This is a genomic window from Alloalcanivorax sp. (genome assembly GCF_964221125.1).
GTDB lineage: Bacteria > Pseudomonadota > Gammaproteobacteria > Pseudomonadales > Alcanivoracaceae > Alloalcanivorax > Alloalcanivorax venustensis.
Genome location: NZ_CAXPXK010000057.1, coordinates 1 through 56,034 on the forward strand (window position 1 = coordinate 1; position 56,034 = coordinate 56,034).

Consider the following 56,034-nt stretch of genomic DNA (forward strand, 5'->3'; position numbering starts at 1 on the left):
CGCTACGGGTCATCGCTGACGCTGAACCTTTCGGCAAAGCTCGGCGGCTGGCTCCATACGGGAGGTTCGGTCTCGGTGCCCGGTGTCCAGGACTGTGTGAGTCAGGGAGCCGAACACAAGCCTCCAGGGATGGATTCACGGCGGGTCCTGGACCCAAGCACCGAGACCGAACCGGGCTACGGAGCCGCCAAGACAGCAGGGCGACTCAGTCCGGGGAAGGATCGCTATCAGCGTGCTGATCGACACCCAGATGCCGGGTGCCCCGCTGGCGGGCCAGCTCGATCTGCTTCTGACGCTCGGCGAAGCGGGCTTTCTGCTCCGCCGACGATTCGTGGTAACAACGCGGGCAGGACACCCCCTTCCGGTACAGCGGCGAGGCCTTGTCGTCCTCGCTGATCGGTCGCCGGCAGGCGTGACACTGATCATAGCCGCCCGGCCGCAGTGCCTGGTCCACGGTGACGCGCTCGTCGAACACGAAACATTCGCCCTGCCACAGCGACGCCTCCGGCGGCGTTTCCTCCAGGTACTTCAGAATGCCGCCCTTGAGGTGGTAGACCTCCTCGAAGCCCTGCTCGCGCAGGTAGGCGGTGGACTTCTCGCAGCGAATACCGCCGGTGCAGAACATCGCCACTTTCTTGTGCCTGGCGGGGTCCAGGTGCTGCTTCACGTACTCCGGGAATTCGCGGAACGCCTTGGTGTTGGGGTTGACCGCGCCCTGGAAGGTGCCCACTTCGTACTCGTAGTCGTTGCGGGTATCGATCACCAGGGTTTCCGGATCGGCGATCACCCGGTTCCACTCCTCGGCTTCCAGGTAGGTGCCGCGGTTGGCGTTGGGGTCGAGGTCCTCCACGCCCATGGTGACGATCTCTTTCTTGAGTTTCACCTTGGTGCGCAGGAAGGGGTGCTCGGCGGCGAAGGACTCCTTGTATTCCATGTCCTGGAAACGGGGGTCCGCGCGCAGCCAGCCGACGATCGCGTCGACATCGTCGCGGGCGCCGGAGATGGTGCCGTTGATGCCTTCGTGGGCCAGCAACAGGGTGCCGCGCACGTCACGCTCAAGCATGGCCGCCAGCAGCGGCTCGCGCAGGCTCTGGTAGTCGTCGAGGCGGGTAAAGCGGTACAAGGCCGCCACCACGATGGGCCCCTCGCCGTGGTGCGGGGCGGGACTCATCGCGCCTTCTCCTTGGCCTGGCCGTCGCCGCCCCGGCAGTCCGGGGAGTCAGCCACGTCACCGCCCTGGGCACGCCATTCCTCCGGCGTGAAAAGATGCAGGGCGAGCGCGTGCACCGGCCCTTTCATCTCCTCGGCCAGCGCCTGGTAGACGGCCTGGTGGCGCCGCACCGGCATCTGGCCCTGGAAGGCGTCGGACACCAGCACCAGCTTGAAGTGGGTTTCCGAGTTGGCCGGCACATTGTGCCGGTGGCTTTCGTTTTCCAGTTCCAGGTGCGCGACCGGCAGGGCGTCGCGCACTTTGCTTTCAATGGCCTCGGCCACGGACATCGGGGTACTCCTGAGGGGTGACAGGGCCGCTATTTTACGCGCCCTGGCCCGGTTTTGCAGTCCCCGGCACGGGAATGATGTCGGCCCACAGGGCTTCGCCGTCCGCGTCCAGCAAGGCGGCTTCCGCGTCGCCGGGACCGAACTGGCGCACCCGGCGGGTGTCCTTCCAGGCCGGGCCCTGCACCGCCCGACCGTGGGCGAAATCCCCCCAGACTTTCTGCACCTCGGCCGCCAGAGCGCGGGCCGGCTCGCCGCCGCCGGTGAAGAACATGCCCGCCGGGGTGTCGGTGACGCCGAACACGAACGGCACGTCGATCACGTGGCAGGCGCCCATGGGCACGCCGAACTGCTGGCTGGTCCAGGTGAACTGGAAGCCGCGGGTGTCGTCCCGGTGGGCGGCCTGGGCATCGAGCAGCCGCAGGGTGGGCACGCGGAACAGGCGGTCGGTCTCCATGGCCGAGAACCAGTCCATGTTGCTGCGCTGCGGGTCCGGCGTGACGGTGCGCTGGTAGTAGCTGAGCGCCTGCTGGCCGTGCTGCGGCAGCGCGCGCTGGAAGCGGCGCAGGATTTCCGCCTCGTCGAAGCGGCGCAATTCCTCCACCGAGGGGAAGCCCGCCATCGGCCCGGCGTACTGGAAGAAGTGGTATTCGTCGCGGCAGACGCTGGCCATCAGGGCGATATCGCGGGCCTCGCCGTCGGCAATGGCGTCCACCGGCAGGCGTGGCAGCAGGTCGCCGTCCACCATCGGCTGGAAATTCATCGCGAACTGCGGCGTGGTGTCGCGCAGGCCACGTTTCACCAGGGTGCGCAGGGCCTGATTCTGGGCGGCGATCCAGGCTTTCGGGTCGGCCTGCCGGAGCTTGTCGGCGGCGCTGCCCTCGCCCGGCAACGCCTCCACGAAGGCGCTTGTGACCTTGGCCACCTCTTCCGGGGCGAGCGCGAAGTCGCCGGCGCCGGATTGGACGATGGCGCCCTGGAACAGGGGCCGGGCGCGGGGCGTGGCCATCAGGGTGGCGACACTGAAGCCGCCGGCGGATTCGCCGAACAGGGTGACCCGGTCGGGCCGGCCGCCGAACGCTTCGATGTGCCGGTTGACCCATTCCAGCGCCGCCACCTGGTCGCGCAGGCCCAGGTTGCTGTCCGCCTCCAGCTCCGGGGCGATGGCGGCGAAGTCGGCGAACCCGTGGGCGCCCAACCGGTAGGCGGCGTGCACCACCACCACCTTCTGGCTGGCCGCCAGCGCGGCGCCGTTATACAGCGGCTGGGACACCGAGCCGGCGATGTAGCCGCCACCGTGGTACCAGAGCATCACCGGGAAGGGTCCCTCCCCCTCCGGCACCCAGATATTCAGGTACAGGCAGTCTTCCCCGGAGTCCTCCACGCCCATCAGCGGGTTCTTGACCTGCAGCGACGGCAACGGATAGCGGTCCGCGTTAACGCTCCGGTCGCTGTCCGGCAACGGCCGGGGCGCCTTGAACCGCAACTCGCCCACCGGCGGCAGCGCGAACGGCACGCCCCGGAATTCCACCACGCCGTCGCCGGCGAGGCCCTGATACCCACCCTGGGGAAGCTCTACCTTCATGCACTCTCTCCCGATGTGTCCCGTCTCGGCGGAACACGTTGTTTAATTGTCGGACAACAAAAGATACCCAAAACGCCGGGTTGCTTACCATCGGCGTCACTGATGTTGGATAAGGAGACCCTTACTCATGAGCGACGCACAAGCAAACACCGAATACCCGGCCACCACCCTGAACGCGAAGCTGTCCGATTTAAGCACGGAAATCAGCGCCACGGCGGACAAGCTTAGCAAAGCGGCCCAGGGCGCGGTGACCCGGCTCAGCGAATCCGGTAACGAATTCTTTCAGGAGCTGATCAAAAGCGGCGAATCCCTGCGGGCCAAAACCGGCAAGAGCGGCGACGCGGAACAGTGGCGCGCGCGCCTGGCCCACACCCTCGGCCTGCCCACCCGGGACGAAATGGACGCCCTCAACAAAAAGCTCGACCGCATCAACCGCAAGGTCAATAAACTGGCCCGCGAACAAAAAGCGAAATGATCCTGCCTGACCGGGCCGTGCCGGCCCGGTCGCTTTCCCGTCATTGACTGGTCGGCGTCAATCACGTTGACTTCCGCTATGTCTGATTCCCATCCGCCTTCCCTGCATTCACTGACCGTGGCCTCGTTCTGGATCGAGTACCTGCTCGACGCCGCGTTGCACTCGGGCGTGGACCTCAGCGATGCCCTGGTGCGTCTGGGGGTGAGCGAGGCGGAGCTGGAATCGCCCCGGGCCCGGGTGCCGTTGAAGGTCGAAAACCGACTGTTCGAACTGGCCCTGGAAGGCAGCGGCGACCCCTTGTTCGGGCTGCACATGGGCGAATGCATCCGGCCACGCTTCATGGGCGAGCTGGGCTACGCCAGCATGTCCAGCGCCACCCTGCGCGACGCCATCGAACTGATGATCCCGTTCGCGCGGGTGACCACCGAATTCGCCGACCTGCGCTTCGAGTGGCACGATAATGAACTCTGGCTGATCCTCGATACCCCCTTCGAGGACCTGCCCACCTCGCCGCACCGGGTGGACGCCTTCTACGCCGGCGCGGTGGTGTTCGGCCGCTGGATTCTGGGCGCCGAGCTAAACCCCATGGCGGTGCACTTCCGGCACCCGCCCCACGGCGACAGCGGCGAATACCAGCGCCTGTTCGGCTGCCCGGTGTCGTTCTCCCAGCCCTGCAACGCCCTGGTCATCGACGAAGCCCTGCTGGATCTGCCGCTGCGTGACGCCGATCCGGAGGTGAACCGCATCGCCCGTTCGCGGATGCAGCGGGCGGTGACCCAGTACCGGGCCCGCGACAACCTGCTCGAGCAGGTGCGCCTGGAAATCCAGCAGCGGCTGGTGGACGGCGTGCCGCAGCTGGAACCGATCGCCGAGCGCCTGGGCGTCAAACCCTGGACCCTGCGCCGCCGGCTGCGCGCGGAACAGGCGGACTTTTCCACCCTGCTGGAAGAAGAGCGGCGCCGGCTGGCCTGCGACTGGCTGCTGCACAGCAACCGCTCGGTGAACCAGATCGCCCTGGATCTGGGCTATTCCGAACAGAGCGCCTTCAACCGCGCCTTCAAGCGCTGGTTCGGCGTCACCCCGGTGAGCTACCGGGACAGCGGCGGCCACTGAGACGCCGGTTTGGCGCCGATCCGCACCGATCCGTGCGCTCGCCCATCAGCTACTCTATAATGCGCGCGGCCCGGGGAACCTCCGAATGCGCACTTCCTAGCCAAGGTCGTATTCAGAGGCTCCTCAGTTCTCCCGACGATTCCAAGGAGATTTTTAATGAAAGCACCCGTACGCGTAGCTGTCACCGGCGCCGCTGGCCAGATCAGCTATTCCCTGCTGTTCCGCATCGCCTCCGGCGACATGCTCGGCAAAGATCAGCCGGTCATCCTCCAGCTTCTCGAAATCACCCCCGCCCTGGAAGCGCTGAAAGGCGTGGCCATGGAGCTGGAAGACTGTGCCTTCCCGCTGGTTGACGGCATCGTGCAGACCGACGACGCCAAGGTGGCGTTCAAGGACGCCGATTACGCCCTGCTGGTCGGTGCCCGTCCGCGCGGTCCGGGTATGGAGCGCAAGGACCTGCTGGAAGCCAACGCGGCGATCTTCTCCGCCCAGGGCCAGGCCATCAACGAAGTCGCCAGCCGCGACATCAAGGTGCTGGTGGTCGGCAACCCGGCCAACACCAACGCCCTGATCGCCCAGCGCAACGCGCCGGACATCGATCCGCGTCAGTTCACCGCCATGACCCGCCTGGACCACAACCGCGCCATGGCGCAGCTGGGCAACAAGCTGGGCAAGAGCATCAACGACGTTAAGAAGATGACCATCTGGGGCAACCACTCCTCCACCCAGTACCCGGATCTGCACCACTGCGAAGTGGACGGCAAACCCGCCATCGATCAGGTCGAGCAGGACTGGTACGAGAACGACTACATCCCCACCGTGCAGCAGCGCGGCGCCGCCATCATCAAGGCACGGGGCGCGTCCTCCGCCGCGTCCGCCGCCAACGCCGCGGTCGACCACATGCGCAGCTGGGCGCTGGGCAGTGACGACGGCGACTGGGTGTCCATGGGCATCTACAGCGACGGCTCCTACGGCATCCAGGAAGGTCTGATCTATTCCTACCCGTGCGTTTGCAAAAACGGCGACTGGGAAATCGTTCAGGGCCTGGAAGTGAATGACTTCTCCCGCGAGCGCATGACCGCCACCGAAACCGAGCTGGCCGAAGAGCGCGACGCGGTGAAGCATCTGCTGCCGTAAGTGATCCCGGTTTCCTGACGAAACCGTCGATCAAAAAAAAGGGCCTCCATTCGGAGGCCCTTTTTTTAGCGCTGCATCTGGTGCATTTGCGCGCGCTCCACGTAATCCTGATACGCGGGCAGCGCCACGGCGCTGATCATGCCGATCCACCCCACCATCACCAGCAGCATGATCACCAGAGCGGCGATCAAACCACCGCCGTTGGGGGTCGGCGCGGGGCCGTACCGGTTATCGCCGTCGCTGCCGGGAACGAACAGCATCGCCAGTGCCATGACGACGTTGGCCAGCGGTACGAACATCAGCAGGATCAGCCAGCCGCTCACGTTCATATCATTCAGCCGGCGCACGCCGTAAATAATGCTCATCACGGCCGCGAACACACCACCCACCGCGAGCACCAGCATCATCACCGAGAACATCACGCCGCCGGGCTCCGAAGCGGGCGGCCCGGCGATCGCGGCGACCGCCGCCACGGCGGCGAATACCAGGTAAACGATCAGGGTAATGGTGAGGGCATAGACGAAGTAGCGCACTCTGCCGAGACGGCCCTTTACCTGGAATAAGCGAGGCTGATAACGGCGTTCTGATCCGGTCTCCAGATCCGACCCCGGCGCGGCATAAGGCTGGTTCATGGTGTTCCCCCCTGGTTTTAGTTGCTTGTGTGTTCCAGCGGCGCGCTCTCCGCCCGGGCGGAGACGGCGCGCAGAATGTCGCAGCGGCTCAGCTGCCCCACCAGCCGCTGGCCGTCCACCACCGGCAGGCAACGGCGGTGGTTACGAAGAAACATCTCCGCCGCTTCCTGAACCGTGGCGTGACAGTCGAGGCGGTTCACTTCACGGCTCATATAGTCGGCCACCAGACCGATGCCGGTCTGGTGATAGCCCGCGTCCAGAGCGCCCTTCAACCCGTCGGATTCGGAGAACATGCCCACCAGCCGGCCCTGTTCCACCACCGGCGCGCCGGCCAGACCCTGGGCCAGCAACACGGCAATGGCGTCGGTGACCGACATGGAGGGGGAGAGCAAGAAAGGGTCGCGGATCATGTAATCCCTTACCTGTAATGTATTCAACATGGCTTCGTTCCCTGGAAGCGTTTTAATAAAGCCTACCGTCAGGCCTCGCGCACGGCCACCCCGAGTTGGCCGATGCGGCGCCCCCAATAGCCGTCCGGCGTGGCGCGCCAGGCCTGGCGGTGCAGCCAGGCGAGGCTGTCCGCGTCGCGGGCCAGCGCGTTGAGCTGGAAGCGGTTAAGCGTGGCCGGCCCCTGCTCCAGGCAGCGTTGCGCCCACTGGCGCAGGGTATCCGGCTCCACGGTCCGGCGGTGGCGCGCCTGGGCCCGGTGCAGACGGTTGAGGCGCGGATCGATCACCGCCACCTCGAAGGCGCTTAGCGGCGTGGGGTTGAGCGGCGCCGGCTCGGCCACCGTGCTCACCAGCGGGATCAGGCGCTGCTCTTCCGGCGTCAGCAGCAGACCGCGCTCGCGCAGCCACCGGCCGATCGCCACCCGGCTCAGCAGGACCGAAGTGGGCGCCGCCAGGATCAGCGGCAAGGCCACCGGCAGCGACCAGTAAAAGAACATCGGATCCAGCCACAGGGCCAGCGCCGCCCAGCCCGCGGCCAGCAGCGTGCCCGGTGCCTGGCTGATCAGCGCCTGGAGCCAGCCGGTTTCATCGGTGCGGTTCTGGCCGCCCCAGTGCAACGACACGTTGAACAGCGCCTCCAGCACATAGCGGCTGTGCGCCAACATGCGGATCGGCGCCAGCAGCATGGACACGAACAGTTCCAGAAACACCGACAGCAGCAGCTTCCAGAAGCCGCCGAACTGACGCCGGCCACCGCTGAGCAGCACATCCGCCACCGCCAGGAATTTCGGAAAAAACAGCAGGAAAAAGGTACTCAGGATCATCGCCACCGCCCAGTGCGGATGCCATTCCGGCCACACCGGGAACATGCTGTTCTGCGGATCCGGGAAGTAATCGATCGGCCACAGCGTCAACCGCGTGGCTTCGATGCTGGTGAGCACCAGAAACACGAACCACACCGGCGACGCCAGGTAGGAAAGGATACCGTTGATAAACGCCATGCGGTGGGCGAAGCGGATGCGGCGGCCGAAGAACAACAGCCAGATGTGCTGCATATTGCCTTTGGTCCAGCGCCGGTCACGGGTGAGCTCGTCCACCAGGGTGGGTGGCGACTCTTCGTAGCTCTCGTGCAACTCCGGCTCCATCCACACCTGGTAGCCGGCGCGGCCCATATAGGCGGCCTCGACGAAGTCATGGCTCATGATCGAGCCTTTGAACAGGCCGAACCCGGACAAGCGGCGCAGGCCGCAGTGCGCCATGAACGGCTCGGTGCGGATAATGGCGTTATGGCCCCAGTAGGCCGCTTCACCCAGTTGCAGCGCGGCCAGGCCGGTGCTGAACAGGGGCCCGTAGATGCGGTTGGCGAACTGCTGAAAACGGGCGAACGCGGACCGGGCGTTGATCAATGAGGGGCTGCTTTGCAGAATGCCGATGCGCGGCGCCAGCTCCATGTGCCGCACCATGCGCACCAGGGTGTCGCCCCCCATCACGCTGTCCGCGTCCAGCACCACCATGTAGCGGTAGTCGGCGCCCCAGCGGCGCAGAAAATCGGCCACGTTGCCGCTTTTGAAGTTCAGGTTGACCGGCCGGTGCCGGTAGAACAGACGGCCTTCCAGGCCCAGCTCCCGGCACAGCGCGTACCAGCCGGCCCGTTCCGCCAGCCACACGTCCGCGTCACGGCTGTCGGAAAGAATATAAAAATCGAAATGGTCCAGCTGACCGCTGGCACGCAGGGATTCCACCGTGGCGCGCAGGCCGGCCAGGGTGCGGTCCACCGGCTCGTTGTAGATCGGCAGCACCAGCGCGGTGCGGGCCAGGGGTGTGGCCGCCAGGGTGGCGGCATCATGCCGGCGCGCCAGCGATTGCGGATCACCGCCCCGGCGGCGCATGTAGAAGCCCAGCATGGCGGTCCAGAAGCCCACCGAGATCCAGGCGAACAGCAGCGCGAACAACAGCAGAATACTTTGTTCCAGCAGATCGCCGCCGTGGTAAGGCAGCACCGACAGCATGCCGTAAACACCGGCCAGGGTCTGGCCGACCACCAGCAGGGTAAGCACCGTGCGGCGCATCACCGCCACCGCCTTCCAGCGGCCGGTGAGGTCGGGCACCGATTCCGCCTCGCCGGCCCCGCTCATAGCGAATCCGCGTAATGAACGCTGGCGTGGTGCAGCGGTGGTGTTTGCGGGGGCAGCGCCTCTTCCGGCAAGGGAAAGGTGTCCGGCAGCCGCTCCATCACCCGGGCCAGCAGCCGCTGCTCCCCCTCTTCCAGGGCGCTGTCCACCAGCCGCAGCGCGCGCCGCGCCACCTCCGGCGTCACCCTGATTCCGGACAGGCGCAGATAGGTGAGCGCCCGCGCCAGTGTCTCTTCCACCTCGTGATACGGCATCAGCGGGCCTCGCCCAGAATGTCGTTGTCGGCGGGGATGTCATAGGACCAGGTTTCGGAAACCGCCTCCTCCTCGTTCTTGAGGAAGGCGCGCAACGCCAGCGGCTGGCCCTCCGCCGGCTTCGCCAGAATCGACAGCCGCCAGCGATTCACCGGGCTGAGGAATTCAACGAAATGCTCGATCACTTCGGCGTCGCCGCCGGCGGTCACGGCGCTGGTCACCGGCGCGTCGGCGGACAGATCCTTCAGCGGCCCGCCGGCGAAATCCACGATCACCCGGTAGGCGCCCTCCACGGTGCCACCGCCGACCCGGTTGCCGTCGCCGACGAAGGTTCTCTCGGCGCGCGCCCGGTCGCCGCCGCTCACCGACGGCCCGCCCACCTTGAGGGAATAATCAAACGACAGCGACTGGCCTTCGCGGACCGGCTCATCCGGGGTCCAGAACGCCACGATGTTATCGTTGGTTTCGTTGTTGGTGGGCAGTTGCACCAGCACCACCCTGCCCTTGCCCCAGTCGCCCTTGGGCTTCACCCAGGCACTCGGGCGGCGATGATAGTTGGCGCCGTAATCCTGGAAATCCTCGAAGTTGGTCTGCCGCTGCATCAAGCCGAAGCCCTGCACCGATTCGGTCTGGAAATAGTCCAGTTTCAGGCTTTTCGGATTCAGCAGCGGCCGCCACAGCCACTCGCCGCTGACCCCGTTATGAACCAGCAGGCCGCCGGAATCGTGCACCCGGGGCCGCCACTCGCCGCGCGGACGGGCGGTGTTGCCGCCGTAGAAAAACATGCTGGTGAGCGGCGCGATGCCCAGTTTCTCGATGTCGCTGCGAATGAACAGACGGGCCTGCACGTCCATCACGGTGTTATCGCCGGTGCGCACGTCGAACCGGTAGGCTCCGGTGAGGCTGCGGCCGTCCAGCAAGGCATACACGGTCATGGTTTCCGACTTGGCGTCCGGGCGCACCAGCCAGAATTCCGTGAACGAGGGAAACTGCTCGCCGGAGGGCAGCCCGGTGTTCACCGCCACGCCCCGGGCGGATAAGCCGAAGCTGTTGTCACGGCCGACGGCGCGGAAGTAGCTGGCGCCGGCGAACACCAGAAACTGGTTGCGGCTGTCCGGGCCCTGCAACGGATAGGTGAGCTTGAAGCCGCCGTGGCCGAGATCCGCGGGGATACGCTTGGCCAGCTCTTCGTTGGTGTAGTTGTAGTCGGTTTTGTTGTAGGTGATCGGGCGGACACCCTCGGCATCCACCTCGTGGAGCACCACCGGATGCTTGAAGTACAGGCCCGGCGACATCAGCATCACCTGGAAGCGGGCGTCGCTTTTGATCCAAAGGCTGTTTTCCGGCTTGAAGCGAATGCCCTGGTACTGCTCGTAGGTAAGCTCGCGGAGAAAGGCGGGAATGGGCGTCGGTGCCTGGTAGGATTCATCGGCCAGCGCCCTGGCCTTGTCGATCACATCCTCAAAAGAGAACCCCGACGCCGGAAGCGGCAAGGCCGCCAGGGCCAGCCACAGCATCAGCATCGGCCACCAACGAAAACGCTCCATGTATACAACCCCGCTGCCTGATGTCGCCGAGCCTGGACCGGCTCGACGCCGCTATCATCAGACAGATGTTAACCGTGTGACAACCGGGCGGGCGGGGATAAACGTCAATAAACTATAAATTTTCGAAAAACCCGCCCGCGACCCTTTAAATCAGGGCCTTGGGGGCGGTGATCACACCGTTGTTGTCGGCGTAGACGAACTCGCCCGGGCGGAACGTCACGCCGCCGAAGGTGATGTCGATGTTCAGCTGGCCCTCGTCCCGGCGCACCGATTTGATCGGCACGCAGCCCAGGGACAGCACGCCGATATCCAGCTTGGCCAGTTCATCCACATCGCGGCAGGCGCCGTGGATGATCACGCCTTCCCAGCCGTTCTTCACCGCGTTCTCGGCGATCATGTCGCCGATCAGGGCGTTGCGCAGGCTGCCGCCGCCGTCCACCACCAGCACCTTGCCTTTACCGTCGGTGCCCAGGTGTTCCTTGACGCGGGAATTGTCCTCGAAGCATTTCACCGTGACGATTTCACCGCCGAAGGCGCCGCGGCCCCCGTAGCTGAACCAGTTAAGGCCGGTGACCACGGACACCAGGTCCGCGTTGTCGTCGCACAAATCACAGGTGACGAAACTCATCTTTACTCCTTCTACGTTAAGACACAGCCCGTGGGTATTTTTCACGAAACTTGCCGGCGTACACCACGAAATCGCGGAAGCGCACCCGGTAGACCCCGGTGGCCGGGCCTTCCAGCGCCATGCCCACCAGCGCCTCGGCGACCCGCTCGCCGCTCACCGGCAGCCAGTGCGCGTCGGTCCAGCGGGTGATCGGGTCGATGATTTTCGAAAAACGAATCCCGAACGCTTCCACCGGACGCGGCCGCTCCCGCTCGCCGAGCAGCAGGGACGGCTGGAACAGCGCCAGCAACGGCAGCTTCAGTGCTTTCAGTTCGCGTTCCGCCTGCCCCTTGGTGCGCGCATAGAAAAACGGCGAATGGGCATTGGCATTGACCGCCGACACCATCATAAAGCGCTGCACGCCGGCATCGCGCGCCGCGCGGCCCACCGCGGTGATCAGATCCAGGTCCACCGCGCGGAACGCTTCCTTGGAGCCGGCCTGCTTCAGGGTGGTGCCGAGCGCGCAGAACACGTCGTCGACCTGAAAATATTCGGTTTCCTTGTCGAATTGCGCCGGCTCCACCACCTTCTCGATCAGTTTCGGATGGTCGATCCCCAGCGGCCGGCGCGTCAGCACCCGTACTTCCTGGTAGGCGTCGCAATCCAGCAGCAGGCGCAAACAATGCCCGCCAACCAGACCGGTGGCGCCCAACAGCAGGGCCCGTCGGCTCATGGCAGTTCCCTCGTTGTTGTCATTCGTCGTCGTTACCTTCCCCGTCGGTATCCACGTCGTGGAGCAACCAGCGCCGCAGCACGGTTTCCAGCTCTTGAAGATGCACGGGTTTGGCGAGAAAGTCATCCATGCCGGCGGCCAGACACTTGGCCTGAACGCCCTCGGCGGTGTTGGCGGTGATCGCGATCACCGGGGTGCGGGTGCGCTCCGCGGCCTGCTCTCTTTCGCGCAGGGTGCGGGTGGCGGTGAAGCCGTCCAGCTCCGGCATCATGCAGTCCATCAGGATCAGATCGAAGCTTTCCTGCTCCAACAGCGCGAGAGCGGTTTCCGCGTTATTGACCGTCTTAACCTGATAGCCGAGCTTGCCGAGCATGCCACGGGTGACCAGCTGGTTGACCTCGTTGTCTTCCACCAGCAGCAGCCGGTAAAGCCTGCGGCGCTCGCGCTCTTCCGGGGTTTCGGTGGGCAGGTCCGGCACCGGCATCTGGCGCGGCACGCCCAGCAACTTGCCCAGTGCCACGCGCAACCCGGTGCGATGAACCGGGCGCACCAGCACCACCAGCCCGTGCTTGTCCACCAGCCGCTGCACCGCCGGCTCGCCGCGCTCTTCGATGGCGCAGATCAGCATCAGTTTCACCGGCCGCAGCCCGGGGTCTTCCAGCACGGTGCGGCACAAGTTCAGCGCCGATTCCCGGCGCCCGTGGGTGTCCACCAGCAGCAACTCAAACTCGCTGTGCTCGCGGTGACCGGCGCGCACCGCCTGCAACGCCTGGTCGTAATCCCGGGCGCCCTGGCAGTAGCTGCCCAGTGCTTCGAATTCTTCCTGCAGACAGGCCAGGGAGCCGCTGCTGGTGCCCACCGCCAGGCCCTGCACCTGGCCCACGGCGCCGGCCAGCTTGGTGCTCTCGCTCATGTTCGCCTGCATGCCCAGGCGCACCGTGAACCAGAACGTGGAGCCTTCGCCGGGATTGCTTTCGGCGCCGATCATACCGCCCATGGCCTCGATCAGACCCTTGCAGACCAGCAGCCCGAAGCCCGCGTGCCGGGTGCTGAAGGCGTCCTGGGCACCGGCCAGGAACTGATCCTCGAACAGATGCTTGAGGGTCTCGGTGTCCATGCCCTGGCCCTGGTCACTGACCCGCACCCGCAGCACGCCGTCGCTTTCCCCTTCGGTGGTGAAATCCACGTCCAGGCGTATTTCGCCGCGCTCGCTGAATTTGATCGCATTACTGAGCAGATTGGTGAGCACCTGCAGCAGACGGTCCCGGTCGCCGCGCACCCGTTTCGGCAGCATGCGGTCCACCACCGCTGACAGCTCCAGATTCTTGGACTGGGCCATGGGGCCGAAGGCTTCCAGGGTCTGCTCCAGGGCGCCGCGCAGGTCGAAATAGTCCGGGCTCAGGGTGATGCGCCCGGTGAGAATCCGGGAGTAGTCCAGCACGTCGTCGATCAGGCTGATCATCAGCTTGCCGCTCTGCCCCGCCACCTGCAGGTATTCCTGCTGCTCGTCACTGAGCCGGGTGTCCTCCAGCAGCGACATCATGCCCATCACCGAATTCATCGGCGTGCGCAATTCATGGGCGAGCCGGTATACCAGGCTGAGCTGGATGTCAGTGTTGGCCGGCAGGTCCCGGCGCCGCTCGGGGGAACCACGGCGCTCGCGGGTGACCGCGTGCCAGAACAGCTCGTACTGCCCCCGGTAAAGACGGAACAGATAGAACGTGTAGGACGTCACCAGCAGCCCCAGCAGCCATTCCTGCAGGCCGGCGGCCAGGAACAGCGAGGCGATCAGCGGCAGGAACATCAGCAGGATATACACCTGCCGCACCCGCAGGCCGGCCATCCAGGAGCTGCCCAGCGCGGTGGTCACACCGACGTTATAGAGAATCACCACGAAGACGTTGAAGCCGGTGCCGACCCGCCACACCAGCCAGGCGGGCAATACCCCCCAGACCAGGGCGTGCAGAATCAGGCCGAGCGCGAACAGCCGGCGCCAGCGCGCCGGCCCGGCGCCGTAGAGGGCGTCAAAGCGCGCCACCAGCCACAGCCGGTAAGCGGTCACCAGCACCACGGCGCCGCCGGCGATCAGCGTCTCCAGCTCGTAAGCCCGGTAGACACCGCCCCAGGCGGTCACCAACGCATAAACCACAAGGGCCGCCAACACCCCCATCAGAGAGTTCTTGGCGGCCCCGTAGTCGACTCGTTTCAGAACCTTGCGATCTTTTCGGTAAATCACCCGTCCACCATCCTCGGACGAAGAAGGCGCTAAAGGTAACACCGTCCAACCGGACAGGCCACTTTACGTTAACGTAAACTTCCCCTAATCTTTTCCGCCATGACACTCAAGCAAAGCTACGGCATCGGCGAGCTGGCACGGGAATTCGACGTGACCACGCGCACCATCCGTTTTTACGAAGACCAGGGCCTGCTCACGCCCCGCCGGCGCGGCCAGACGCGCATTTATTCGCCGGCGGACCGGGTCGCCCTGAAGCTAATCCTGCGCGGTAAACGCCTGGGCTTCTCGCTGGCGGAATCCGGCGATCTGATCCGCCTCTACCAGCCCACCGGCGACAACCGCCAGCAGCTCGGTGCCCTGCTTGAAAAAATCGAAGAGAAACGTACCCAGCTACAACAGCAACTGGTCGACATCCAGATCATGCAACAGGATCTGGACGCGGCCGAGGAACGCGCCAGGCAGGCGCTGAAGGAATTGGAGGAAAGCGATGTTTAACGGCGGCCTGGATTTTCAGTTCGACGACACCCTCACCGCGCTGCAGGACAGCGCCCGCGCCTTCGCCCGCAAGGAGATCGCACCGATCGCCGCGCGCGTGGACCAGGACAACCTGTTCCCCAACGAGCTGTGGAAGAAGCTCGGCGATCTGGGCGTGCTGGGTGTCACCGTGGGCGAGGAATACGGCGGCGCCGGCCTGGGCTACCTGGCCCACACCCTGGTGATGGAGGAAATCTCCCGGGCCTCCGCGTCCATCGGCCTGTCCTACGGCGCCCACTCCAACCTGTGCGTGAACCAGATTTATCTCAACGGCAACGACGCCCAGCGCCAGAAGTACCTGCCCAAGCTGGTCAGCGGCGAGCACATCGGCGCGCTCGCCATGAGCGAGCCCGGCGCCGGTTCCGACGTGGTCAGCATGGGCCTGCGCGCGGAAAAGAAAGGCGACCGCTACGTACTCAACGGCAACAAGATGTGGATCACCAACGGCCCCGACGCCCACACCTATGTGATCTACGCCAAGACCGAACCGGACGCCGGCCCGCGCGGCATCACCGCCTTTATCGTCGAGCGCAACTTCCCCGGTTTCTCCCGCGCCCAGAAGCTGGACAAGCTGGGCATGCGCGGCTCCAACACCTGCGAGCTGGTGTTCGAAAACTGCGAAGTGCCGGAAGAAAACATTCTCGGCGAACTCAACCAGGGCGTGCGCGTGTTGATGAGCGGCCTGGACTATGAGCGCACCGTGCTGTCCGGCGGCGCCACCGGCATCATGCAGGCCTGCCTGGATGTGGTGCTGCCCTACGTCCATGAGCGCAAGCAGTTCGGCCAGGCGATCGGCGAATTCCAGCTGATGCAGGGCAAGCTCGCCGATATGTACGTCACCCTCAACGCCAGCCGCGCCTACCTCTACCAGGTGGCGCGCAACTGCGACGCCGGCCACAGCAGCCGCAAGGACGCCGCCGGCGCCATCCTCTACTGCGCCGAGAACGCCACCCAGATGGCCCTGGACTCGATCCAGTGCCTGGGCGGCAACGGCTACATCAACGAATACCCCACCGGCCGCCTGCTGCGCGACGCCAAGCTCTACGAGATCGGCGCGGGCACCAGCGAGATCCGCCGCATGCTGATCGGCCGCGAACTGTTCAACGAGACCGCCTGAGCCATGCCAAAAATCATCAGCCAGCTCAACAAAAGCGCGCCGGAATACGGCCAGTACCGCGAACACAATCTGGCGCTGCGTGACACCCTGAAGGAAAAACTCGACCGCATCGCCCATGGCGGCGGCGAGGCCGCCGAAGCGCGCCTGCGCGACAAGGGCAAGCTGCCGGTGCGCGAGCGCATCCAGCACCTGCTCGACCCGGGCTCCCCTTTCCTGGAGCTGTCGGCGCTGGCCGCCGACGGCGTCTACCCCGGTGAGGACGTGCCCGCCGCCGGCTGTGTCGGCGGCATCGGCCGGGTGGCCGGCGTGGAGTGTATGATCGTCGCCAATGATCCCACGGTGAAAGGCGGCAGCTACTACCCGCTGACTGTAAAAAAACATCTTCGCTGCCAGGCGGTGGCCGCCGAGAACCGGCTGCCCTGCGTCTACCTGGTGGACTCCGGCGGCGCCAACCTGCCGCGTCAGGACGAAGTGTTCCCGGACCGCGATCACTTTGGGCGTATCTTTTTCAACATGGCCAATATGTCGGCGCGCGGTATTCCGCAGATCAGCGTGGTGCTGGGCTCCTGCACCGCCGGCGGCGCCTATGTGCCGGCCATGGCCGACGAAGTGATCATGGTGCGCAACCACTCCACCGTGTTCCTGGCCGGCCCACCGCTGGTGAAAGCCGCCACCGGCGAAGTGGTCAGCGCCGAGGAGCTGGGCGGCGCCGCCCTGCACGGCGAGCAGTCCGGCGTCGCCGACCATCTGGCCGACGACGAACCCCATGCGCTGGATCTGGCGCGCCGCTGCATCGGCCGGCTTAACTGGCACAAGCCGGAACAGCTGGAGGTGCGCCCGGCCCGGCCGCCGGCCTATGAGCCGGACGAACTGTACGGTCTGATTCCGCCCACCACCCGTTCGCCGATGCCGGCCCGGGAGCTGATCGCTCGCATCGTCGACGACTCCGACCTGGACGAATTCAAGGCCAACTACGGCACCACCCTGGTCACCGGCTTCGCCCGCATCCACGGCTTTCCGGTGGGCATTCTCGCCAACGACGGCGTGCTCTATTCCGAGTCCGCGCTCAAGGGCGCCCACTTCGTGGAGCTGTGCAACCAGCGCAAGATTCCGCTGCTGTTCTTGCAGAACATCACCGGCTTCATGGTGGGCAAGAAATACGAAGCGGAAGGCATCGCCAAGCACGGCGCCAAGATGGTCAACGCGGTGGCCTGCGCCAGCGTGCCCAAATTCACCGTGATCACCGGCGGCAGCTTCGGCGCCGGCAACTACGGCATGTGCGGGCGCGCCTACGACCCGCGCTTTATGTTCATGTGGCCCAACGCGCGCATCTCGGTGATGGGCGGCGAACAGGCCGCCAGCGTGCTCACCCAGGTAAAAGCCGCCTCGCTGAAAAAGAAAGGCGAGCACTGGAGCGATGAAGACGCCCAGCGGTTTCAGGACGACATGACCGCCCAGTACGAAACCATGGCGCAACCCTGGTACGCCAGCGCCCGCCTGTGGGACGACGGCGTCATCGACCCGGCGGACACCCGCGACGTTCTCGGCCTGGCCATTTCCGCCAGCCTCAATGCACCCATCGAAGAGACGCGCTACGGCGTGTTCCGCATGTGAGGGAGACAACCATGAGTGTGCAAACCACCCGCCGGGGCCCGGTCACCCACATCACCCTGAACAACCCGGACAAACGCAACGCCTTCGACAACACCATCATCGAAGCGCTGATCGACGCCTTCCAGCAGGCCGGTGGCGACGACGGCCGGGTGATCGTGCTGGACGCCGCTGGCAAGCATTTCTCGGCCGGCGCCGACCTCAACTGGATGCGCGCCATGGGCGCCCTCGACGAGCAGGAAAACCGCGCCGACGCCCTGCGCCTGGCCACCCTGATGGACACCATCGACCGGGCCGGCAAACCGGTGATCGCCCGGGTTCAGGGCGCCGCCTACGGCGGGGCCCTGGGGTTGATCTGCGCGGCGGACATCGCGGTGGCCGCCGACGACGCCCGCTTCTGCCTCAGCGAAGTGAAGCTGGGCATTCTGCCGGCGGTGATCGCGCCCTATGTGGTGCGCGCCCTGGGCGCCCGCCAGGCGCGCCGCTACGTCATGACCGCCGAAGTGATCGACGCCCCCCGCGCCGGCCGGCTCGGCCTGGTCCACGAAGTGGTGCCGGCGGCGGAGCTGGACGCCACCGTGGACAAACTGGTGAGCGCCCTGCTCGACGGCGCCCCCGAAGCGCAACGGCGCGCCCGCGAGCTGGTGCACCGCGCCGACGACAGCGACGTCAGCCAAGGGTTGATCGAGTACACCGCCAACCTGATCGCCGAGCTGCGCACCGGCGCGGAAGGCCAGGAGGGCCTGGGCGCCTTCCTGGAAAAACGCCCGCCGAACTGGAAACCGAACCGGAACTGACCATGGCCGCCATCAACACGCTATTGATCGCCAACCGGGGCGAGATCGCCCGGCGCATTATCCGCACCGCCCGCGAGCTGGGCCTGACCACGGTGGCGGTGTACTCCGACACCGACGCCGACGCGCCCCATGTGCGCGAGGCCGACCGCGCCGTGCGGCTGGGCCCGGCGCCGGCCCGGGACAGCTACCTGGACATCGACAAGGTGATCCGCGCCGCCCGCGACAGCGGCGCCGACGCCATTCACCCCGGCTACGGCTTTTTGTCCGAGAACACCACCTTCGCCGACGCCTGCGCGGACGCCGGCCTGATCTTTGTCGGCCCCGGCGCCGACGCCATCCGCCTGATGGGCGACAAGGCCGCCGCCCGCCAGCACATGGCGCAAAGCGGCGTGCCGGTGCTGCCCGGCTTCGACCGGGAAGGCGCCGACGACGCCACCCTGATCGCCGAGGCCGACAAGGTCGGCTTCCCGCTGCTGATCAAGGCGGTGGCCGGCGGCGGCGGCAAAGGCATGCGCGCGGTGGACAACGCCGCCGGCTTCCAGGAAGCCCTGGCCGCCGCCCGCCGCGAGGCACGCAACGCCTTCGGCGACGACCGGGTGCTGCTGGAGCGCTACCTGCCCACCGCCCGCCACGTGGAAGTGCAGGTGTTCGCCGACAACCACGGCAACGCGGTGCACCTGTTCGAGCGCGACTGCTCGGTGCAGCGCCGCCACCAGAAAATCATCGAGGAAGCCCCTGCCCCCGGCCTCACCGAGGCCCAGCGCCGGGCTCTCGGCGACGCGGCGGTGCGCGCCGCCCGCGCCATCGACTATCGCGGCGCCGGCACGGTGGAGTTTCTGTTCTCCCCCGAAGGCGAATTCTTCTTCATGGAGATGAACACCCGCCTGCAGGTGGAGCACCCGGTCACCGAGCTGATCACCGGCGAGGATCTGGTCGCCTGGCAACTGGCCGTGGCCGAAGGCCGGCCGCTGCCGAAAAGCCAGGAGCAGATCCAGCGCCACGGCGCCGCCATGGAGGTGCGCCTGTACGCGGAAAACCCCTACCAGCAGTTCCTGCCCTCCGCCGGGCGCCTGGAACAACTGCGCTGGCCGGCACAGGTGCGCGTGGACAGCGGCTTCGAGGCCGGCGACCGGGTCAGCGACCATTACGACCCGATGATCGCCAAGCTGATCAGCCACGGCGGCGACCGCGACCAGGCCCGCCGCCGGCTGGTGGCGGCCCTGGACGATCTCGCCATCAGCGGTGTGCATCACAATGCCGCCTTTCTGCACCGGGTTCTGAGCAGCCCGGTGTTCGCCGACGCCGAGTTGGACACCCGCCTGCTTGAGAAACACCCGGACCTGATGAAGCCGGCGCCGGCGGACAGCGACCTGGTCGCCGTGGCCGCCGCTGGCGCCGTGGCCCAACGGCCCGCCACCGGCAACGACCCCTGGGGCGCGCTGCCGGGTTGGCGTCCGCTGGGACAAAAGCGCACCCTGATCCCATTGCGGGTGGGCGAGCAGGCCCACACCGTGGTGCTCGACAATGACCAGGCCCGGGTGGACGGCGGCGAGCCCGCGCCCTTCCACCTGCGCCGCCGGGGCACCGCCTTTGAGCTGCACTGGGGCGAGCGACGGCTGGCCGGCCACCTGATCGAGTCCCACCATGGCGACGCCCGACATACGGCGGTATTCGTGCACGGTCAGGATTACCCGGTGGAGATACACCCGGCCCGGGAGAGCGACCGCGCCGGCGGCCAGGACGGCTTCATCGCGCCCATGAGCGGCACCATCGTCGCCTGCCATGTGGCAGCCGGCGCCACGGTGGCCGCCGGGGACGCGGTGATCACCCTGGAAGCCATGAAGATGGAGCACACCCTGCGCGCCGGCGCCGCCGGCACCGTGGAACGCTTCCACGTGGCCGATGGCGACAGCGTCGCCGAAGGCACGCTCCTGGTTGATTTCAATTCGCTGGATTCCGAAACGGAGGCACAATGACAACAACCCCGACCCCGCTCTGGCAGCCCGATGAAAAGCGGCTCAACGAAGGCCAGCCCGCCGCGTTCCGCGCCCGCGCCGAACAGCTGGCCGGCACGCCGCTCACGGATTACCGGGACCTGCACCGCTGGTCGGTGACGCAGCCGGAGGCGTTCTGGAATCTGGTCTGGGATTTTTGCGAACTGCGCGGCCATAAAGGCGAGCGGGTGCTGGCGCCGTCACCGGTGTTCCGCCACAACCGCTGGTTCCCGGACGCGCGCATCAACATGGCCGAGAACCTGCTGCCCCGGCACGACACCCACACCGCCCTGGTGAGCATCGACGAGGGCGGCCGCCGTGACCAGATCAGCTACAACGACCTGCACGTGGCCGCCGGCCAGGTGGCCGCGCAGCTCCAGGCCGCCGGCGTTGAGCCCGGCGACCGGGTCGCTGGCTACATGCCCAACCGCATCGAAACCGTGATCGCCGCTCTGGGCTGCGCCTGGATCGGCGCCATCTGGTCGTCCTGCTCGCCGGACTTCGGCGTCGAAGGTGTCCTGGACCGCTTCGGCCAGATCGAACCCAAGGTGTTGTTCGCCTGCGACGGCTACCAGTACAACGGCAAGTGGATCGAGCTGGATGAACGCATCCAGGCGCTGCATGAAAAACTGCAGCCGGAATTGCTGATCGTGATTCCCGGACGCGGCGACACCAGCGCGGTGCGCCAGGCGCTCAACTGGCGCGACTGGCTGGCCGCCGCCGGGGCGCCGCCGGCCTTCGCCGAGCTGCCGTTCGACCATCCGCTTTATATTCTCTATTCCTCCGGCACCACCGGCGCGCCCAAGTGTATCGTGCACGGCACCGGCGGCGCCCTGATCCAGCACGCCAAGGAACACCGCCTGCACGGCGACCTGGGCGCCGACGACGTGCTGTTCTACTTCACCACCTGCGGCTGGATGATGTGGAACTGGCTGGTCAGCGGCCTGCAGACCGGCGCCACCCTGGTGCTCTACGACGGCAACCCGGCCTACCCGGACGCCACCCGCCTGTTCGATGTGATCGACGCGGAGAAGATCACCCACTTCGGCACCAGCGCCAAGTTCGTGCAGGCGGTGGAAAAAGCCGGCGCCGTGCCCCGCGACAGCCACGACCTGTCCACCCTGCGCACGCTCTACTCCACCGGCTCGCCGCTGCTGCACGAGAGCTACGACTTCCTCTACGAGAAGGTCAAACCGGACCTGCTGGTGAGCTCGATTTCCGGCGGCACCGATATTATTTCCTGCTTCGCGCTGGGCAGCCCGCTGGTGCCGGTGTACCGGGGCGAACTGCAGTGCCTGGGCCTGGGCCTGGACGTGGCGGTGTTTAACGACGACGGCGAGCCGGTGGTCGGCGAAAAAGGCGAACTGGTGTGCCGCGCCCCCTTCCCCGCCTGCCCGGTGGCGTTCTGGAACGACCCGGACGAGGAGCGCTTCCACGGCGCCTATTTCGATCGTTTCGAGAATGTATGGGCCCACGGCGACTACGCCGAAATCGTCCCCCATGACGGCCACGACGGTCTGGTGATCCACGGCCGCTCCGACGCCGTGCTCAACCCCGGCGGCGTGCGCATCGGCACCGCCGAAATCTACCGCCAGGTGGAAACCCTGGAGGAAATCCGCGAGGCCATCGTGGTCGGCCAGCAGTACGACGGCGACGTGCGCGTGGTGCTGTTCGTGGTGCCCGCCGAGGGCATCGAACTGACCGACGAGCTGCGGAAAAAAATCCGCACCACCATCCGTGCCGGCGCCAGCCCGCGCCATGTGCCGGCGGTGGTTCTCGCCGTGCCGGAAATTCCGCGCACGGTGAGCGGCAAGATCGTCGAGCTGGCGGTGCGCGATGTGGTGCACGGCCGCGAGGTGCGCAACCGCAACGCCCTGGCCAACCCGGACGCCCTCGCCCACTTCGCCGACCGGCCCGAGCTGGCCTAATCATGATGGGCCGGGCGTTGCTGCTCGCGCTGTTCTGGCTGCTGGCCGGAACCGCGCAAAGCGCGGTGGCGACCTTCCAGGGCGAGGCCCTGGAAGACCTTACCGGGCTGCGTACCGACCGCCTGGAAGTGGCCGCCTACCGGGACGGCGAGCTGCGCAGCGTCCGCCACCAGTGGCTGGCCTGGTCGCAGCGCGGCTGGCCCTACTTCAGCGAGGATGACGACAGCCGCCGGGCCGGAGAGACCGGCCGGGTGGGCCCCCGCGACCGGCTGCTGGTGGACGACGCCGACGGCGGCGAACGACTGCCCTCCCCCGGCCAGGAAGTAATCGGTGAACTGGCACTCGACAGCGACGGCGAACGGCCCGTTTATTTCTACGTGCTGGCCCGGCCGCCGTTCCAGGGTTTCACCCCGCCGGTGACCCTGGAGCGCGACGACGACGGCGATCCGCTCAGCCTGCGCACCGCGGACTACCGGCTGGAATTTCTGGACGGCAACCTGTTCCAGTGGGGCGATTTCACCTACCGGCATTACCGCGCCCCGGACGACAAACCGCAACGGACCCTGCTGGACAGTTTAAAACTGCGGCTCAGCGCCGGGGTGTTCAGCGAGGGCGCCCGCCTCACACTCACCAACGAAAACCTGGACCCGCAAATCCAGCAGGTCATCGAAGGGCCGCTGGCGACGCTGGTGTACGCCACCACCCGGGTGCGCGTGGCCGGCCTGCGCGTGCTCACCGTGCACAACCACTTCGTGCTGATGGAAAACCGGCTCGCCATCCACAGCCGCTTCGCGTTGCCCGGCATCGCCGCCACCGTGCTGCGCGACCCGCGCGCCCGGGTCAGCGTCGACGGCCACGATCTCCAGGGCGCGCGGCTGCGCACCAGCTGGACCGGCGAGCGGGAAGCGGTGGTGGACGGCCGGCTTTCGGACACCGAACGGGCCATGCTGCGGCGCCCGGTGCCGGCGGAAAACTGGCTGCGTTTCGATACCGGGCGGGGCTTCGCCCTGCTCGCCCGGCTGCACGTCGCGGAAGGCTTCGATACCGGCGCCCGGCTGATCTACCAGGACGACCCGGACCTGGAGGAAACACCGGAGCGGTTCCCCGGCCAGCAGCCCAACGTGGGCTTCGAGATGGACCGGATCCCGTTCGGCGAAAACTTTTACTTCCTGGCGGAGCTACATTTTTCCGAAAAAAACTATTTTCCCGAAGACTGAATCGCCGCCAACACCTCGCGCAGCGGCGCCGGGATCGACACCGGACGCCCACTTTCCCGGTCCACGAACACATGCACCACGAAACCCAGCGCCTTGGCGTCACCGCTCTCTCCGAACAGCGCCAGACCATAACGCACCGAGCTGTTGCCCAGCTTGTCCACGCGCATGCCGATGGTGAGCGCGTCCGGGTAGGCGGCGGCCTCGAAATAGTCGCAGCCGGAGCTCACCACATAGGCGATCACGTCGCCGTTATGGATATCCAGCCCACCCTTGTCGATCAGATAGCGGTTGATGGTGGAATCGAAGTAGCTGTAGTACATGACGTTGTTGATATGGCCGTAAACGTCATTGTCCGCCCAGCGGCTGTCCACCGGGCACAGATAGCCGAACGCCTCGCGCCCGGGCCGTTGTTTCGCCTGCGCGGATTGGCTGTTGGCATCACTCATGGCTGCTCCTTCGATCAATACGGACAAGGCCGGCAATGATAACCTAGGGCGCAATGAATGACTCCCCAGTGACCCACAAGGAGAACACCATGGCCCCAGGCCCGTCGCGGTCCCTGCCAGCGCTGTCAGCGGTACTCGGCGCCCTGCTCCTGCTCAGCGGCTGCGTGTCGGTGGCGCAGCGGGATTACCAGCCGGCGCCCAACCCGATTCCGCGGGATATCCGCCACTATCAGTTGAGCATCGACCCGCCGTTACCGGCGGATCAGGTGCGTATCGAGGTGGTGTACCGGTCCGAGGGAGACACCTGCCCGGTGACCCAGGCGGGCACCCAGTTCCGCCCTGAACGCCAGGGCCAGAGCCTGAGTTTCCAGGTGCCGCTGGACATGTTCCGCAACCAGGACGGCTGCGAGTGGCTGCCCAATCAGCTGTGGATCGCGCTGCAAGCCGGCGGCAACTACAACACCCGCTTCAGCGTGCCACTGGCGCTGGGCCGGCAGGTGCGCTGGTGCCGGCTCAACCCGGAGCACGGCGCCTGCATGGCCCGCGAAAGCGACATCCGCCGCTATAAAATACCCGGTGGCGTGCACCGGGTGGTGGTGAGACAGGGCCGTTAATCAGGCCATGCGTTCGGCGATGCGCGTGGCCAGGGCGTACACGGTCACCTGGGGGTTCACGATGATCGAGGTGGGCAGCAGGCTGGCGTCCGCCACATAGAGCCCTTTCACATCATGCGTTTCACCGTCCGAGTTGACCACGCTGGTGTCCGGGTCGGCGCCCATGCGGCAACTGCCCTGCGGGTGATAGCTCACCATGCGCAGGTGCTGGGGCTGGTTGTCGAGCCCCTCGATGGCGCCGTCGATATCCGCTTCGGAACGAATCACCCGCTTGTCGCTGGACGGCACATAGACTTCCTCGGCGCCGGAGGCCAGGTGCAGTCTGGCGGCCGCTTTCAGGGCCCGCTTCATGGACGGGAAATCCGAGTTGGCGAGCTGGTAGTCGATCACCTTGCGGCCGTCCTCCCAGCGGATGGTGCCCACGTTGTGGTCGTGGATCAGCGTCACCAGACCGCCCAGGTACTTGGCGTCCTTCATGAACTGCATGAACGGCTCGCCGGTGCCCGGCTCCGCGGTCATGCTCAGCTCCGCCAGGCCGGCGCCGCCGTCCTCCAGCACGAAGCCGCCCTTGTCCGGGTGCAGAAACTCGTCCACATACACGCCCAGCATGGCGCCGCGCCAGGCGTGCACCGGCTTCGGATAGCGCGCCGACACATACAGCGACGGGTGGCAGGCGAAGTTCTTTCCCACCTGCCCGGACCGGTTGGCCAGGCCGCCCTTCAACAGCAGCAAGGGCGTCTGCACGGCACCGGCGGCGAGGATCACTCGCTCCGCGTTAACCGTCATGTCCGCCACCTTGGCGCCGTCGTGGCCGGTGACCTCGGCACGGACACCGCGCGCCCGGCCGCCGTCGGCCAGCACCTCGGTGACGCGGGTGTCGGCGTAAATGCGGGCGCCGTGGGCGGTGGCCCAGGGCAGATAGCTGACCAGCATGGACTGCTTGCGTTCGGTCTTGCAGCCGGACAGGCAGTGCCCGGTGAGCGCGCATTCACGAATATTGCGTTTGAACGGTTTCACCGACCAGCCCAGCTTGTTGGCGCCGGCGCGGATCAGCTGGCCGTGGCGGGCGATCTCGTGTTCCTTGTTTTCCTCGATGGAGAGGTTCTTTTCCACCCGGTCGAAATACGGCGCCAGCTCTTCGGCGGTCAGATCGCTGAGCCCGAAATCCCGCTGCCAGTCCTGCAGAATAAAGTCCGGGGTGCGGAAGCACACGCAGCCGTTCACCACCGTGGAGCCGCCCACGCAGGCACCCTGCAACACCAGCAGGTCGCCGCTTTTGTTGGTCTGGCCGCCGTAGTCCTGGTACAGGGTTTCCAGGCTTTCCGGGAAGCGCTCGGTAAAGTCCTTCGAGGGGACATAGGGCCCCGCTTCCAGAATCACCACCTTCTTGCCGCGCCGGGCCAGCTCATAGCCGGCCACCGCGCCGCCGGCGCCGGAGCCGACGATCACCACGTCCGCGTCCAGGGTCAGCGCACTCTGTTTAATGTCCTTCGCTTCGGTCACCGGCAAGCCGGAAGACCGCCATTGCACTTCGCTCATGCGTTGCCCTCCTCAGTGGCTTGCTCCGATTGTTGATCCGGCAGGGGCGCGTTGCCCAGATAGGCGATGCCCCAGCGGTCGGACACCGGGCCGTCGAATTCCACCGGCCCCCAGGTGCTTTCGTCGCGCCAGTAGGAGGTGTAGGTGAGCTGCTTGATCACCGTGCCCAGGGTGCGCTGCACCACATTGCCCCGGCTCCAGGCGTCGAAATAATCGCGGGCGGTGGCCTCGTCCAGATCCACGAAGCGCTTGCCATGGAAAAACACCGCGGCGTTATCGAACAGCGTCAGGCCGGTGGCCACGTCCTTGCGGGTGGCCGCGTCCATGAAGCCGAGAATGCCCTGCACATTGCGCACCACCGGCACCTGGTCGCTGGGCGTGAGATCGGTGCCCACGGTGGGCAGCAACGCCACCCGTGCCCGGTCGAACAGATGGTATTCCTGGCGGCTCAGGCCGTCGGCCCAGTCCGGTTTCGGCCGGTCGTCCAGGGGCGACAGGCGCAGCAGCGCGAAGCCGCCCGCGGCGGCGGCGGCCACGCCGGCACTGCCGACCAGGCCCCACTTCAGGAACCGCCGCCGGGTCACGCCCTGCTGAAAGGCCGAGGACAATCGGCGCGCTGTTTGTTGTTGTGATGACATCGGGAAATCTCGTCGAGCTCGGGGATGCCTTGAAGCTACTCAAGAGCCCCGGGCAATACAATATGTTTACCCTGACAGCGCCGCTTGACCGCTCAGCACAGCCTTTCCCATTGACCCTTCGCCGGCTTACGGATACTGTTCTTATGTACAGTATCTCAAACACTCCGGATTTCCCTTCATGCCGCCCATGCCGCCTGATTTCTTGCAACAATTGCTGGCCCGCAGGGACACCTGGTGGGGCCGCGAAAGCACCGGTACCGGCCAGGGGCAAAGCACCGGTTTCAACGACCTGGACCAGATCCTGGCCGGCGGCGGCTGGCCGGAACAGGGCCTGGTGGAGCTGCTCTGCCCCCTGCCCTGCCCGGCGGTGCTGCATCTGCTGCTGCCGGTGCTGGCCAGCGACGGCCCCGGCGCCCGCCTGATCGCCAACCCGCCGATGCGGCCTTCCGCCACCATGCTGGCCCGGGCCGGGGTGCCCCTGGACGACCTGCTGATCCTGCGCAGCGACGACCGCGCCACCCTGCTGCGCGCCAGCTTCGAAGCGATCGCCGGCGACACCGTGCGGCTGGCATTGCTGTGGGCCCCGGGCGGGCCGTTGCCGGCGGGCACCCTGCGGCGCCTGCATCTCGGCGCGCAACAGGGGCGCTGCCTGCTGATACTGGTGCGCCCGCGCCAGGCCGGCCGGCAACCCAGCCCGGCCCCGCTGCGCCTGGACCTGAGCTGCCCGGCCCCCGGCGAACTGACCGTCACCGTGCACAAGCAGCCCGGCGGCCGGGCCGGGCTGCACTGCCGTTTGCCGCTGCTGCCCGAGCACCTGCGTCGGCGGCCACCGGCCTGCCGCGAGCTGCCGGCCCTGACCCGGCGCCCGGCGCCGGAGCCGGCGCTGCGCACGCCGTTGTTGCGGCTGCCCGCCCCCGTCGTCCCGGAGGTGCGCCCATGAGCGCGCTGTGGCTGGCCCTGCATTTTCCGCTGCTGGCGTTGGAGGCGGAGCACGGCCCGCGCCCGGAGCCGCGCGTGCTGGTGCGCGCCAACCGGGTGCTGCTGGCCAACCCGGCGGCCCGCGCCGCCGGCGTGGAAGCGGGCCTGCGCCTGGGCACCGCCCGTGCCCTGTGCGAGACACTGGAAGTGCACGAAGCGCGGGCCGACCAGCAGCACCAGGCGTTGCTGCGCGAAGCCCGCCAACTGCTGGCGCTCACGCCCCAGGTGTGCCCGGCGCCGCCGGCCACCGTGCTGCTGGAAGTGGGCGGCTGCCTGAAGCTGTTCGGTGGTTTTAAACCGCTGCTCGCCCGCGTCGACCGCTACCGGCTGCACTGCCCGCTGACCAGCCGTCTGGGCATCGGCCCCACGCCGCTGGCCGCCTGGCACCTCACCGACCCGCCGCCCCTGGACGCGCCCCCGGAAGCGGCGCGTTTCCAGGCCTGGCTGGCGGATCTGCCGCTCGCCGAGCTGGACCTGGACGAGCGCCTGCGCCGGCGCCTGCAGGCCCCCGGTTTCCGCACCCTGGGCGAGCTGTTCCCGCTGCCCCGGGCGGCGCTGGGCAAGCGCTTCGGGGTGGACTTCCTGGACTGGCTGCAGCGTCTGCTCGGCGAGCAGGCGGACCCGCGCAAACCGATTTCCCCGCCGCGCCCGTTCCGCGAACGGCTCGACTTCGACGACCCGCTGGACGATCTGGACCGGCTCAGCGGCCCGATGGGCACCCTGCTGGCCAAGCTGGAAGACACCCTGAACCGCCACCAGGAAAGCCTGGTGACCCTGCGCTGGCATCTGTACCTGAACAACGGCCACCGGGACACACTGATCGTACGGCGCGCCCGGCAGGGCCACGACGCCGCCACCTGGCTGGACCTCAGCCAGCGGCGCCTGAGCCACCATGAGCTGAGCGCCCCGCTGCTGGGCCTGGGCCTGGACGGCGGCCGTCCCCGGCCGCGCAACCCCGGCCTCGCCGAGCTGTTCCCGGACCCCGGCGCCCGCCCGCCGCTGGCCGGCCTGCTGGAAAAGCTCGCCGGCGAACCGGCGCTGGGCGTGTACCGCCCGGACCGGGGCGACGGCCATCTGCCGGAGGAAACCGAACGGGGCCGCGCGCCGCTGGCGTCGGCGCCCAAACCGGCCGCCGACGACAGCCGCGATCAGGACCGCCCCCTGTGGCTGCTCGACCCGCCCCGGCCGCTGACCCTGCGCGACCGGGTGCCCCACTGGCGCGGCCGGCCCCTGACCCTGTTCCCCCAGGAGGAACGCTTCAGCCAGCCCTGGCACGACCTGGCCGCGCGCCGCTACCGCGTCGCCCACCACCCGGACGGGCTCTGCTGCTGGGTGTTCGAGGACGACCAGGCGCGCTGGTGGCTGCAGGGCTTTTTCTGACATGGACTTCGCGGAACTGCATTGCACCTCCGCCTTCACCTTTCTCACCGGCGCCAGCCAGCCGGAGGAGCTGGTGTTGCAGGCCTGGCGCCAGGGCTACCGGGCCCTGGCGATCACCGACGACGGCTCCCTGGCCGGGGTGGTGCGTGCCTACCAGGCCCGCGAGAACCTCAAAAAAGCTCTGGAGGACGAAGGCCGCACGCTGGATTTCCGGCTGATCGTGGGCAGCCATTTCCGCCTGCACCAGGACCGGGGCGAGTTGCGCCTGGTGCTGCTGGCCCGCGACCGCCAGGCCTACGGTGAAATTTCCACGCTGATCACCCGCGGCCGGCGGCGCGCGGAGAAGGGCCACTACCGGCTGCACTGGCAGGATCTGACGCGCATCGACCGCAACGCCCTGTGCCTGTGGCTGCCCGCCGGCGACGACCGCGACGAACACCACGCCGCCCTGCTCAAGGCGCACTTCGGCGAGCGCCTGTGGCTGGCCTGCGAGCTGCTCCAGGACCGCAACGACGCCCTGCACTACCGCTACTGCTATCAGCTGGCGGACCGCTTCGAGCTGGCCATGACCGCCGCCAACGACGTCCACTACCACCGGCCGGAGCGCCAGCGCCTGCAGGAGCTGCTCACCGCCCTGCGCCTGAACATCACGGTGCGCGACCTGGGCCGGCGCCGGTTCCAGAACGACCAGCGCCACCTGCGCGGCCTGGACCGGCTGGCCGGGATCTACCCGCCGGCGCTGCTGGAAGAAGCCGCCTGGATCGCCGACCAGTGCCACTTCGAAATGGACGAAATCCGCTACCAGTACCCGGAAGAAGTGGTGCCGCCGGGCCAGAACGCCGACGACTATCTCGCCGCCCTCGCCCACCAGGGCGCCGAAGCCCGCTACCCGGACGGCGTACCGGACCGGGTGCGCGCCCTGGTGGACAAGGAGCTGGGGCTGATCCGCCAGCTCGGCTACGCGCACTACTTCCTCACCGTGCACGACATCGTCGCCTTCGCCCGTGGCCAGGGCATCCTCTGCCAGGGGCGCGGCTCGGCGGCCAACTCCGCGGTGTGCTACTGCCTGGGCGTCACCGAGGTGGACCCGGGCCGCAGCCAGCTTCTGTTCGAGCGCTTTATCTCCCAGGAGCGGGACGAACCGCCGGACATCGACGTGGATTTCGAGCACGAACGGCGCGAAGAGGTGATGCAGTACCTCTACCGCAAATACGGCCGTGACCGCGCCGCTCTGGCCGCCACCGTGATTCACTACCGCACCCGCTCGGCGGTGCGCGACGTGGGCCGCGCCCTGGGCGTGGACATGGACATCATTGAACGGCTGAGCAGCAACCTGGCCTGGTGGGACAAACCCGACGCCCTGGTGGAACGGTTCCGGGAAGTGGGCCTGGGCGGCTCCACCCTGGGCCGCCACTACCGGGAACTGGTGCAGGAGCTGGTGGGCTTCCCGCGTCACTTGTCCCAGCACGTGGGCGGCTTCGTGATCACCCGCGACCCGGTGCACACCCTGGTGCCGGTGGAAAACGCGGCGATGCCCGACCGCACCCTGATCCAGTGGGACAAGGACGACCTGGAATCCCTGGGCCTGATGAAGGTGGACGTGCTGGCCCTGGGTATGCTCACCGCGATCCGCAAAACCCTGGACATGGTGCAGGGCTACCGGGGCCGACCCCTGGCCATGCAGGACATCCCCGCCGGCGACGAGGCCACCTACGACATGCTCTGCAAGGGCGACAGCCTGGGCGTGTTCCAGGTGGAATCCCGCGCCCAGATGAACATGCTGCCGCGCCTGCGGCCGCGCAAGTTCTACGACCTGGTGGTGGAAGTGGCGATCGTGCGCCCCGGCCCGATCCAGGGCGACATGGTGCACCCCTACCTGCGCCGCCGGGACGGCCTGGAAGAAACCGACTACCCGGACGCCAAGGTCAAAGCGGTGCTCGAGCGCACCCTGGGCGTGCCCATTTTCCAGGAACAGGTGATCAAGCTGGTGATGGTGGCGGCGGGCTTTTCCGGCGGCGAAGCCGACCGCCTGCGCCGCGCCATGGCGCGCTGGGGCAAAAGCGGCGAACTGATGGAATTCGAAGCCCGGGTAATCGACGGCATGCGCGCCAACGGCTACAGCGGCGACTACGCACGCCGCCTGTTCGAGCAAATGAAAGGCTTCGGCGGCTACGGCTTCCCGGAATCCCACTCCGCCAGTTTCGCGCTGCTGGTGTACGTGTCCGCCTGGCTCAAGCGCCACCACACCAGCGCCTTCTACTGCGGCCTGCTCAACAGCCTGCCGATGGGCTTCTACTCGCCCTCGCAGATCCTCCAGGACGCGCGCCGCCATGGCATCGAAATACGCCCGGTGGACGCCCGCCACAGCCACTGGGACCACAGCCTGGAAGAGTTGCAGCGCGAGAAGCTCGGCGTGCAGCCGGCCCTGCGCCTGGGCTTGTGCCAGATCAAAGGCTTCAACCCGGAGGCCGCGCAGCGCCTGGTCCAGGCCCGCGCCGAAGCGCCCTTCACCGGCGTCGGCGACCTCTGCCGCCGCGCCCGGCTCGGCCAGCGCGAACGCGAAGCCCTGGTGGCCGGCAACGCCCTGCGCGGCCTCAGCGGCCACCGCCACCAGGCCCACTGGGACGTCCAGGGCCTGGAAGGCCAGCGCCCGCTGCTTGAAGACGGCCCCCAGGGCGACCACGACGGCGTCTACCTGGACGCCCCCTCGGAATACACCACCCTGATCGAAGACTACCGCCACCTGGGCGTCAGCCTGGGCAAGCACCCCATGGCCCTGGTCCGCCACCTGCCCCGCTTCAAACGCGGCTACCGCGCCAAGGACCTGAAACGCGCCCGGCCCGGCCAGGTGGTGCGCGTCGCCGGCCTGGTCACCAACCGGCAACGCCCCGGCTCCGCCAAAGGCACCCTGTTCATGACCCTGGAAGACGAAACCGGCAACACCAACGTGGTGGTCTGGAGCGCCATCCAGGAACGCTTCCGCACCGTGCTGCTGAAAAGCCCGATGGTCACCGTCACCGGCACCGTGGAAATCAGCCCCGAAGGTATCGTCCACCTGATGGCCGGCCGCCTCGACGACACCAGCGACGCCCTCAATGAACTCATCGTCCGCTCAAGAGACTTCAAATAACGAAAAGAGAATGGCTCGCTCGCGAAAGGGTGGCGCCAGCCACCCGGCGGGATACCAGAGGCCCCTAAACTTGCCAAAGCCCGTGGTCGTTGCCACCAAGAATATAAATCGCAAACTTGCCCTTGCGGGGGATTTCCGTCGGCGCCATGGCGATCTTGGCCCCCGCGGCCTCAACGTCGGCCACCGCCTGATCAATATCCTCCACCAGCCAATAGGGGCGAACCACCGGCGCCTCCGTGCTTCGCAGCGGCCCTCTCACGCCGACAATCGATCCATCGGCCAAGGTGCAGGTTCTGGCGCCACCGAGCAGCTCGTCCGGATCACCAAATCTGACGCCGTGAGCAGCCTCATACGCTTTGCACACCGCATCCACATCCTCGGATACGATCTCCAAATAGTGAACTTTCATGATTCTTTCTCCTATCTCGTAATGCCGCTCTGAGTTCGCTGATATCCGCCCCCCTGGCTGAATCACGGACACATTCCTGGTGGCGCTGAAACGCGGCCTTATCGGCAAATATCTCGTACACAATAAAGGTGTTGTTGTGCTCAGCGCTTTGAGTGACTTCAAACTTCAAGCAGCCTTTTTCTTGGCGTGAGAGATCAATATGAGTTGAGAGGGCATCAACAACACCATCAAAATCCCCGTCGGGGACAATGATCCGGCCAGTTAAGATTACTTTCGATTATGAGCAACGGGAGAGAATTCGACATCGTGGTGTACCGCGACAGCAGCTTAACGGGTCAGCTGGTGGCGGATGGTGCTGACAGCGGTGGGGCTCTTAACGAGTTGGTCGTGGGATTTCAGAAAGACAGGGGAGCGTTTCCGCTCCCCTGTCTTTTCTTACTGAGCGGAACTGACCGGTTCAGCGGGAAGAACAAAATCGCTGATGAAGAAGCCCAGCAGGCTCTCCGTGGTCCCATCCACATGACGAAAATCAACAAGTACATCCTTACCGTTATTGACCTTTACCATCGTCCATGAGCCCGTGGACTCATCGTCCAGGCTTTCCGTGAAGCGCAGGGTCCCGCTGTCCGTGGTAGTCCAGGGCGCGTCGATGGTGCTTGTCTCTTGATCCTGGGTACCGGGGGAGAACGTCATCGTGCCACTGCCATCACCGTTCAGGGACACATCGGCGCTGTCTCCCTCACCGACCAGTTCAATGGTGAAATCAGCGCTCATTCCCTCTTCGAAACCCTGCTCGGAACGCTCCACCACGGCGACGCTACGGTTGCCGACAAGATCCCGCAGTTCCACGCTGAAACGGCCTATCCGCCCGAAGGTAATGACGTCCTCCGCGTCGAAAGCCATGCCCAGATCGCCATACGGGGTTGCTTCCACCGTGGCGTTGGCGCCGGGAGCACCGGAATTGCTGGCGTCGTACAAGCCGCCCGGGCCATCGGTTTCGGTTTCGACACCGTTTACCTGGAACTGATCATTGGTGATGGAATACGTGCCCCACTCGGACGATGTCGGGGTCAGATCGTCGCCGGTATATACGTCCTGGTTATCGGAATGCGCGACCACGTAATGACTGTCATCCAGGATCGTTAGAACATTAAAACCCACGTCTTCCGGCAGATACCAAGCGCCAACATAGGTGTTACCCTCATTTCTGATCGCCTGGAACGTGGTGGAGGCCTCCTCCTCGCTACCGAGAACCAGCTCATCACCCACCAGATCAAGGGTATCCGAACAGAAGGTGTCGTCGCCGCAAATACCTCCCGACGCATCGGAATCACCGACCACCTCGAAGGACACGTCGCCGCTTTGCGGATTCCAGTCATAAAAGCCCCATTCGGCGGTCGCCGCGCCCTGGTCGTCATTGCCGTATTTGTGCGCGACGATATAACGGCCGCCGTGCATGAAGGTGAGAACGTTGATCTCTTCACCGTCGGGCCCTTTTCCGTTGCTGCTTTCTCCGGCGGGTTCAACGAATACCCAGCTGCCACGCAGGTCAGCCTGTTGAGACTCATTGAAATGGGTCTCCGCATCCTCGGCACTGACCAGATCCGAATTGGTTTGCGACCTTACTTCGGAATCATAAGCGGTCTCGAACGAGGCGGCTGGCTGAGCCAAATCCAATTGAGCGTTTGCCAGGTCCGTGTGGGTCTGACCCGGGATGGTAATCCCGTTATCCGGATCACCGTCCTGATCCAGCGACTGTAAAAGGCGCAGGATATTGGTGACCTGATCCGGCTGTTCGTCGCTGGCCATGTCGGCGGGAGTGACCCGGCCGGTCGCCGGTACCGAAGGCAAGGGAATGCCGCCGATCATAAAGGTGACGGTGTCGCCGTCGACATAATCGTATTCGCCTAGAGCGTTGGTGCTACCGCTCCTGTTGCCCGGCGAGGTCCGGTAATTGATTCCCGCCACCGCGCTATCGGTGAAGACGCCCGTTCTTGCATTTTCGGCGGGCGCGTCTGAGCCACCGTCCGACGAAGATCCACCACCACAACCAGTCAACGCCACGGCACAAGCCAATGCAGTGAGCTTCAAGGTATTCATGATTCCTCCAGTACTATCAAACAAGTTCGAGAGCACTAGCTAATCATCTGCGACTGAAGCGCACATCCCCAAGATGGGGGATACAACCGGCTGCCACCGATCAAGACAGAAACGGCGTTCTCGAGCGCCCCTGCCGGTCGCGGGTGGCCGGTAACGCTTTCACCAATCGGGTGAGTTGCGCCTGGCTGGACACATCCGTTTTAAAGTAGATGCTCTTGATCTGACTTCGCACGGTATGCAGCGACACCCGACGGAAAGACGCGATCTTCGCTGCGGCCTGCCCACCGGCCACCAAGGCGGCGACCTCCGCCTCCGCCTGCGTGAGGCCGAGCAGGTTCGCCAGTTTTTTAGTGTCGAGTTCAGGCTCCGCGTCACCATCCACCAGATAGAGGGCGGCATGGGCCGGTACCGGCATCAGTGGCCTGTCGGCATCGGGATGCAAGGGGACGACCTGCAGCAACAATGGCGACCGTTCCGGGCGCGGCAAGGCAATGACGCCTCCCGTCACCGGCGCGCCCGCCGTGCCACCGGCGAAAGAGGCCTTCAAAAGGAAATCCAGCCTCTGCTGTGCCTCGCCGTTCTGCAATAACACCCTTTTGCCAAGACGAAGAGCGTGTGGATTATCTTGGATATGACGCCACGCGGCCTCGGAAACGTGTACCGCACGCTGATTGGCATCAAGCAGTATGAAAGCGCTGAAGCGGCCCGCATGCTCCAAATACCCCTGTTTCTGCTTTTGCTGATGGATTATGGCTTCCAGTCGAAGAGCACGGCGAATATGCGGTGCCAAAGCATTGAAGGCATCGGTTTCATAACGTCTGAAATGGCCCTGACCGCCTGTCCGCTGAAAAAACATCTGAATAGTCTGGCCCTCGAACTGCCAGACCGTGCCGCTGGCGCCATGGTGAATATCAAGCTCTTTGGCCCAGTCGTTAAAAAATTCGGAACAGTAGAAGGTTTTCTGGTCGCAGATGCCGTCCAGGTAAGAAGAATAGAACTTACCCGGCGGCAGATGGGCCAGCCCCGGGCGCCAGGGACACAAATTGACGAAGTGATCCACAAAGGCTTTATGGGCCTTATCGTCAGTGTTGACCTGAACACCTGAATACACCTGATCCGCTTGTTGATTCATTACCAATAGTCGGGCCGACCGGCTACCCGACTGGCGAACCATTTCTTTAAGGAACCCGTGCCAGCCGGACGCCTCGTAAGGCGCGAAGTAAAGTTGATCCAGCAAGCGCTCCGACGCCAAAAGCCCGCGCGTATTGTTCATTATCCCTCCCTGAACCCTCATTGGTTATCATCTCCCCAGAGAACAAATAACCAGAAGCCGTTTATATTGTCACCTTCAAAGCGGCAGATTCAGCACCATGGCGGTAAGTTGCGATTGAGAGTGAGTACCGGTCTTGCGGTAGATGTTTTTAAGATGGTGACGAACGGTATGCAAAGACACACCCAATGCAGCGGCAATGTCCGCCGGACGGCCCCCTTGAGCAATCCGTGTCGCAATGCGTGCTTCTTGTTCCGTTAGTCCCAACCAACGAGCAATGGCGCCCTCGTCGTCTATGTCTTCACTATCGATAGCCAGAATAAAAACAGCAATCAGACCATTCGACTCGAAAATCCCATCAATTCCGGCTTCCTCGAAACTGACCAGCAAACGCACGACACCGGTCTTTTCCGGCAGTGCCATCATTCCGGAGCCTCTTTGACCCATACAGTAACGAACCAGATCCGAGAATTCCGTTTGCTTCTTATAACCGGATAGATACAAATGGTTGTCTCTTAATGTCATGCGGCTCGTTTGCGAGAGCCAGTCCTTGGCCCGGGTAGAAACAAACACGACTTCCTGTTGGACATTGAGCAGTAACAGAGCGCCCTGGTTGGGCCTGCTCACGGCGGCGTGCCGGTCCATCAGTAATCTGGAAGCGCCGTCCTGTCGTAACGCACGGGCGATATGTGGCATCAGTTCATCAAGAACGCTCCGGTCCCGTGGAGTGAAGGGATCGCCTTCGCCGACACGTTGAACCTTCAGCTCGACCACCAGGCCATCCGCGACGAAACGGCCATGGAGTGCGCCACTATTTGCACCCTGAAAATCCGAATCACCTGCTTGCCCGGCCAGATTCTGGCCCGGAAGCTCGGCGACCACTTGTTCGGTTTGCTTGTCTATTCTCAGAAGCCGTGCAGCATCACCGCGCACAAGCTCACAAATCAGGTTCAGGCAGTCGCACCATCCGCTTCCTCCATGCGGCGCGAAATATATGCTATCGAGCACCTTTGTCAGGTCCGGTTCGCCGGCCACCTTATTCCCCTTATCAGTGATCCGGAATTATCCTAAACATCGGCGGTCCGCGGCGCACCCCCCAACCTGGGGATAAGAGTACACGCCGCGCCATGACTCTCTTGCCCATAAAAAGGCCGTTCCCCACCCTGCCCAGGGGCGCGGCACGGGGTCTATAGTAGGCGCATCATTCGCAACAGAACGGATTGCCGATTATGAGCAACGGGAGAGAGTTCGACATCGTGGTGTACGGCGCCAGCGGCTTCACGGGCCGGCTGGTGGCGGAGTATCTGCATCAGCAGTACGGCGCCGATGGCGACGTGAAGTGGGCCATGGCCGGCCGCAGCGAGGAGAAACTGAAGGCGGTGCGCGAGGAAATCGGCGTGCCGGATTCGGTGCCGCTGATCACCGCCGACGCCGACAAGCCGGAGACCCTGGAGGCGCTGGCGAAGCGCACCCGCGTGGTGCTGACCACGGTGGGGCCGTACCAGCTGTACGGCGAGCCGCTGGTGGCGGCCTGCGCCAAGACCGGCACGGACTATGTGGATCTGTGCGGCGAGCCGGCGTGGATGCGCCAGATGATCGACGCTCACGGCGAGGCCGCCAAGGCGAGCGGCGCGCGGATCGTGTTTTCCTGCGGGTTTGATTCGATCCCGTTCGATATGGGCGTGTACTTCCTGCAGCAGTACGCCAAAGAGAACCTGGGCGCCTACCTGCCCCGCGTGAAGGGCCGGGTGCGCAAGATGAAGGGCACCTTCTCCGGCGGTACCGCCGCCAGCCTGCAGGCGACCCTGGTGGCCGCCAAGAAGGACCCGAAGATCTACCAGCTGCTCACCGACCCGTTTTCCCTGACGCCGGGCTTCAAGGGTCCGGAACAGCCGGAGCCGAGGGAGCCGGTCTACGACGACGAGCTGCACACTTGGCTGGCGCCGTTCGTGATGGCGACCATCAACACCCGTAACGTGCACCGCTCCAACCAGTTGCTGGGCCACGCCTACGGCGATCAGTTCGTGTACGACGAGATGATCCTCACCGGCCCCGGCGAGAAGGGCAAGGCCACCGCCGAGGCGGTGACCAACGACCGCTCCCTGTCCGGTAAGGACGCGCCCAAGCCCGGCGAAGGCCCGAGCAAGGAAGAGCGCGAAAACGGCTTCTACGACGTGCTGTTCATCGGCGAGACCGCCGACGGCCGGCAGTTGAAGGCCAGCGTGTCCGGCAACCGTGACCCGGGCTACGGCTCCACCTCGCGGATGATCGCCGAGAGCGCCCTGTGCCTGGTGCAAGACGCCGACGATACCGCCGGCGGCATCTGGACCACGGCGCCGGCGTTCGGTGACAAGCTGATCAAGCGGCTGGTGGACAACGCCGGCCTGAAGTTCCAGATCGAGGGCTGATCAGGGTTCTTCCCGGATCGACTCCAGCTCGATTTCGCGGCCGGCGTTTTCCTGGTAGTGGAAAACGCCGGTGACGCGTACCCGCTTGCCGAGATGGGCTTCCACGTTTTCCACCGGCTTCAGGGCCACCCGGTTCAGGTCGTCGTCCTCGATCCAGTAGTGCAGCGGGTCCTGGAAATGGCGCACGGTGCCGGCGGTGGTCACCAGTTCGCCGTCATAGTCGGCCGGCTGTTCGGCGAGCATTCGCAGCGGCGCCGCCTGAGGCGCGTCGGAATAGTCGCAACCGGCCAGACCGATCAGCGCGGCCAGCAGCGCCGCCCTGCCCCACACCGACCGTCTAGCGCTCACCGTCACCTCCATCGGGGTGCACTTCCCATTCCGGCTCTTCGAATTCGCCCAGCGGGGTGATCTCGCAGGTGCGGGCGTGTTTTTCCAGAATCGCTTTGACCTTGGCGCTGCGGCTGTCGTCCTTGGCGTCCCGGTGCGCCTTGGAGTCCCAATGGGCGATGGCCAGCAGGGTGTCCGGCTCGCCGATCTTGCGGTGCAGGTAGGTGCCGCGGGCGCCCGGCGTCTGCTGGATGATCTCGCTGGCCTCGATCCAGCCCTGGGCGTATTCCTCCACGGTGTAGCCGTCCTTCATGCGTACTTCGAAGATGTACTTCATTACAGTCTCCTGTTGGGGTTGGCGTCGGGGCTCAGCCCTGCACCCACCAGCGGTCCGAGGTTTCCACCAGGCCGGCGTCGCGCAGCGCCTGGCGGGCCTGTTCGCGGCCGTCGCCGTTGAGAAAGGCGCCCAGCTCCAGGCGGGTGTCGTCGTCGCACAGATGCAGGCCGATCATGTCCACCTCCTTAACCGGCAGCACCACGTGCAGGTGCGCCGCCGGGCGCGCCAGAATCCACTCCCGGTCCGGGCCGCGCACGCCCTCGTGCAGCACCACCCTGCCCCGCTCCACGGCGATGCGCTGGTGCAGGTAGGACAGGCGGAAACAGACCCGGTAGAGCAGATAGCCGATCAGCCCCACCTCGATGAACGCGAACGGCAGCGCCAGCCAGATGCCGGCCAGGGTCCAGGCCGCCGCCACCGTGAACACCACCACCGCGATCAGCGCGATAAAGCGTTTCACCTGGGGCCAGTCGGCGGAGAGGTGAGGCTTCAGCGTCACCACCGTGACGCCGTTCCGGGATTCAGTTGCCACCATAAGAAGGGGTCTCCAATACCGCATGCACTGCGGACCCTGTATCGGTAGCATAGGCCGCCTGAATTTCCTATCAACCTGACCCGGAGGCATACATGGGGTGGTGGAAGTCACGCCGGCTTCGTTTTCTGGCATCCAGCGTGGTGGCGCTGTTCGCACTGTTCGTGGTTATGAGAGCGGTGTTCTTCGCGTTCTTCTCCGAAGTGGGCGACACCGTGCAGGCGGATTCCGGCGACCTTTACCATGCCCTGGGCGTGGGGCTGCGCTTCGATCTGCGGCTGGCGTTGCTGATGGTGCTGCCCCTGGCGGTGCTGGCCTGGCTGCCGCGCTTTAATCTGGTGCGCTCGGCCCCGGTGCGGGTGCTGGGGCTGGTGTACATCACCCTGGCGGTGCTGGTCGTGGTGCTCACCTACATCCTCGACTTCGGCCATTACGTCTACCTGGGCGACCGGCTGAACGTGACCGCCTTCCGCTTCCTGGAAGACACCGCGATCTCCACCCGCATGGTCTGGGAAAGCTATCCGGTGGTGTGGATCACCCTGGGCTGGCTGGCCGTGACCGCGGTGATGGCGCTGATCTTCCGGGCGCTGGCGCGCCGTTTCCTGCTGCGCGCGCCGATGCCCATGGGCACCGGCAGCAAGTGGATCGGCGGCGTGGTGGTATTCCTCGCGCTGGTGTTCGGCCTGCTCGGCCGGGTCTCCGACATCAACCTGGAAAACCCGGTGCCGCTGCGCTGGAGTGACGCCTTCGCCTCCGGCAACAACGCGGTGGCGGCCCTGGGGCTCAACCCGGTGCTGTTCCTCTACGACACCACCCTGCTCAGCAGCGAGCCCTTCGACCGCGAGGCGGTGGAGAAATACTACCCGCTGATGGCGGACTTCCTGGCGCTGCCGGAGCAGGCCCGGGAGCCGCTGAATTTCGAGCGCAACGTGTCGGTCCAGCCGCACCGGCTGGACGTGGACCGGCCGCCGAACATCGTGGTGGTGATGCTGGAATCGCTGGGCGCCAGCCGCGTGGGCGCCTACGGCACACCGTTCGACCCCACCCCCAATCTCGACCGCATCGCCCGCGAAGGCTGGTTCTTCGAGCACTTCTACGTGCCGGTCACCGGCACCGCGAAAAGCATCTGGGCGTTTCTCACCGGCATCCCCGACGTGGCGCCGGAGGAGACCGCCAGCCGTAACCCGCTGATCGGCCACCAGCGCAACATCGTCAACCAGCTGGAGGGCTACCGGAAGCTGTACATGGTGGGCGGCAACGCCGGCTGGGCCAACCTGGAGGCGGTGCTCACGCGCAGCATCGACGGCCTGGAGCTCTACGAGGAAGGCGACTGGCAGTCGCCCAACGTGGACGTCTGGGGCATCTCCGACCTGAACCTGTTCAAGGAATCCCACCGGATTCTGGAGGCCCTGCCGTCGGACCAGCCGTTCTTCGCCTTTATCCAGACCGCCGGCAACCACCGTCCCTTCACCATTCCGGAGAACAACGACGACTTCGAAACCCGTTCGCCGCCGGAACAGGAACTCAACGCCAACGGCTTCCGCAATACCGCCCAGTACAACGCGGTGCGGCTGCTCGACTACAACGTGGGCCGCTACATGGACATGGCCCGGGAAAGCGATTACTTCGATAACACCATCTTCGTGTTCTTCGGCGACCACAACAATCGCATCACCACCCTCTCGCACATGCCGCCCTTCCAGGAACAACTGGGCCTGGAAAGCCACCATGTGCCGCACATGCTGTACGCCCCCGGCCTGCTGGAGCCGCGCCATGTGAAAGACGTGGTCAGCCTGGTGGACGTGATGCCGACCCTGGCCGGCATGCTGGGCATGGAATACCGCAACACCACCCTGGGCCGGGACATCCAGATGCCGGCCCCGGAGGGCGAACGCAGCGCCTTCGTGGTACTGCGCGAGGGCCCGGCGCCGCAGATCGGCATGGTCACCCGCGAGCACCTGGCGCGCCTCAACCACGACGGCGAAGCGGCCACCCTGCACGAGCTATACAGCGACGAGCCTGAGCAGGACCGGGCCGGCGACGACCCGGAAACCTTCCAGAAGCTGTTCGATCTGGCCCGGGGCACGTACGAGACCTCCCGCTATCTGTTCTACGACAACGCGGTGAACGATGGCAAAGGCGAGAAAGCGGCCTCCGGAGACGTTGAACCGGAAGGGGCACAGTAAGGCCAGGCCATGTCCTTGCCGCTGGAAGAAACCGGCTGCGTGGTGATCGGCGCCGGCGTCATCGGTCTGGCGGTGGCCCGGCGCCTGGCCCGGGCCGGCCAGGCGGTGGTCGTTCTGGAGGCGGAAGCCCACATCGGCGAGCATCTTTCCTCGCGCAATAGCGAAGTGATCCACGGCGGGCTCTACTACCCGCCCGGCTCGCTGAAAGCGGAAACCTGCCTGCGCGGCAAGGCGCTGCTCTACGAGTACTGCGCCGCCCGGGGCATCGCCCACCGCCGCTGCGGCAAATGGGTGGTGGCCAGCCCCGGCCAGACGGGAGCTCTCGAGGACTTGCACGCCAACGCCCGCGCCGCCGGCGCCGAGGGGCTCAGCCTGGTGAGCCGCGAGCGGCTGCGCCGGGAGGCGCCCTGGCTGCGCGCGGAGCAGGCGCTGGAGAGCGCCACCAGCGGCATCGTCGACAGCCACGGCCTGATGGCCAGTCTGGCCGCGGAAGCGGAAAACCACGGCGCGGTGATCGCCCTGCGTCACCGGGTGACGCATATCGACTGCCGGCCGGGGCGTTTCACCCTCACCGTGGAAGGCCCGGACCAGCCTTTCCAGCTGCGCGCGGAGCGCCTGATCAACGCCGCCGGCCTCGGCGCGGTGCCTCTCACCGGCCTGATGGACGGGTTGCCGGAAAAGCACCGGCCGGAACAGCGCTTCGCCAAGGGGCACTACTTCAAGCTGCGCGGCAAACAGCCCGCCGAGCGGCTGATCTATCCCCTGCCCGACGCCGACGGCCTGGGTGTCCACCTGACTCTGGATCTGGCCGGCGGCGCCCGTTTCGGGCCCGACGTGGAGTGGGTGGACCGGCCGGACTACCGGGTGGACGAAAGCCGACGGGAAAGCTTCGAGCAGGCGGTGCGGCGCTACTGGCCGGGCCTGCCGGCGGGCGCGCTGCAGCCGGACTACGCCGGCGTGCGCCCCAAGCTGTGGCTGAACGGCGCGCCCTACCGGGACTTTCTGATCCAGGGCCAGGGCGAGCACGGTATTGAAGGCTTGATTAACCTGCTCGGCATTGAATCGCCGGGGCTTACCGCCGCCCTGGATCTCGCGGAACGAGTGACATAACTCTGGAAGGCGCCTTGTAGGAGCGGGCCCAGCCCGCGAAAGGGAGCGAAGCTCCCGGCAGGATCCCAGAGGTCTGTCTAACGGCAGCACCAACAACGTCTCTGGAATCCTGCGGGGCAACCTTTGCCGGGTGGCTGGAAGCCACCCTTTCGCGGGCGGGGCCCGCTCCCACAGCCCGCCCCCACCTCCACAAATTTCGGGCATAAAAAAAGCCCGGCGCGAAGGCCGGGCTTTTTCTTGATACCGATGTCACATCGGATCAGAGCTTGCTGTCGAGCTCCGGAACGGCCTCGAAGAGATCCGCCACCAGGCCGTAGTCCGCCACCTGGAAAATCGGGGCTTCCTCGTCCTTGTTGATGGCAACGATCACTTTGGAGTCCTTCATGCCGGCCAGGTGCTGAATCGCACCGGAGATGCCCACCGCCATGTACAGCTGGGGTGCGACGATCTTACCGGTCTGACCCACCTGCATGTCGTTGGGTACGAAGCCGGCGTCCACGGCGGCGCGGGACGCACCGACGGCGGCGCCCAGCTTGTCGGCCACCTTGTACAGAATCTCGAAGTTGTCGCCGTTGCCCATGCCGCGGCCACCGGAAATCACGATGTCGGCACTGGTCAGCTCGGGACGGTCGGACTTGGCCAGCTCTTCGCTGACGAAGCTGGACAGGCCGCTGTCTTTCACCACGTCCAGGTTTTCCACGGACGCGGAGCCGCCTTCCGCCGCCACGCCGTCGAAGGAAGTGCCACGCACGGTGATCACTTTCTTCTCGTCGGCGCACTTGACGGTGGCGATGGCGTTACCGGCGTAGATCGGACGACGGAAGGTGTCGCCGTCAACCACGTCGGAGATCTCGGAGATCTGGGCGACGTCCAGCAGCGCGGCCACACGCGGCGCGAAGTTCTTGCCGGTGGTGGTGGCGGCGGCCAGGATGTGCTTGTAATCGGCGCCCACTTCGGCGACCAGCTCGGCGATGTTCTCGGCCAGCTGATGCTCGTAGGCGTCGTTGTCGGCGCACAGTACCTTGCTCACGCCTTCCGCCTTGGCGGCTTCCTCGGCCACGGCGCCGCAGCCTTTGCCGGCGACCAGCACGGTGATGTCACCGCCGATTTCCTTGGCGGCGGCGAGAACGCTCAAAGTAACCTTGTTGAGCGTGGCGTTGTCGTGTTCGGCGTAAACTAAAACACTCATCAGATCACCTTCGCTTCGTTCTTCAGTTTCTCGACCAGCTCGTCCACGGAGCCCACCATAACGCCCGCCTTGCGCTCGGCCGGTGTTTCCACCTTCTCGATGGTCACGCGGGGGGTCATATCAACGCCCAGATCAGCCGGGGTTTTAACGTCCAGCGGCTTCTTCTTGGCTTTCATGATGTTGGGCAGGGAAGCGTAGCGCGGCTCGTTGAGACGCAGGTCGGTGGTCACCACCGCCGGCAGTTTCAGTTCCACGGTCTGCAGGCCGCCGTCGATTTCACGGGTCACCTTGACCTTGCCTTCTTCCACGTTCACTTCAGAGGCGAACGTGCCCTGGGGCATGCCGGTCAGAGCAGCCAGCATCTGGCCGGTCTGGTTGTTGTCATCGTCGATGGCCTGTTTGCCGAGGATCACCATTTCCGGCTTTTCCTCTTCAACGATGGCTTTCAGCGCCTTGGCGATGCCCAGCGGCTGAATCTCTTCATCGGTTTCCACCAGGATGGACCGGTCGGCGCCCAGCGCCATGGCGGTGCGCAGCTGTTCCTGAGCGGCTTTGGGGCCGATGCTGACAGCGACGATTTCGGTCACGACGCCTTTTTCTTTCAGGCGTACCGCTTCTTCCACGGCGATTTCGCAGAAGGGGTTCATGGCCATTTTCACATTGGCGAGATCAACGCCAGAGTTGTCCGCCTTCACGCGAACCTTAACGTTGTAGTCAATGACTCGCTTGATGGGTACAAGAACCTTCATAGGATCCTCGGAATCTTCCACTTGGTGACTGAAGTCGCTTCCGTCCGGGGGCTGCCACAAAGCAGGGTTTGGAAGCCCACCGTGCCTTGTGGCAACCCGCCCGAATACTCGCTTTCACCAGTACTTAATAAGGACGGAAACGATGAAAGAGGCGAGACGACGCCGAACGCCGGGGCCCCGCGCGAGAGCCGGTATCTTGAACGCTGCCCCCCGGCAGGTCAATAGGCCGAAGTCGGGTAAGCGGATGATTTTGCTGCCAATTGTGTCGTTGTTTCATGACCCGCCGGTCGCCGATATCCTTGTAAATCAACCACCTGGCAAGGGATAATCCAAACAAGTGTTTGAATCGGCGTGAAAGTCGATTCCGAAAAGTGGTGCGATATGGAGGATGCCTTTATACTCCGCGCCACCCCAAGAGAACCGAAAGCTAGGAGACAGGCTGTGGAACGCGAATCTATGGAAGTCGACGTCGTCATCGTCGGCGCCGGTCCGTCCGGTCTGGCAACCGCATGCCGCCTGGGTCAAATCGCCCAGGAAAGCGGTCAGGAACTCAGCGTCGTGGTGGTGGAGAAAGGCTCTGAAGTAGGCGCCCATATCCTCTCCGGCGCGGTATTCGAGCCGCGCGCGCTTAACGAGCTGTTCCCCAACTGGAAAGAACTCGGCGCCCCGCTGAACACCGAAGTCGGCGGCGACGAAATCTTCTACTTCACTGGCGCCGAGAAAGGCTCCAAGGTGCCCAACCCGTTCGTGCCCAAGACCATGCACAACGAGGGCAACTACGTTATTTCCCTGGGCAACCTGTGCCGCTGGCTCGCCGAACAGGCGGAAGGCCTCGGTATCGAAGTGTTCCCCGGCTTCGCCGCCACCGAAGTGCTTTATAACGAGGACGGCTCGGTGAAAGGCATCGCCACCGGCGATTCCGGCATCGACCACAACGGCGAGAAGAAGCCCAGCTACACCCCCGGCATGGAGCTGCACGCCAAGTACACCGTGTTCTCCGAAGGCTGCCGCGGCCACCTGGGCAAAGGGTTGATGGAAAAATTCAACCTGCGCGAAGGCGTCGATCCCCAGCACTACGGTCTGGGCATCAAGGAACTGTGGGAAATCGATCCGGCCAAGCATCAGCAGGGCCTGGTGGTGCACACCGCCGGCTGGCCGCTGAGCGAATCCGGTTCCCACGGCGGTGGCTTCCTGTACCACATGGAAGACAACCAGGTGACCCTGGGTCTGATCACCGACCTGGGTTATTCCAACCCGCACGTTTCACCCTTCGATGAAATGCAGCGCTGGAAAACCCACCCGGAAATCAAAAAATTCCTGGAAGGCGGCAAGCGCGTCAGCTACGGCGCCCGGGCCATCGCCAAGGGCGGCCTGCAGTCCCTGCCGAAGATGACCTTCCCGGGCGGTCTGCTGGTGGGCTGTGACGCCGGCACCCTGAACTTCGCCAAGATCAAGGGTAACCACACCGCCATGAAGTCCGGCATGATCGCCGCGGAAGTGATTTCCAAGGCCATCAAGGACGGCCGTGGCAGCGACGAGCTGACCGAGTACAAGAGCCAGTTCGAGAGCAGCTGGGTGTTCGAAGAGCTGCACACGCAGCGCAACTTCGGCCCGGCCCAGCACAAGTTCGGCAACCTGCTGGGTTCCGCCTTCGCGTTCGTGGACCTCAACATCCTCAACGGCAAGATGCCGTTCACGATGCGGGACACCACCCCGGACCACGACACCCTGAAGCCGGCGGATCAGTGCAAGAAAATCAGCTATCCCAAGCCGGACGGCAAACTGACCTTCAACAAACTGGATTCGGTGTTCCTGTCCAACACCAACCATGAAGAAGATCAGCCCTGCCACCTGACGCTGAAGGACCCCAGCGTGCCGATCGAGTACAACCTGCCCAAGTACGACGAACCGGCGCAGCGCTACTGCCCGGCGGGCGTGTACGAAGTGGTCGAGGACGAAAGCACCGGTGACAAGCGCTTCCAGATCAACGCGCAGAACTGTGTGCACTGCAAGACCTGCGACATCAAGGACCCCACCCAGAACATCCACTGGGTGGCGCCGGAAGGCACCGGCGGCCCGAATTACCCGAACATGTAATTCGGCGGGCTCAATCGCAACAAGAAAGGCGCCTTAACGGCGCCTTTTTTGTGGGAACGGGGCTGTGCAAGCAGGCCTGGTGGGAGCATCTTGTGGGAGCGGGCCCCGCCCGCGAAAGGGAGCGAAGCTCCCGGCGGGATACCAGAGGCCTTTATGGACCCACCGTCTAAGCTCTCTGGAATCCCGCCGGCCGGCTTTGCCGGCCTTTCGCTTGCAAGCAAGCTCCCACAAGTCGCCTAATGCTGGCCGGTCGGGCGCGACCGGCGCAGTGCGGCCGCCTGACGACGCTCGGCGCGCTGCCGCCACCATTTCTGGACGCGGCGCTCAAAGGCGTTGAGCAGGCCCAGCGGCGGCATCGCCGGCATGTACAGCTGCGGATCCGGGTAGCCGCGTTGGATTCCTTGCTTCTGTTTCATCGCTCTCTCCTTCATAACGCTCTCCTTGAAAGGTCGCCGACCGGGCACCGCCCCGGCCTATGGGAGAAAGCATGCAGGCTTCACATTGTTAACTCCAACGAAAAGAATTACATTACCCGTTCAGAAATATTGAACGATCGGAGAGCCCGCCATGACCGTCGCCAAGGCCCGGCCGGAGAACGCCTCGCTGCCCCTTCTCGACACCGACACCCTGCGTACCTTCGTGGCCATCGCCGAGAACGGCAGCTTCACCCGCGCCGCCCACCAGGTGTTCCGCACCCCTTCGGCGTTGAGCATGCAGATCAAACGCCTGGAGGAGACCCTGGGCCAGAGCCTGTTCATACGCGAGGCGCGCCGGGTGTCCCTGACGCCGGAGGGCGAAGTGCTGCTCGGCTACGGGCGCCGGCTGCTCAAGCTCAACGAGGAAGCGGTGGGCCGGTTTCTGGCGCCGTCCCTGGAAGGCAGCGTGCGCCTGGGCACGCCGGACGATGTGGGCACCCGGGTGCTGCCCCAGGTGCTGACCCGCTTCGCGCGCTCGCACCCGGCGGTGCAGGTGAACGTCAACGCCGGGCGCAGCGTCGACCTGCTGAAACGGCTGGACGACGGCGAGCTGGATCTGGCGCTGGTGACGCTGGGCCACAGCGACCTGAGCGCCAAACGCGGCGAGGTGGTGCACACCGAGCCGCTGGTCTGGGCCGGCCGCGACGGCGGCGTGGCGGTGCAGCGCTCGCCGCTGCCGCTGTCATTGGCCAACCACGGCTGTGCCTGGCGGGAAATGGCGCTGGGCGCGCTGGATAAGGCGGAAATCAGCTACCGGGTGGCCTACAACAGCGAACACTGCGCCGGCCAGGAGGCGGCCATGCTGGCCGACCTGGCGGTGGCGCCCTTCCCCGCCAGCCTGGTGCAGCCACCGCTGCGCGTGCTGGGCCCGGAAAACGGCCTGCCCGCCCTGGGTGATTACCAGATCGCGCTGGTACGCCGCGACGGCTCCGGCCCCGCCGCCGAGGCGCTGGCGGAACAGGTGGTGCAAACCTTCCGCGAGCGGCGCTGACACGCGCCGCCCCGGAACTCAGGGGTCGAGCTCTTCCTTGCCCTTCCAGACCAGGCTGTACAGGTCCTTGCGGCGGTCACGGATATTGGTGACCGAGCCTTCGCTGTGCAGCAGCTTGAGCTTTTCCAGGTCGATGTCGGCGAACAGCAGCATCTCGGTGTTGGGCACCGACTCGCTGATGGTGCCGTCGTGGGGGAAGTAAAAATCACTGGGCGAGAACACCGCGGACTGGGCGTACTGAATGTCCACGTTGTCGACGCGCGGCAGGTTGCCGACGCTGCCGGAAATCGCCACGTAGCATTCGTTTTCGATCGCCCGCGCCTGGGCGCAATGACGCACCCGCAGATAGCCGTTCTTGGTGTCGGTCCAGAACGGCACGAACAGAATCTCCATGCCCTGCTCGGCGAGCAGCCGGCCCAGCTCCGGGAATTCCACGTCGTAGCAGATCAGAATGCCGATGCGGCCGGCGTCGGTGTCGAAAATACGCAGGCCGTCACCGCCCTGGATCGCCCAGTCCTTGCGCTCGTGGGGGGTGATGTGAATCTTCTTCTGCTGCTCCACCGAGCCGTCGCGGCGCATCAGATAGGCGACGTTATAAATGCGCCCGTCCTCTTCCAGCGGCATGGAGCCGCCGATGATGTTGATGTTGTAGCTCACCGCCATGTCCGCCATGGCGTCGCGGATTTCCTCGGTGAAGCTGGCCAGGTATCGCACCGCTTCCACGGAATTGAGGTCGGTTTTGAGGCCCATCAGCGGCGCGCTGAAGAATTCCGGCAACACGGCGAAATCGGCCCGGTAATCGGACAGCGAATCGATGAAGAACTCCACCTGGCTGAGCAGGTCTTCCACCGAGCGCGCGCTGCGCATGCGGCGCTGCACCACGCCCAGGCGCACCACCGAGCGGCGCGGCCAGTCGCCGTCGTCCTCCGGCTGATAGAGGATATTGTCCCACTCCAGCAGGGTGGCGTAGCCGCGCGAGCTTTCGTCCTCGGGCAGGTACTTCACCAGCAGGCGCTTGACGTCGAAACCGTTGGAGAGCTGGAAGGTCAGAATCGGATCGTAAATGGTGCGGGCTTCCACTTCGGCGATGTACTCGGTCACCGTCATCTTGTCCGCGTAGTTGGTGTAGCCGGGCAGACGGCCGCCGGCCAGAATCGCCCGCAGGTTTTCTTCCCGGCACAGATCCTTGCGCGCCTCATAGAGCCGCCGGCCCAGGCGGTAACCCCGGTACTCCGGGTCGACGAACACGTCCAGGCCGTACAGCGCATCGCCCTTGCGGCTGTGCGAGCGCACCTTGTCGTCGGTGATCAGGTCTTCGTAGCGGTGCGGGTTGGAGAACCGGTCGTAGCTCACCTTTACCGTCAACGCCGTGGCGATCAGCGTGCCGTTGTCCTCGATCACCAACTGCCCTTCCGGGAACAACCGGATCAGGGTGGCAATGGTTTCCTCGGGCCAGGCACCGCCGATGTCGTGGTACACCTGATCCATCAACCGGGCCAGCGCCGGGTAGTCTTCCAGGGTCAGTTGCCGCAGACGCAGGCGAGTGCTTTCTTCAGCCATGGATCTCTCCAGTGAAGGAACCGGCGGTTCCTAGGAATTAAGGGGTGGAAACGGGATTACCCACTGGCAATCACGGTTGTGCAGCGCATCCAGGCTGCTAGCGTACAGCGCCACACCATCCGGGCGTATGAACATGGCGGCGCCGGAACGCAGGCCGATAAAACCGGACACCTGCTCGACCACATAGCCGTCCGGCTCTTCGAACTCGCAGCGCAGCGCCTCGGGAATCGGCTCGTAGCCGACCAGACCATTGGCGAGCGGGTCTTCCACGGCGCGCCGGTCACGGTACAGACCCACCGCGTCGGCGCCGATCAGCAGCACCATGCCCTGGTGGAAATGCAGCAAATTGACAGGTCCCCGGGCCGGCAGGGAAAGTGTTTCCTGCCTTGAGATGATGGTATCCATAACACTCCACGGTAACGAAGAAGACAGGCGGAGGCAGCAGCCATGCAGGAAAGGATTGTAATACTTACCGGCGCCGGAATCTCGGCGGAATCCGGTATCAATACGTTTCGCGACGCCGGCGGCCTGTGGGAAAACCACCGCATCGAGGACGTGGCCACCCCGGAAGCCTTCCAGCGCGATCCGCATGGCGTGCAGAGTTTTTACAACCGGCGCCGTGAACAGTTGCGCGACCCGGCGATCCAGCCCAATGCCGCCCACCGGGCCCTGGCCGAGCTGGAGCAGGCGCTGCCCGGCCAGGTGCTGGTGGTGACCCAGAACGTGGACGACCTGCACGAGCGCGCCGGCAGCCGGAACGTCATCCACATGCACGGCGAGCTGCTCAAGGCGCGCTGCCAGAGCACCGAGACACTGGTGCCCGCCGACCGCGATCTGGACCCGGCCCTGAGCTGCACCGTGTGCGGCGCCGCCGGCTGCCTGCGCCCCCATGTGGTGTGGTTCGGTGAAATGCCCCTGGAGATGGAGCGCATCTACGCCACCCTGGCCGGCTGCGAGCGCTTTATCAGCATCGGCACCAGCGGCAACGTCTACCCGGCCGCCGGCTTCGTGGCGGAAGCGCGGGCCAGCGGCGCGCACACCACCGAACTCAACCTGGAGCCCTCGGAGCAGCTCACCGCGTTCCACGAACACCGTCACGGGCGCGCCACCGAGCTGGTGCCCGCCTATGTCCGCGAACTGCTCAGCGATACCAGCGCCACTCTATCCCGGCAATAGGCTGATTCCTGCAACGGATTCGGCTAGACTGCCAAAATCCGTCGACACCGAAATAACAGGCATAGCCAGACTCATGAGCCAGAAGCAATTAGACGATCTCAACATCGAATCCCAGGAGGTGCTGATCACCCCCCGGGCCCTGAAGGAAAAGCTGCCGCTCAGCGAAGCGGCGGCGGAAACCGTATTCCAGGGTCGCCAGCAGATCCGCGACATCCTCGACCGCAAGGATCCGCGCCTGTTCGTGGTGATCGGCCCCTGCTCCATCCATGACCCGAAAGCGGCCATGGAATACGCCGAGCGGCTCAAGAAGCTGGCCGCCGAGGTGGACGACGCCCTGTTTCTGGTACTGCGCGTGTACTTCGAAAAGCCGCGCACCACGGTGGGCTGGAAGGGTCTGATCAACGACCCTTACATGAACGACTCCTTCAAAGTGCAGGACGGCCTGCACATTGCCCGCAAGCTGCTGCTGGACGTGGCCGAGCTGGGCCTGCCGGCGGCCACCGAGGCGCTCGACCCGACCACCCCGCAGTACATGCAGGATCTGATCTCCTGGTCGGCGATCGGCGCACGCACCACCGAATCCCAGACTCACCGGGAGATGTCCTCCGGCCTGTCCGGCCCGGTGGGCTTCAAGAACGGCACCGACGGCAGCCTGGACGTGGCGGTCAACGCCATGCTCAGCGTCAAGCACCCGCACCGTTTCCTGGGCATCGACCCGGACGGCCGGGTGGCGCTGACCACCACCAAGGGCAACCCCTACGCCCATGTGGTGCTGCGCGGCGGCGGCGGCAAACCCAACTACGATTCGGTGTCCGTGGCCCTGGCGGAGAGCGCTCTGGAGAAAGCCGGCGTGTCCACCAACATCATGGTGGATTGCTCCCACGCCAACTCCAACAAGGACCCGAACCTGCAGCCGCTGGTGATGGAAAATATCGGCAACCAGATTCTGGAAGGCAACAAGTCGATTGTCGGCCTGATGGTGGAATCCCACCTCAAGGGCGGCAACCAGAAGCTGCCGGCCAATCTGGACGATCTGGAATACGGCGTGTCGGTGACCGACGGCTGCATCGCCTGGGACACCACCGAGCAGAGCATCCGCGATCTCGCCGACAAGGTGCGCGACACCCTGCCCCGCCGGAATCAGTAGCCAGCCTTTCGCTTGCAAGGCAAGCTGCCACAAAAAAAGCCCCGGCCGAATGGCCGGGGCTTTTTTGTTTTCGGGGACCGGCCCCCGCCGCGAACGGCGGGACACCGATCAAACCGTGGTTGCCGTTACGGCGCCAGACCGCCGAGCAGGTCCTGGAGCTGGCTCAGGCTACCGCCGGCTTCCATCAGGCAGTCCAGCGGCGTGGTCGGACCCACTTCGTCTTCCAGTGCCAGCGGGCAGATCTGCGCCAGGCCGTCGCTCAAACCCGGGATTTCCGGGATGCCGCCGGTGCCGCCGTCGCCACCGGGGGCGCCGGGCAGGTTGCCCAGGGCTTCGGTGAAGCAGGCCGCCGGATCAAGCTGCTCGGCGCCGGAGGCCGCCGGGCACAGCGCGTCGGTGAGCGGGTTGCTGCCGCCCAGGCCACCCAGCAGGTCGGTGAGACCGCCCAGGTTCTGGCCGGCTTCGGTGAGGCACTCCAGCGGGGTAGTCGGGCCGATTTCGCCGGCACCGGCTTCCGGGCACAGCTGCGCCAGGCCATCGCTCACACCGGGAATTTCCGGTACGCCGCCGCCGTCGCCGCCACCGGGCAGGCCGGGCAGACCGCCGCCCAGGGCTTCGCTCAGGCACGCCGCCGGGTCCAGCTGCTCGGCCGCGGACGCGGTCGGGCATACGGCTTCGGTGAGCGGGTTGCTGCCGCCCAGGCCGCCGAGCATGTCCTGGATGTTGCCCAGGTTCTGGCCGGCTTCGGTCAGACACTCGATCGGGGTGGTCGGGCCGATTTCACCGGCACCGGCTTCCGGGCACAGCTGGCCCAGCAGCTGCTCACCGCCGGGAAGTTCCGGGGTGCCGCCGTCACCGCCGGGCAGCGGCACGCCGCCGGGCAGACCTTCCAGGGCTTCCATGAAGCAGGCCGCCGGATCCAGACCTTCCTCGGACGTCACCGGGCACAGGGCGTCGGTCAGCGGGTTGCCGCCTTCCAGACCACCGTCGGCGAGACCGCCGAGCAGACCTTCCAGGTCGCCGAAGCCGCCGCCCAGTTCCAGCAGGCAGTCGAACGGCGTGGTGGGGCCGATTTCCTCGCCCGCGGCCACCGGACAGATTTGCTCCAGAGCCATGCCGGCGCCGGGAATCTGCGGGGAGCCACCACCCGGTGCGGAGGGCAGCTGACCGGCCGCTTCGGTGAAGCAGGCCGCCGGGTCAAAGCTTTCCGCCGTGGCGGCGGTCGGGCACAGGGCTTCGGTGAGCGGGTTGCTGCCACCGAGGCCGCCGAGCAGGTCTTCGAAACCGCCGAAGCTGCCGCCGGCTTCCGCCAGACAGTCGATCGGGGTGGTCGGGCCGACTTCGGCTTCCAGGGTCTCCGGGCAGATGCCGGACAGCGCGTCGGTCAGCTGATCCAGACCGGGAACGTCCGGCGTGCCGCCGTCGCCACCGTCACCGCCGCCGGGCAGACCGGGCAGATCACCCAGACCGGGCAGGCCGGGCATGCCGCCACCGCTCACGGCTTCCTCGAAACACACCACCGGGTCCACGCGCCCGGTGCCGGCTTCCAGCGGACAAACGGCGTCGGTGAGCGGGTTCGGGTTGGTGATCATGTCGACAATGGTGATGTAGACACGGCTGGCTTCGTTGAGACAGTTCAGCGGGGTCTCCGGGCCGACGCCGGCACCGGCGCTTTCCGGGCAGAACTGGTTCAAGAACTGGTCGGCACCGGGTACGCTGCCGCCGCCTTCACCGCCGCCGGGCAGGCCGGGCAGGCCGCCATTGGCGCCGCCGGTCACTTCCGCGAAACAGGTGGCCGGGTCAAAGGACGGCTCGGTGGCCGCCACCGGGCACAGCTGCTCGGTGATCGGGTTGCTGCCGCCGATCAGCTCCTGCAGGCCGTCCAGGTTGGTGGCCGATTCCTGCAGACAGGCGATCGGGAACGACAGCGGGCCGTCGGTCAGGAAGCCGGCCGGATCGTCGAACCCTTCGGTGAAGGCCGCCGGGTCGAAGGCGCCTTCCAGATCGAACGAGGACGCCGCGGTGGGACAGAACTGAGCGACCACGTCGGTGGGATCCGGCGCGCCGCCTTCGGATTCTTCGCTTTCTTCGACGCAAAGAACCGGATCAAGCGGCGTGCCGGCGGCCCCTTCCGAGGTCTCCGGGCAGAATTCTTCGGTAAAGGCGTTGGACTCGTCCACGACCGCCGCCATTTCTTCCGGCAGGTCACGGGTTGAGGGCGTCGGCGAATTGCCGGAGACGTCACCGCCCCCGCTGCTTCCGCCGCCGCAGGCGGTCAGCAGCAGCGCGAGCACGCCACCACCGATGAGATGTTTGATGTTGGTATCCAAGGTTTACCCCTCCCTTTTTACTTCTTAGTCGCTAGGCCCCCGAAATGGAGACTGACTTTGCGACTATGGAAGGGGTGTGCAAAGCGATGCATATTCACGCCGTTGCGGGTATGTAATAAAGCGTAGCGGTGGTAATCGAACGGTTATCCGGCGCGATTCCCGGAAACCTTTGTTTACCGGAGAGGCGCCCGAGGGTACGGCCGTGCCAGCACCGCGTCTAGCGCGGGGCCGGCACCATGGTGTCCAGCACGCGAAGGAAGGTGGCGGGTTCCGGGCGCACCCGGTAATTGTCGGCCAGGTCCACGTAGCAGATCTCGCCCCGGGCGTCGGTGATCAAAACCGTGGGCAGCACCGTGTCCGAGGGGTAGCCGAACAGCTCCAGACCCAGGGGCGTGCCACCCGGGTCGAGGATGCGCAGTTGCCGGGCGGCGTCCAGCTGCGGGTCCACCCACCACTCCATCGGCACGCCCAGGCGGGCGGCAAGCCGCCCGGTCCGGGCGCCGGGCTGAGCGCTGACCAGGATAATGCGGGCACCGCGCCGTTCCAGTTGCGGGCGACGCCGGGCCAGCTCGCGCACCTGGGCCATGCACACCGGGCACCAGTTGCCACGGAAAAACAGCATTACCGCCGGCGCCCCGTGCAGCGAGGTGGTGGACACCGGCCGCCCCTCCAGATCCCGGAACGCCAGCGGTGGCAGCAACTGGCCGGGCCGCGGGCCGTCGGCGGCGTCGCGCTGCAGGGGGCTGTACCAGAACAGGTAGGCGCAAAGGCCGAGCAGGCCCAGGCCGGTGTACAACCAGGCCAGCCAGCGGGGATCGCCGAGCGACAAGGTGCCCAGCAGGGTCACCGCCGCGCCCAGCCAGGCGCACAGGGTGGCCAGCGGCAAATGCGGGCTGGTGCGCGCCGGCCCCAGGCTGACCAGCCAGCCCAGCAACACCAGAATCGGCACGTTGACCAGCAACGGGCCGGCCCACAGCCAATGCCGGTCCTGCCAGCCCAGCCACAGGGCATGGGCACAGATAAACAACGAGGCGAATGGGTACAACGAAATGAACAACGCTTTGACGCGCGCCATGATCCCCCCTCAAGCGGTGCGGTACAGCAGACGGCTTTTTATTCGTATATAAAACAGAGACTAAGTGGTCAACGGACGATGGACAAGACAGAATAGCGTTCTCGCAATGTCCCGGCCCGAGGTTCCATGAGTTCGGATTCCGTTTCCCTGCGCGATCGCTGGCGCCACATCATTTTCGGCACCGATACGCCGGCAGGGCAATATTTTGATCAGCTGCTGATCGTCGCCATTCTCGCCAGCGTCGC

51 protein-coding genes (1 of these 51 only partly in view) are annotated in these 56,034 nt (G+C 65.6%); 22 read left to right on the forward strand and 29 right to left on the reverse strand.

All coding sequences use genetic code 11. The features are described from left to right. Positions 1-205: 205 nt before the first annotated feature. The 3 genes from ACEQZD_RS07030 to ACEQZD_RS07040 are packed head-to-tail and all read right to left on the reverse strand — an operon-like array spanning position 206 to position 3,082. Positions 206-1,171, reverse strand: coding sequence for a rhodanese-related sulfurtransferase (locus ACEQZD_RS07030; protein WP_335628922.1), 966 nt, complete (start codon positions 1,169-1,171; stop codon positions 206-208). Next, positions 1,168-1,500, reverse strand: coding sequence for a BolA family transcriptional regulator (locus ACEQZD_RS07035; protein ID WP_142948814.1), 333 nt, complete (start codon positions 1,498-1,500; stop codon positions 1,168-1,170). The genes ACEQZD_RS07030 and ACEQZD_RS07035 overlap by 4 nt, the downstream gene beginning before the upstream one ends. Before the next feature lie 34 nt (positions 1,501-1,534). After that, positions 1,535-3,082 (reverse strand): carboxylesterase/lipase family protein, encoded by a 1,548-nt coding sequence (locus ACEQZD_RS07040; protein ID WP_142948815.1) that lies wholly within the window; start codon positions 3,080-3,082, stop codon positions 1,535-1,537. A gap of 127 nt (positions 3,083-3,209) precedes the next feature. Here ACEQZD_RS07040 and ACEQZD_RS07045 point away from each other — a divergent pair, with 127 nt between their 5' ends. The 3 genes from ACEQZD_RS07045 (at position 3,210) to ACEQZD_RS07055 (ending at position 5,807) form a co-directional block, all read left to right on the forward strand. Next, the gene (locus ACEQZD_RS07045; RefSeq protein WP_335628923.1) at positions 3,210-3,557 is read left to right on the forward strand and encodes a poly(hydroxyalkanoate) granule-associated protein; all 348 of its coding nucleotides are present in this window, start codon (positions 3,210-3,212) and stop codon (positions 3,555-3,557) included. A 78-nt stretch (positions 3,558-3,635) separates the two neighbouring features. Next, positions 3,636-4,670 carry an AraC family transcriptional regulator gene (locus ACEQZD_RS07050; protein WP_335628924.1) on the forward strand — a complete coding sequence of 345 codons (1,035 nt, stop codon included), beginning with the start codon at positions 3,636-3,638 and terminating at the stop codon, positions 4,668-4,670. Positions 4,671-4,826: 156 nt separating this feature from the next. Continuing rightward, the gene (locus ACEQZD_RS07055) at positions 4,827-5,807 is read left to right on the forward strand and encodes a malate dehydrogenase (protein ID WP_142948818.1); all 981 of its coding nucleotides are present in this window, start codon (positions 4,827-4,829) and stop codon (positions 5,805-5,807) included. 65 nt (positions 5,808-5,872) lie between these two features. Here ACEQZD_RS07055 and ACEQZD_RS07060 read toward each other — a convergent pair whose 3' ends face one another. The 8 genes from ACEQZD_RS07060 to ACEQZD_RS07095 form a co-directional block, all read right to left on the reverse strand. After that, a complete protein-coding gene (locus ACEQZD_RS07060) occupies positions 5,873-6,439 on the reverse strand; it encodes a DUF805 domain-containing protein (RefSeq protein ID WP_335628925.1) in 567 nt (188 codons plus the stop codon). A gap of 17 nt (positions 6,440-6,456) precedes the next feature. Then, on the reverse strand, positions 6,457-6,879 hold the full coding sequence (locus tag ACEQZD_RS07065) for a CBS domain-containing protein (protein ID WP_142948820.1): 423 nt from the start codon (positions 6,877-6,879) through the stop codon (positions 6,457-6,459). A gap of 38 nt (positions 6,880-6,917) precedes the next feature. After that, complete coding sequence (gene mdoH / locus ACEQZD_RS07070; protein WP_335628926.1) at positions 6,918-9,023, reverse strand: glucans biosynthesis glucosyltransferase MdoH; 2,106 nt, start codon at positions 9,021-9,023, stop codon at positions 6,918-6,920. Next, positions 9,020-9,274 carry a hypothetical protein gene (locus ACEQZD_RS07075; protein WP_228548183.1) on the reverse strand — a complete coding sequence of 85 codons (255 nt, stop codon included), beginning with the start codon at positions 9,272-9,274 and terminating at the stop codon, positions 9,020-9,022. The genes mdoH and ACEQZD_RS07075 overlap by 4 nt, the downstream gene beginning before the upstream one ends. Beyond that, entirely contained in the window at positions 9,274-10,821 is a 1,548-nt protein-coding gene (locus tag ACEQZD_RS07080) for a glucan biosynthesis protein G (protein ID WP_255442440.1), read from the reverse strand. The genes ACEQZD_RS07075 and ACEQZD_RS07080 overlap by 1 nt, the downstream gene beginning before the upstream one ends. Positions 10,822-10,966: 145 nt before the next feature. Then, the gene (gene rraA, locus ACEQZD_RS07085; RefSeq protein WP_142948823.1) at positions 10,967-11,449 is read right to left on the reverse strand and encodes a ribonuclease E activity regulator RraA; all 483 of its coding nucleotides are present in this window, start codon (positions 11,447-11,449) and stop codon (positions 10,967-10,969) included. A gap of 16 nt (positions 11,450-11,465) precedes the next feature. Next, complete coding sequence (locus tag ACEQZD_RS07090; protein ID WP_142948824.1) at positions 11,466-12,161, reverse strand: NAD(P)H-binding protein; 696 nt, start codon at positions 12,159-12,161, stop codon at positions 11,466-11,468. A gap of 19 nt (positions 12,162-12,180) precedes the next feature. Beyond that, a complete protein-coding gene (locus ACEQZD_RS07095; RefSeq protein ID WP_255442442.1) occupies positions 12,181-14,310 on the reverse strand; it encodes a response regulator in 2,130 nt (709 codons plus the stop codon). A gap of 186 nt (positions 14,311-14,496) precedes the next feature. Between ACEQZD_RS07095 and ACEQZD_RS07100 the strand changes: the two genes are divergently transcribed. The 7 genes from ACEQZD_RS07100 to ACEQZD_RS07130 are packed head-to-tail and all read left to right on the forward strand — an operon-like array spanning position 14,497 to position 23,595. Further along, a complete protein-coding gene (locus tag ACEQZD_RS07100; protein WP_142948825.1) occupies positions 14,497-14,892 on the forward strand; it encodes a MerR family DNA-binding transcriptional regulator in 396 nt (131 codons plus the stop codon). Next, positions 14,885-16,048, forward strand: coding sequence for an isovaleryl-CoA dehydrogenase (locus tag ACEQZD_RS07105; protein ID WP_335628928.1), 1,164 nt, complete (start codon positions 14,885-14,887; stop codon positions 16,046-16,048). Before ACEQZD_RS07100 ends, ACEQZD_RS07105 begins: the two co-directional genes overlap by 8 nt. Before the next feature lie 3 nt (positions 16,049-16,051). Next, a complete protein-coding gene (locus tag ACEQZD_RS07110; RefSeq protein ID WP_335628929.1) occupies positions 16,052-17,662 on the forward strand; it encodes a carboxyl transferase domain-containing protein in 1,611 nt (536 codons plus the stop codon). 11 nt (positions 17,663-17,673) lie between these two features. Further along, positions 17,674-18,456, forward strand: a complete 783-nt coding sequence (locus ACEQZD_RS07115) for an enoyl-CoA hydratase/isomerase family protein (RefSeq protein WP_335628930.1) — start codon at positions 17,674-17,676, stop codon at positions 18,454-18,456. A 2-nt stretch (positions 18,457-18,458) separates the two neighbouring features. Further along, positions 18,459-20,432 carry a biotin carboxylase N-terminal domain-containing protein gene (locus tag ACEQZD_RS07120; protein ID WP_335628931.1) on the forward strand — a complete coding sequence of 658 codons (1,974 nt, stop codon included), beginning with the start codon at positions 18,459-18,461 and terminating at the stop codon, positions 20,430-20,432. Next, positions 20,429-22,378 (forward strand): acetoacetate--CoA ligase, encoded by a 1,950-nt coding sequence (locus ACEQZD_RS07125; protein ID WP_370184721.1) that lies wholly within the window; start codon positions 20,429-20,431, stop codon positions 22,376-22,378. Before ACEQZD_RS07120 ends, ACEQZD_RS07125 begins: the two co-directional genes overlap by 4 nt. 2 nt (positions 22,379-22,380) lie before the next feature. After that, positions 22,381-23,595 carry a hypothetical protein gene (locus ACEQZD_RS07130; protein ID WP_370184722.1) on the forward strand — a complete coding sequence of 405 codons (1,215 nt, stop codon included), beginning with the start codon at positions 22,381-22,383 and terminating at the stop codon, positions 23,593-23,595. Here the strand turns inward: ACEQZD_RS07130 and ACEQZD_RS07135 are convergent. Next, on the reverse strand, positions 23,577-24,041 hold the full coding sequence (locus ACEQZD_RS07135) for an acyl-CoA thioesterase (protein ID WP_370184723.1): 465 nt from the start codon (positions 24,039-24,041) through the stop codon (positions 23,577-23,579). The two genes, ACEQZD_RS07130 and ACEQZD_RS07135, sit on opposite strands and share 19 nt — an antisense overlap. An 89-nt stretch (positions 24,042-24,130) precedes the next feature. Here ACEQZD_RS07135 and ACEQZD_RS07140 point away from each other — a divergent pair, with 89 nt between their 5' ends. Beyond that, positions 24,131-24,655 (forward strand): hypothetical protein, encoded by a 525-nt coding sequence (locus tag ACEQZD_RS07140; protein ID WP_142948833.1) that lies wholly within the window; start codon positions 24,131-24,133, stop codon positions 24,653-24,655. Here ACEQZD_RS07140 and ACEQZD_RS07145 read toward each other — a convergent pair whose 3' ends face one another. Further along, the gene (locus tag ACEQZD_RS07145) at positions 24,656-26,194 is read right to left on the reverse strand and encodes a GMC family oxidoreductase N-terminal domain-containing protein (RefSeq protein ID WP_370184724.1); all 1,539 of its coding nucleotides are present in this window, start codon (positions 26,192-26,194) and stop codon (positions 24,656-24,658) included. Then, a complete protein-coding gene (locus ACEQZD_RS07150; protein WP_142948835.1) occupies positions 26,191-26,832 on the reverse strand; it encodes a hypothetical protein in 642 nt (213 codons plus the stop codon). The genes ACEQZD_RS07145 and ACEQZD_RS07150 overlap by 4 nt, the downstream gene beginning before the upstream one ends. Positions 26,833-27,010: 178 nt before the next feature. On the opposite strand from ACEQZD_RS07150, the gene ACEQZD_RS07155 reads away from it, so the two are divergent. Genes ACEQZD_RS07155 through ACEQZD_RS07165 form a run of 3 tightly spaced genes read left to right on the forward strand, consistent with a single transcriptional unit; the run spans position 27,011 to position 32,320 of the window. Continuing rightward, positions 27,011-27,772 carry a hypothetical protein gene (locus ACEQZD_RS07155; protein WP_370184725.1) on the forward strand — a complete coding sequence of 254 codons (762 nt, stop codon included), beginning with the start codon at positions 27,011-27,013 and terminating at the stop codon, positions 27,770-27,772. Continuing rightward, positions 27,769-29,190, forward strand: a complete 1,422-nt coding sequence (locus ACEQZD_RS07160) for a DNA polymerase Y family protein (RefSeq protein ID WP_370184726.1) — start codon at positions 27,769-27,771, stop codon at positions 29,188-29,190. Before ACEQZD_RS07155 ends, ACEQZD_RS07160 begins: the two co-directional genes overlap by 4 nt. A gap of 1 nt (position 29,191) precedes the next feature. After that, positions 29,192-32,320 carry an error-prone DNA polymerase gene (locus ACEQZD_RS07165; RefSeq protein ID WP_370184727.1) on the forward strand — a complete coding sequence of 1,043 codons (3,129 nt, stop codon included), beginning with the start codon at positions 29,192-29,194 and terminating at the stop codon, positions 32,318-32,320. Between the two features lie 64 nt (positions 32,321-32,384). Here ACEQZD_RS07165 and ACEQZD_RS07170 read toward each other — a convergent pair whose 3' ends face one another. The 5 genes from ACEQZD_RS07170 to ACEQZD_RS07190 form a co-directional block, all read right to left on the reverse strand. Beyond that, positions 32,385-32,729 carry a hydroxylase gene (locus tag ACEQZD_RS07170; RefSeq protein ID WP_335628940.1) on the reverse strand — a complete coding sequence of 115 codons (345 nt, stop codon included), beginning with the start codon at positions 32,727-32,729 and terminating at the stop codon, positions 32,385-32,387. Next, on the reverse strand, positions 32,668-32,997 hold the full coding sequence (locus ACEQZD_RS07175; RefSeq protein ID WP_335628991.1) for a putative quinol monooxygenase: 330 nt from the start codon (positions 32,995-32,997) through the stop codon (positions 32,668-32,670). Before ACEQZD_RS07175 ends, ACEQZD_RS07170 begins: the two co-directional genes overlap by 62 nt. Before the next feature lie 167 nt (positions 32,998-33,164). Then, a complete protein-coding gene (locus ACEQZD_RS07180) occupies positions 33,165-34,829 on the reverse strand; it encodes a hypothetical protein (RefSeq protein WP_335628941.1) in 1,665 nt (554 codons plus the stop codon). Positions 34,830-34,929: 100 nt separating this feature from the next. After that, complete coding sequence (locus ACEQZD_RS07185) at positions 34,930-36,102, reverse strand: helix-turn-helix transcriptional regulator (RefSeq protein ID WP_335628942.1); 1,173 nt, start codon at positions 36,100-36,102, stop codon at positions 34,930-34,932. A 75-nt stretch (positions 36,103-36,177) separates the two neighbouring features. Further along, the gene (locus ACEQZD_RS07190; RefSeq protein WP_142948840.1) at positions 36,178-37,134 is read right to left on the reverse strand and encodes a helix-turn-helix transcriptional regulator; all 957 of its coding nucleotides are present in this window, start codon (positions 37,132-37,134) and stop codon (positions 36,178-36,180) included. A gap of 194 nt (positions 37,135-37,328) precedes the next feature. Between ACEQZD_RS07190 and ACEQZD_RS07195 the strand changes: the two genes are divergently transcribed. After that, positions 37,329-38,507: a saccharopine dehydrogenase NADP-binding domain-containing protein gene (locus tag ACEQZD_RS07195; RefSeq protein ID WP_335628943.1), complete on the forward strand. Its 1,179-nt coding sequence runs from the start codon at positions 37,329-37,331 to the stop codon at positions 38,505-38,507. Here ACEQZD_RS07195 and ACEQZD_RS07200 read toward each other — a convergent pair whose 3' ends face one another. Genes ACEQZD_RS07200 through ACEQZD_RS07210 form a run of 3 tightly spaced genes read right to left on the reverse strand, consistent with a single transcriptional unit; the run spans position 38,508 to position 39,706 of the window. Beyond that, positions 38,508-38,855, reverse strand: a complete 348-nt coding sequence (locus ACEQZD_RS07200; protein WP_142948842.1) for a hypothetical protein — start codon at positions 38,853-38,855, stop codon at positions 38,508-38,510. Continuing rightward, the gene (locus ACEQZD_RS07205; protein ID WP_194856441.1) at positions 38,845-39,171 is read right to left on the reverse strand and encodes an antibiotic biosynthesis monooxygenase; all 327 of its coding nucleotides are present in this window, start codon (positions 39,169-39,171) and stop codon (positions 38,845-38,847) included. The genes ACEQZD_RS07200 and ACEQZD_RS07205 overlap by 11 nt, the downstream gene beginning before the upstream one ends. A 31-nt stretch (positions 39,172-39,202) precedes the next feature. Continuing rightward, a complete protein-coding gene (locus tag ACEQZD_RS07210) occupies positions 39,203-39,706 on the reverse strand; it encodes a DUF2244 domain-containing protein (protein WP_185956915.1) in 504 nt (167 codons plus the stop codon). A gap of 92 nt (positions 39,707-39,798) precedes the next feature. Between ACEQZD_RS07210 and ACEQZD_RS07215 the strand changes: the two genes are divergently transcribed. Together ACEQZD_RS07215 and ACEQZD_RS07220 are read left to right on the forward strand one after the other, a co-directional pair. Continuing rightward, complete coding sequence (locus ACEQZD_RS07215; protein ID WP_370184728.1) at positions 39,799-41,889, forward strand: LTA synthase family protein; 2,091 nt, start codon at positions 39,799-39,801, stop codon at positions 41,887-41,889. Between the two features lie 9 nt (positions 41,890-41,898). Further along, the gene (locus tag ACEQZD_RS07220; RefSeq protein ID WP_370184729.1) at positions 41,899-42,999 is read left to right on the forward strand and encodes an NAD(P)/FAD-dependent oxidoreductase; all 1,101 of its coding nucleotides are present in this window, start codon (positions 41,899-41,901) and stop codon (positions 42,997-42,999) included. 259 nt (positions 43,000-43,258) lie between these two features. Here the strand turns inward: ACEQZD_RS07220 and ACEQZD_RS07225 are convergent, their stop codons facing one another. Together ACEQZD_RS07225 and ACEQZD_RS07230 are read right to left on the reverse strand one after the other, a co-directional pair. Further along, positions 43,259-44,188 (reverse strand): FAD-binding protein, encoded by a 930-nt coding sequence (locus ACEQZD_RS07225; RefSeq protein WP_335628946.1) that lies wholly within the window; start codon positions 44,186-44,188, stop codon positions 43,259-43,261. Continuing rightward, positions 44,188-44,937 (reverse strand): electron transfer flavoprotein subunit beta/FixA family protein, encoded by a 750-nt coding sequence (locus ACEQZD_RS07230; protein ID WP_142948847.1) that lies wholly within the window; start codon positions 44,935-44,937, stop codon positions 44,188-44,190. Before ACEQZD_RS07230 ends, ACEQZD_RS07225 begins: the two co-directional genes overlap by 1 nt. A 441-nt stretch (positions 44,938-45,378) precedes the next feature. Between ACEQZD_RS07230 and ACEQZD_RS07235 the strand changes: the two genes are divergently transcribed. After that, on the forward strand, positions 45,379-47,034 hold the full coding sequence (locus ACEQZD_RS07235; RefSeq protein WP_142948848.1) for an electron transfer flavoprotein-ubiquinone oxidoreductase: 1,656 nt from the start codon (positions 45,379-45,381) through the stop codon (positions 47,032-47,034). A gap of 236 nt (positions 47,035-47,270) precedes the next feature. Here the strand turns inward: ACEQZD_RS07235 and ACEQZD_RS07240 are convergent, their stop codons facing one another. Next, positions 47,271-47,450, reverse strand: coding sequence for a hypothetical protein (locus ACEQZD_RS07240; RefSeq protein WP_214011721.1), 180 nt, complete (start codon positions 47,448-47,450; stop codon positions 47,271-47,273). A 151-nt stretch (positions 47,451-47,601) separates the two neighbouring features. Here ACEQZD_RS07240 and ACEQZD_RS07245 point away from each other — a divergent pair, with 151 nt between their 5' ends. Then, positions 47,602-48,501 carry a LysR substrate-binding domain-containing protein gene (locus ACEQZD_RS07245; RefSeq protein WP_142948850.1) on the forward strand — a complete coding sequence of 300 codons (900 nt, stop codon included), beginning with the start codon at positions 47,602-47,604 and terminating at the stop codon, positions 48,499-48,501. A gap of 18 nt (positions 48,502-48,519) precedes the next feature. On the opposite strand, the gene ACEQZD_RS07250 is transcribed toward ACEQZD_RS07245, so the two are convergent. Both ACEQZD_RS07250 and ACEQZD_RS07255 read right to left on the reverse strand, forming a co-directional pair. After that, on the reverse strand, positions 48,520-50,061 hold the full coding sequence (locus ACEQZD_RS07250; RefSeq protein WP_142948851.1) for a bifunctional GNAT family N-acetyltransferase/carbon-nitrogen hydrolase family protein: 1,542 nt from the start codon (positions 50,059-50,061) through the stop codon (positions 48,520-48,522). Positions 50,062-50,091: 30 nt separating this feature from the next. After that, positions 50,092-50,466: a hypothetical protein gene (locus ACEQZD_RS07255; RefSeq protein ID WP_067606655.1), complete on the reverse strand. Its 375-nt coding sequence runs from the start codon at positions 50,464-50,466 to the stop codon at positions 50,092-50,094. A gap of 42 nt (positions 50,467-50,508) precedes the next feature. On the opposite strand from ACEQZD_RS07255, the gene cobB reads away from it, so the two are divergent. Both cobB and ACEQZD_RS07265 read left to right on the forward strand, forming a co-directional pair. After that, entirely contained in the window at positions 50,509-51,237 is a 729-nt protein-coding gene (cobB, locus tag ACEQZD_RS07260) for a Sir2 family NAD+-dependent deacetylase (RefSeq protein ID WP_335628948.1), read from the forward strand. Between the two features lie 73 nt (positions 51,238-51,310). Then, a complete protein-coding gene (locus ACEQZD_RS07265) occupies positions 51,311-52,384 on the forward strand; it encodes a 3-deoxy-7-phosphoheptulonate synthase (RefSeq protein ID WP_142948853.1) in 1,074 nt (357 codons plus the stop codon). Between the two features lie 125 nt (positions 52,385-52,509). On the opposite strand, the gene ACEQZD_RS07270 is transcribed toward ACEQZD_RS07265, so the two are convergent. Together ACEQZD_RS07270 and ACEQZD_RS07275 are read right to left on the reverse strand one after the other, a co-directional pair. Next, a complete protein-coding gene (locus ACEQZD_RS07270) occupies positions 52,510-54,714 on the reverse strand; it encodes a hypothetical protein (protein WP_370184730.1) in 2,205 nt (734 codons plus the stop codon). Between the two features lie 217 nt (positions 54,715-54,931). Next, positions 54,932-55,789, reverse strand: a complete 858-nt coding sequence (locus ACEQZD_RS07275; protein ID WP_142948855.1) for a peroxiredoxin — start codon at positions 55,787-55,789, stop codon at positions 54,932-54,934. Positions 55,790-55,915: 126 nt separating this feature from the next. Between ACEQZD_RS07275 and ACEQZD_RS07280 the strand changes: the two genes are divergently transcribed. Beyond that, on the forward strand, positions 55,916-56,034 hold the 5' portion of the coding sequence (locus tag ACEQZD_RS07280) for an ion transporter (protein WP_194856436.1). It continues 721 nt past the right edge of the window; only the first 119 of its 840 coding nucleotides appear in the window; the start codon lies at positions 55,916-55,918; its stop codon lies beyond the right edge, outside the window.

Bases quoted from the DNA above. Each gene is read 5' to 3' on its own strand.
- ACEQZD_RS07100 (WP_142948825.1), top strand. From the start codon at position 14,497: ATGACACTCAAGCAAAGCTACGGCATCGGCGAGCTGGCACGGGAATTC.
- ACEQZD_RS07110 (WP_335628929.1), top strand. From the start codon at position 16,052: ATGCCAAAAATCATCAGCCAGCTCAACAAAAGCGCGCCGGAATACGGC.
- mdoH (WP_335628926.1), bottom strand. From the start codon at position 9,023: ATGAGCGGGGCCGGCGAGGCGGAATCGGTGCCCGACCTCACCGGCCGC.
- ACEQZD_RS07230 (WP_142948847.1), bottom strand. From the start codon at position 44,937: ATGAAGGTTCTTGTACCCATCAAGCGAGTCATTGACTACAACGTTAAG.
- ACEQZD_RS07130 (WP_370184722.1), top strand. From the start codon at position 22,381: ATGATGGGCCGGGCGTTGCTGCTCGCGCTGTTCTGGCTGCTGGCCGGA.
- ACEQZD_RS07065 (WP_142948820.1), bottom strand. From the start codon at position 6,879: ATGTTGAATACATTACAGGTAAGGGATTACATGATCCGCGACCCTTTC.
- ACEQZD_RS07145 (WP_370184724.1), bottom strand. From the start codon at position 26,194: ATGAGCGAAGTGCAATGGCGGTCTTCCGGCTTGCCGGTGACCGAAGCG.
- ACEQZD_RS07030 (WP_335628922.1), bottom strand. From the start codon at position 1,171: ATGAGTCCCGCCCCGCACCACGGCGAGGGGCCCATCGTGGTGGCGGCC.
- ACEQZD_RS07140 (WP_142948833.1), top strand. From the start codon at position 24,131: ATGGCCCCAGGCCCGTCGCGGTCCCTGCCAGCGCTGTCAGCGGTACTC.
- ACEQZD_RS07050 (WP_335628924.1), top strand. From the start codon at position 3,636: ATGTCTGATTCCCATCCGCCTTCCCTGCATTCACTGACCGTGGCCTCG.
- ACEQZD_RS07150 (WP_142948835.1), bottom strand. From the start codon at position 26,832: ATGTCATCACAACAACAAACAGCGCGCCGATTGTCCTCGGCCTTTCAG.
- ACEQZD_RS07180 (WP_335628941.1), bottom strand. From the start codon at position 34,829: ATGAATACCTTGAAGCTCACTGCATTGGCTTGTGCCGTGGCGTTGACT.
- ACEQZD_RS07060 (WP_335628925.1), bottom strand. From the start codon at position 6,439: ATGAACCAGCCTTATGCCGCGCCGGGGTCGGATCTGGAGACCGGATCA.
- ACEQZD_RS07195 (WP_335628943.1), top strand. From the start codon at position 37,329: ATGAGCAACGGGAGAGAGTTCGACATCGTGGTGTACGGCGCCAGCGGC.
- ACEQZD_RS07080 (WP_255442440.1), bottom strand. From the start codon at position 10,821: ATGGAGCGTTTTCGTTGGTGGCCGATGCTGATGCTGTGGCTGGCCCTG.
- ACEQZD_RS07115 (WP_335628930.1), top strand. From the start codon at position 17,674: ATGAGTGTGCAAACCACCCGCCGGGGCCCGGTCACCCACATCACCCTG.
- ACEQZD_RS07155 (WP_370184725.1), top strand. From the start codon at position 27,011: ATGCCGCCCATGCCGCCTGATTTCTTGCAACAATTGCTGGCCCGCAGG.
- ACEQZD_RS07185 (WP_335628942.1), bottom strand. From the start codon at position 36,102: ATGAACAATACGCGCGGGCTTTTGGCGTCGGAGCGCTTGCTGGATCAA.
- ACEQZD_RS07265 (WP_142948853.1), top strand. From the start codon at position 51,311: ATGAGCCAGAAGCAATTAGACGATCTCAACATCGAATCCCAGGAGGTG.
- ACEQZD_RS07205 (WP_194856441.1), bottom strand. From the start codon at position 39,171: ATGAAGTACATCTTCGAAGTACGCATGAAGGACGGCTACACCGTGGAG.
- ACEQZD_RS07240 (WP_214011721.1), bottom strand. From the start codon at position 47,450: ATGAAACAGAAGCAAGGAATCCAACGCGGCTACCCGGATCCGCAGCTG.
- ACEQZD_RS07125 (WP_370184721.1), top strand. From the start codon at position 20,429: ATGACAACAACCCCGACCCCGCTCTGGCAGCCCGATGAAAAGCGGCTC.
- ACEQZD_RS07250 (WP_142948851.1), bottom strand. From the start codon at position 50,061: ATGGCTGAAGAAAGCACTCGCCTGCGTCTGCGGCAACTGACCCTGGAA.
- ACEQZD_RS07255 (WP_067606655.1), bottom strand. From the start codon at position 50,466: ATGGATACCATCATCTCAAGGCAGGAAACACTTTCCCTGCCGGCCCGG.
- ACEQZD_RS07170 (WP_335628940.1), bottom strand. From the start codon at position 32,729: ATGAAAGTTCACTATTTGGAGATCGTATCCGAGGATGTGGATGCGGTG.
- rraA (WP_142948823.1), bottom strand. From the start codon at position 11,449: ATGAGTTTCGTCACCTGTGATTTGTGCGACGACAACGCGGACCTGGTG.
- ACEQZD_RS07045 (WP_335628923.1), top strand. From the start codon at position 3,210: ATGAGCGACGCACAAGCAAACACCGAATACCCGGCCACCACCCTGAAC.
- ACEQZD_RS07135 (WP_370184723.1), bottom strand. From the start codon at position 24,041: ATGAGTGATGCCAACAGCCAATCCGCGCAGGCGAAACAACGGCCCGGG.
- ACEQZD_RS07245 (WP_142948850.1), top strand. From the start codon at position 47,602: ATGACCGTCGCCAAGGCCCGGCCGGAGAACGCCTCGCTGCCCCTTCTC.
- ACEQZD_RS07120 (WP_335628931.1), top strand. From the start codon at position 18,459: ATGGCCGCCATCAACACGCTATTGATCGCCAACCGGGGCGAGATCGCC.
- ACEQZD_RS07040 (WP_142948815.1), bottom strand. From the start codon at position 3,082: ATGAAGGTAGAGCTTCCCCAGGGTGGGTATCAGGGCCTCGCCGGCGAC.
- ACEQZD_RS07090 (WP_142948824.1), bottom strand. From the start codon at position 12,161: ATGAGCCGACGGGCCCTGCTGTTGGGCGCCACCGGTCTGGTTGGCGGG.
- ACEQZD_RS07220 (WP_370184729.1), top strand. From the start codon at position 41,899: ATGTCCTTGCCGCTGGAAGAAACCGGCTGCGTGGTGATCGGCGCCGGC.
- ACEQZD_RS07105 (WP_335628928.1), top strand. From the start codon at position 14,885: ATGTTTAACGGCGGCCTGGATTTTCAGTTCGACGACACCCTCACCGCG.
- ACEQZD_RS07165 (WP_370184727.1), top strand. From the start codon at position 29,192: ATGGACTTCGCGGAACTGCATTGCACCTCCGCCTTCACCTTTCTCACC.
- ACEQZD_RS07055 (WP_142948818.1), top strand. From the start codon at position 4,827: ATGAAAGCACCCGTACGCGTAGCTGTCACCGGCGCCGCTGGCCAGATC.
- ACEQZD_RS07075 (WP_228548183.1), bottom strand. From the start codon at position 9,274: ATGCCGTATCACGAGGTGGAAGAGACACTGGCGCGGGCGCTCACCTAT.
- cobB (WP_335628948.1), top strand. From the start codon at position 50,509: ATGCAGGAAAGGATTGTAATACTTACCGGCGCCGGAATCTCGGCGGAA.
- ACEQZD_RS07275 (WP_142948855.1), bottom strand. From the start codon at position 55,789: ATGGCGCGCGTCAAAGCGTTGTTCATTTCGTTGTACCCATTCGCCTCG.
- ACEQZD_RS07035 (WP_142948814.1), bottom strand. From the start codon at position 1,500: ATGTCCGTGGCCGAGGCCATTGAAAGCAAAGTGCGCGACGCCCTGCCG.
- ACEQZD_RS07210 (WP_185956915.1), bottom strand. From the start codon at position 39,706: ATGGTGGCAACTGAATCCCGGAACGGCGTCACGGTGGTGACGCTGAAG.
- ACEQZD_RS07225 (WP_335628946.1), bottom strand. From the start codon at position 44,188: ATGAGTGTTTTAGTTTACGCCGAACACGACAACGCCACGCTCAACAAG.
- ACEQZD_RS07160 (WP_370184726.1), top strand. From the start codon at position 27,769: ATGAGCGCGCTGTGGCTGGCCCTGCATTTTCCGCTGCTGGCGTTGGAG.
- ACEQZD_RS07215 (WP_370184728.1), top strand. From the start codon at position 39,799: ATGGGGTGGTGGAAGTCACGCCGGCTTCGTTTTCTGGCATCCAGCGTG.